The organism is Shewanella sairae, from assembly GCF_023283535.1.
Classification (GTDB): Bacteria; Pseudomonadota; Gammaproteobacteria; order Enterobacterales; family Shewanellaceae; genus Shewanella; species Shewanella sairae.
In genome coordinates this window covers 1-57,671 of record NZ_JAKILT010000002.1, presented here as the reverse complement: position 1 = coordinate 57,671, position 57,671 = coordinate 1, and the positions used below count along the sequence as shown (strand labels likewise).

Sequence of the window (57,671 nt, the reverse complement as noted above, 5' to 3'; positions counted from 1 at the left end):
TGGTTGCTACTTCTAGGTAATCTTTACCGTCAGCAGTTAACGCGCCATCGGCTAGCGGGTAGCGGAAGTGCCACATGCTGCCTTGCTTTTCTTTGTTCTCAACTTCTAAGTCAGAGATAGCCGTGTGCAGGGTTGGATCCCAGTTAACTAGACGCTTACCACGGTAAATTAGGTCATCTTCGTATAGGCGTACAAACACTTCTTGTACGGCATCAGACATGCCTTCGTCCATGGTGAAACGCTCACGATCCCAATCGACAGATGCGCCAAGACGACGTAGCTGTTTAGTGATGGTGCCACCAGATTGCTCTTTCCAGTCCCAGATACGGTCAATGAAGTTTTCACGACCAAGATCGTGACGGCTTAAACCTTCTTCCGCAGCGACTTTACGCTCAACCAACATTTGCGTTGCGATACCAGCGTGGTCAGTACCGACCTGCCAAAGGGTGTTTTTACCCTTCATACGTTGGTAACGGGTCAAAGTATCCATGATGGTATCTTGGAAGGCGTGGCCCATGTGCAAGCTACCCGTCACGTTTGGTGGCGGGATCATGATGCAATAATTGCCTTGAGACTCATCGCCGTGTGGCTTGAAGTAACCTTTCTCTTCCCAGCTTTGGTAAAGAGACTGTTCTATAGACTGCGGGTTATATGTTTTTTCCATGGGAGCGTGTTTATCTCAAACTAAAAATTAATAGGTTGTGTTGCTAAGTCTTGGGTCGTTAACGCTATCCCAAGGCTGCGATACTGTCTGTAGCGATCGCGGGCAACCGCTTTATGGCTATCGTCATTAGCAACGAAATCGATAATCTGGTTAAAGTTTACCGCAAATTGCGGCACTTGGTCTGCAAGATTAATCAGAAGATGACGTTTTTTGTTAGCCCCAAGTCTATCAAAACCAATTTCTACTGGTGCACCGCCTAACGAGCCTTCACCTTTGAGGTTATGCGGCACGAAAGATTGTGGTTCAAATTGCCAAAGTAATTCATCAATCGCATAAGCTTGCTGTTGATCTTGGCAATGAATGTAGACTAGCTCTTGTTGAGTAAAGGCTCGCTGCGCTAGTTGGCAGGCAAGAAAATATACTTGCTCCAGCGCTGATTTAGACGCGGCTGGTGCGTGCTGTACATCCTTAGGCAACAGATAAAACTGAGCTTGAGTCTGACTTGGCGACATGCTTAAAACCTGCTTGAAGACCTGCTCGAAGAGATAGTTTGCTATAGCTTCGGCTTTTGGCTGACGAAAGAGAGGATTTTACACTAAAAGTCGCTCAGAGATCAGCCTCTAATCTTGGTTTTCTTTAATGCTAAAGACGATTGATTGAACTACGGATCTCAGGCTTGATGATTTACGGGGATTTTGACCTAAAATAAACGCTTAATTTTACTAATAGTCTGGCTGTCGCTACACTCCACTTAATTGTCGATATTAGTCCATATTATGAAATTCTCCGAGCTAAACCTTTGCACCGAAATCTTATCTAATCTACCCAATAATCTGTTTGCAGCTACTGAAATTCAAAAGCTTGCCATCCCAGCAGTCCTCGCCGGAAAAGACCTACTGGCGTTAGCGCAAACGGGTAGCGGTAAGACCTATGCCTTTGGTTTACCTATGGTGCAAACCCTGATTAACAATAATCACTGTGAGATTGAAGGGCTAGTGATAGTGCCAACACGAGAGTTGGCACAGCAAGTCGCGACAACAATAAGCTTGCTGTCTAGCTGTATTGCAGTGACAGTTTTATGTGGTGGCATTGATAAAACGGCTCAAATAAGCGCGTTACAGCAAGCGCAATCATTGAATAAGCCGCAACTTGTGGTGGCAACGCCGGGCAGGTTACTTGACTTATTGCAACAGCAAAGCCTTTCTCTGAGCGCCGTTAAACAACTGGTGTTAGATGAAGCTGACAGACTAATGGATATGGGCTTTTGGCCGGATGTTGAACGTATTCTGAGCTTTGTTCCTTTGAGCAGACAGACCTTGTTGTTTTCAGCCACCTTGGCAGCAGAGTTAAATGATAAAGCGGTTAACTTGCTACGCCAGCCAGTCAAGGTGAGTGCGCAAGCTGTAAACAGCGTGGTGAGCGACATTAAGGAGTCGCTCTATTTAGTCAATAAAGGTGATAAGGCAAGGGCGTTAATTGCTCTTGTATTAGCCAATCAATGGTCGCAGGTATTAGTGTTTATTAATGCTAAAGATGACGCCGACAAGCTCACTAAACGTTTGGTTAAGGCTGGGATTAATGCATCAGCGCTGCATGGTGATAAAGAGCACCAGCAAAGAGAGCAAACCCTTAGCGATTTTAAAGCCGGCGAGTTACAAGTATTGGTGACCACAGATCTGTTGTCGCGGGGGATCCATATTGATGCCTTGCCAGTGGTGATAAACCTTGAACTGCCAACTAGTGCTCCTGTGTATGTACACAGAATTGGCCGTACAGCACGAGCGGGAGCCAATGGCATTGCCATTTCACTTGTGTGCCATGGCGAGTCGGATAGTCTGGCGGCAATTGAAGCATTAACGCAGCGTAAATTTAAGCTTGAAGCGTTAACTGGGTTTGAAGTCACTGACAAACCGTCATCAGGTGCAAGCAAGCGCGCACCGCGGGATAAAAAGGCCAATCGCCGTAGTCAAAATAAACGCAGTGCCAAAGACTTTGTCAGTAAAAAGCCAAGCTTTAGTAGAAAGTAACCGATAGCCTCGCTCTTTGTGCTTGGGGCTACTTATCTTTTGCGGATTAAGTTATTTAGGCTGATTATTGCTTAGGTCGATCTCGAGCTCCTGCAAGGCGACCAAAAAACTGAGGTAAGCCGATATTTTTGCGTACATGCTCAGCCCAGAAGGCTCCAGCGATGAAGCCAACAGCAGCCCAAACTAGGATAATATTTGAATAGACTGATCCTGATTGCAGGCTGAAAGCAACACCGATAAACGCACCTAGTAGTGTTGGTGATGCTGCAACGGCAAGCCATTGTAATGTGTGTACAAACCATCCGATAAACTTCATAGATTGTCCTTAATCTAGAGATTGCAAGATACCCCAATATTGCAAACTCCATTATTTTTAGCAATCGTTTACTGATGCAATGTTATAACTTGAGAATGGACTACGCATGACTTTAGCTTGCGTCGCCATCAATATATCCTGGTTGTTTTTCATGCGACAAGGCATTGGCTTACGCTGATAATGTTGCCGTTTCAGATAATAATTTAATCGCTCACATTGTCTAATTTATTAGCTGGTGCGTTATCTGCATTGCGGATATACTCCGCGCTCGCGCAAATAGTGGTTGGTCATTATACTTAAATTTGCTTAGGTTGGTTTGCTATCACCTAAGTCGAAATAATTAAACGCAGTAATAAGTTAGGTGTGTTTTTAGTTTTAGGATAGGTGCTAAATGAGCTTCTTTGATAATGCTGTCATTATATTACTCCTCATCGGAGTCAGTTGTTTTTTCTCTATGTCGGAAATTGCGCTCGCGGCTGGCCGTAAAATTCGTTTGCGCCAATTATCGAGTGAAGGTGATATTCGCGCCGATAAAGTGCTTTTGCTACAAGAGCAGCCAGGTAACTTCTTTACTGTGGTGCAAATAGGCTTAAACGCCGTTGCGATTATGGGCGGTATAGTGGGTGAGTCAGCATTTACACCACATATTCATGCCTTTTTATCTTCATGGCTAGAGGGCCCTTGGCTCGATAAAACCAGTTTCTTATTATCATTTGCTTTAGTGACTAGCTTATTTATTTTAATTGCTGACCTTATCCCTAAGCGTTTAGCAATGGCCTTTCCTGAAAAAGTCGCCATGACCTTTGTCGGTCCTATGATGGTTTGCATTGTCGTATTAAAGCCACTGGTGTGGTTTTTTAATGGTTCAGCCAACTTTGTGTTTCGTGTGTTTCAAGTACAAACTGCGCGCAATGATGCCGTCACCTCTGATGATATTTATGCGGTGATGGATGCTGGCGCTGAGGCTGGCGTACTTGATAAAGGCGATCAACTGATGATGGAAAAAGTGTTTGAGATGCAAACCATTCCAGTTACCGCTGCTATGACTGCTCGTGAAAGTTTGGCTTATTTTTTACTACAAGATAGTGAGGATGAGATCAAAACTAAAATTGCGGAGCAACCACATTCAAACTTTCTTGTGTGTGATGAACAGTTAGACACTGTAGTGGGTATTGTTAATGCCAAAAAGCTACTGATTTACTTGATTAATGGCGAAAAGATTAGCCTTAAAGATAAAAACCTTGTTACCAATTGCTTTATTATTCCCGATACTTTGAGCCTTTCAGAGTCGATGGATTACTTTAAAAATAGTCGTGCTGACTTTGCAATTGTTATGAATGAATACTCGCTTGTTGTCGGCGTTGTTACCGCTAAAGATCTGCAAGATGCGGTGATGGGGGCTTGGTCGTTGCCTGAGAGTGAAGAGCAGATTATTGCTCGTGACGAACGCTCCTGGTTAATGGATGGTGTAACACCGATTATTGATGTGATGCGTGCACTTGATATTGAAGAGTTTCCGCAAAATCATAACTATGAAACCATCGCTGGTTTTATGATGTTTATGTTGCGTAAAATTCCTAAATGTACCGACTCCGTGATTCATGCTGGGTACAAGTTTGAAGTGGTTGACGTTGATAGCTACAAAGTCGATCAGTTGCTTGTTACCCGTATTGATGAGCAGCAAGTACCAGAAGTATTAGAAATTAAAAGCTAGCATTACTTTCAATCATACTAGTGCGTTGAGGTGTTTCGTTTACGCTGTTAACTTTGAATGATGGGCTAGTCCTAGTCCATCTTCCTGGCTTTGGTCTGAAACTTTATGGCTGTTGTAGTCTAGTGTAAAAGCTTCAAACTCATGGGCTTCTGCAGGCCGATGAAAATAATAGCCTTGATAATTGTTGCAACCAATTTGCTGCAGCAATGCCTGTTGTTCAGCGGATTCCACGCCTTCGGCAATGACATTGAACTTTAAGCTATTGGCAAGATTAACAATCGTTTTAGATATAGCAATATCACTTTCATCCTCGAGTAGGTCTTTAACAAAAGATTTATCAATTTTGAGTTGAGCAAGGGGAAGTGATTTTAAGTAACAAAGCGATGAGAAACCGGTACCAAAATCATCGAGTGAGAACAGCACCCCATAGTTTGCAAGCTCATTCATTACCGCAATAGTCGCATCGATATTTTCAATAAATATGCTCTCAGTGATTTCTAGTTTTAACCTACCAGGCTTAATCTCAAAACGAGCCACCAACTGCTTTATATAATCGCTAAAGCCTTCATGTAGCAGCTGTACCGCACTTACGTTTATCGATAGCGTTAATTGGCTAAACTCAGGAATATTCGCCCAAAGTTGCAGTTTTTGGCAGCCGTCATGAAGGATTTTTTCTCCCACAGGGATGATAAGTCCAGTCTCCTCTAACTGCGGAATAAAGTTATCTGGATAGATAATGCCTTGTTTAGGATGAAACCAACGCAAAAGGGCTTCGGCACCTATCACACCATTATTATTTGATACTTGTGCTTGATAAAAGAGGCTAAATTCATCATTAATAATGGCGTGTTCTAAATCACTTTCCATTTGTTTACGTTGTAAGATTTCTATCTGCATTTGTGGATCGTAGAAACTAATATTATTGCGACCCGATTCTTTTACTTTGTACATGGCGAGCTCTGCTTGTTTGATTAAGTCTTCAATACAAACGGCTTGCTCGTTAAACAGAGTCATACCAATACTTGCAGTCAGTTTAAAAGTTACCTCATTGACTGCCAGTGGTTGCTGAATTTTCTGCATCAGTTTTCTGGCAATGGATTTCCCCTGTTGCATCGCTTGAATTTTGTCGTTGGAAATATGAGGGAGAAACACCATAAATTTGTCACCACCAAGCCGGCAGGCAGTGGCTTCAGGGTCTAAGCTCAAGCTGATTCTATTTGCGAGCGCAATAAGTACATGATCGCCTACGTTATGATCATTCAAATCATTGACCGCTTTAAAATAGTCTATATCGACAAAGAGCAGGCAGGCAAAAGACTTTAATTTTCGGTTTAATACCAAAGATTGGCTAAGCCTATCTTTAAGCAGGCGTCGATTAGGTAGCTTAGTGAGGTGGTCAAAATATGCCAGCTCGTAGATTTTATTTTCGGACATCTTACTTTGAGTGATATCGATATTAGAGCCGACTAAACGGATAGCAATATTTTGGTTATCGGTAATGACTTTAGCTGATGCTTGAATATTTCTGATTTCACCGTCACCTCTAATAATGCGGAATTCACTATCAAAATTTTCACCAGTGCTGACCGCTTTATTGAAGTCGTTAACGGCTTGGGCGAGATCTTCTGGGTGAACGCTTTTTTCCCAAATTTTATAGGCTGCTTGGGTTTCATTAGGACAAATACCGTAAATCTTGTACATCCAGTTATCCCAGTGCAGTGACTGGGTTTTTAAGTCGTAATCCCAGATACCTATTTGGGCTGCATCAGCAGCGATAGATAAGCGTTGTTGGCTTTTTATCAGTTCTTCTTTAGCGAGGACTTCTTCATGGCTCAGCATTACGTAGTTAGCGCTATCAATCTGAATTTTATTGGCGGATAGCTGAAAGAAGTGATTACAATCTTTTTCTTCGCAGCGATACTCAATTTTAACAAAATCAAGCTCTTGATTGAGCATCACTTCTAAAGTCCGTGTGATACTGGTTTCATCGCTATTGCCGTCAATGGCTTCTTGTTGATGTAATTTTAGGTAGTCTATGCCAACCCAATCATTAATATTGAATCGCTTAAAGCACACAAAGTCTTTCCAGCTGTTATTGACGACCTGTATTACGCCTGCCGAGTCAATAATAGCGATAGGGTTTGACAGTAAGTCTATGACTTCTGTGTATTGGCTAGCTTCAAGGCGCTTATGGCATATTTGATTCACAATTTACTATTCCTTTAGTGACTAATGAATACGGGATTTATGAAAAGATGCTGGTATAAACTCCATTTTGAATACTGACTTAACTTTAGTCGAAAAATATTGTTAGTGCTGCACAAACTGCAGCTAAAGATGTCGCTTAGATATTGGTTTGGGAATATCAACGTACGCCCCATAGTGTTGTGAGTGGGGCGTTTAGTGGAGTCGGTTAACCCTGTTTGATTGAAAGCTGATGCTTTTCAGCCTTAAGTTTCCAGTTTTTGTGCCAATCAGTTAAGCGCTCAACAGGCATAGGTGCTGCGATATAGTAACCTTGGGCAAGAGGGCAAGCAAAGGATTGGAGTTGTTGCCAAAGTTCTTTACTTTCAACACCTTCTGCTACGCAGTTTAGTTCTAAACGGCGACTAAGCAGGAGGCAGGCTTCTACGATAGCTGCCGCGGTTTTACTTTGTAGTATCTCTCTAACAAAGCTCATGTCTATTTTTAGTGAATCAAATGGTAGAGCATCAAGTAAAGATAAAGATGAGTAACCTGTACCAAAATCATCTATCGATAACTTAAAGCCGTACATAGATAAACGCGATGCTGACTCAAGTGCTTTAGCTGTATTTTCTAACGCGTCAGTTTCGGTGATTTCAAAGTAAATTTGTTTATTTAGCAGAGGGTGATCTGCTGCAATTGCCAGCACGCTATCAACGAAATGATTATGCATCAGGGTTGTAGGTGTAATGTTTACCGCAACGGCTCGGCCAGCTAAAAACTGCTGCGCTTGTATTATGTAGTTAATGCTGAGTAGTGCCAATTCAGCATCTTTTTGCATTGTGCCTAGTAAAGGCAAAAAACTAGCCGGTGGTAAAATACCAAGTAGCGGGTGCTCGAAGCGAATTAGTGCCTCACAAGATATCCAGTGTGCAGTCTCTAATGAGACCAGAGGTTGGAAGTAGGGTTTTATCCAGCCTTGATTTAGGGCTTGTTCTAACTCACTTTCAGTGAAATTGGTGCGGGTTAAATCACTGCGACCATATTGATTAGAAGGAGTAAGGCTCTCTCGGTAAGCGGTACCTAAAAGCGCGTTTAGCGTGTCACTTTTAACAGGTTTGCTTATCGCACCTATTACGTTCAGCTGATAACTCGCACACATTTTTTGTACGCTATCTAATACCAGTTGGCTACTCGCACTGGTAATAATAATTGAGCCCAAAAAAGGTTGTTCACTGATATGCCGCAAAAAGGTGATGCCATCCATCTCGGGCATCTTGAGATCGCATAGCAATACATCAGGCTTAAAGCTTGCCATTATCTCTAGGGCTTCTATGCCTGAACTTGCTGTTTTTACTTGTGAGATCTTGGCTGCGGTGATGCGTTCAAGTTGCATTTGCATCGCGGCTCGTTGGAATTCATGATCTTCAATCAATAGAATTTTCATTTGAGTTGCTTTACCTGCTCAGAAACCTTACTCAGTAATTGTTGAATGTGCATAAATTGATATTCAACAGCTTCAGCGTTCTGTGCTGTAGCAGCCGCTTCTAGATGACCGCAGCTTTCAGTCAAAGATTCACACTCAATAACGCCTGACGCCCCTTTTAGTTTATGCGCACAGAGTGCCACGGCAAGGTAATCAGCCTGTTTTACGGCTAGGGTCAACTGTTGAAGATCTAAATTGCTAGTAACAATGAACTTATTGAGCAAGCTAATACAAAGCGCTAAGTCGCCAAAGTTGGCTTGCAAAGCATCAATGTTAATGACGGCTGTGGTTTCGTCTAGCCCGTGAGGAGTCACTGCATCGTTTTCTGTTGTACTTGCAAGCAGTTGGCTACCGACTGGTTGCAAGTAGCAATCAAGAATACTTTGTAGCTTAGCTAATGTGACTGGTTTTATCAGGTAATCATCGAAACCTAGTTGGTGACAGCGGTCCTTTTCATTCGACATGGCATTAGCTGTTAGTGCGATAATCGGCAGGTGCTTTTCTTGCGTTAACTCTAGCTGTCTAATCGCGCTGGCTAAGCCGTAACCATCTAATTCTGGCATATGGCAATCCGTCAATAGAAGGCTATATTTCGTTTCGTTATATGCGGCTAATGCTTGTTTTCCGTTATCAAAAATATCTGCAAAATAGCCTAATTTACTGAGCTGCATTCTAATAACATCTTGGTTTATCGGATGGTCTTCTGCTACCAAAATGAGTTTGTTTGACGCTAAAGCTTGCTCCCGCGTTAAACCCGATGTGTGGTCATCTTGTGTGTTTGTATATTGGCTTTCAAACACTTCAGGTTTAGTTATCAGGTGTAGTAATTGCTCTGGAATAATAGGGTTAATAGATAACGTCCAGCCCAGCGAGGTTGGCACTGGAGATAATAAACTCTGATTTTTTAATAAGATAACTTGAATGGCTGGGAAGTTACGCTTAAACCACGTTGCTGTAATCATGTGTTGTTCACACCAAGTGTCAGCAATAAGAAGTATGTCGATATCGGCTTTGGTAATTGATGTTGCCAACGCGGCTTTATGCTCAATTCCTTGTAGATTAAATGGCGTACCGCCCCAGCTAGCAAGGTATTCAGAGAGCATATCAAGGTTACTTTCATCTGAGTGCATGATGCCGCAGCGTTTATTAATGGCTGCGGGAACTTCGACTGCAGCAATGGCAAAAGTAAGGTTCAACCTGAAAGTACTGCCGTGACCATAAGTGCTGGAAACTGAGATCTCGCCGCCCATTAGTTTGATGAGTTGTTCACATATAGATAAACCAAGTCCTGTGCCACTAAAGCGACGCTCACTGCTTAAATCCACTTGCTCAAAGGGGAGAAAAAGTTTGCTTATATAATCTTCATTGATACCGATACCGCTATCAGTAACAGCAAAGCTGATCGTTTGCTGTTTATCTGTCGATGAGAGTAAATCGACAGATAGCCATATCTCACCTTGAGTTGTAAATTTTGACGCATTATTAAGCAGATTGTTTAGCACTTGCTTTAAGCGCAAATTGTCGAATGTGAATGAATAAGCCAGCTTTGGATCTAGCCAAAGCCTAAACTTGAGTCCTTTTCGTTCAACATGAGCGATATGAGGCTGCACGAGTTCGCATATAAAGCCACTTAGGTTATGGCTTTCTGGGTTTAACTCTAATTTTCCGGCTTCAATTTTCGAGAAGTCTAGAACATCATTAACAATGTTGAGTAAGTTACTGCCTGAATGCGTTAGGTTCTTATGGATCCCTTGTAACTCTTTATTATTGATATGCTCTGGCATCAGTTCCAATAAGCTTAAAATACCACTAATAGGAGTGCGGATTTCATGGCTCATCATAGCCAAGAATCGTGATTTTGCCTCAGTAGCAGCCTCTGCCTGGAGTCGTGCCTCATCAAGCTCTGCTTGCTTTTCTTTAAGCAGAGAAATATCAACTAAGGTGAAAGTCCAATGCCTATTACGATCGACTTTAGTGCATACGCCAGTGAGCTGGAACCATAAGGTTTTGCCGGCAATAGTTAGCTTGAGGGTCGTGTATAAAGAGTCTGAGAATCGAGATGCCTCAATGTCCTGTAAAAATTCGTAGTTGTCGGCATGTTCACGTAAAAAGCCCAACAATATAGATGGGTTTTGGTAGAGTTGTTCAGGGGTCAGTCCAAGATATTTTTCGATATTGGCGCTCACATAGCTCCAAGTAATATCGTCTATATCATCACCATAGCGTATTAGTTGAGCGACGATGCCGCCAAAGTTACTGTTGACGAGGCGCAGCTCTTTTTCAACACTGTGTCTTTGTGATATTTCATTTTTTAGTTTTCGGTTTGAGTAAACGATAACGAAAAAAACAGTCGAAATACCCCCAAAAATGAGGAATAGCCAAGTAGGGAGTTTTTCAAATGAAAAGTCGGAGTTGATACTAATGTCATTCCATTTATGCTCAATGGCTTGCAATTCATCCTCATCAATTGAGCTTTTCGCTTTATTTAATATCGACAATAAAACAGGGTTATTTTGATTCACCGCAAAGCTGACAAAACGGTTTTGTTGCTCAAGTGGATTAGGTATGACTTTTAACTGGCCGAAATAACGTTCACTTATCACGCCGCTGGACATGGAAAGTGGCAGAATCCCCACGTTAACTTTGCCGTCGATTACGGCATTAAGGAGATGCTTAGTTGAGTTGTAGACGGTTACATCAGCATTAGGGAAGTTAGTTTCAGCTTTAACCTGTTGAGCATGCTTGTTTAACACAGCGACCTTTTTACTACTCTTTAGCTGTGCTTTAGTTAAGTTAGTAGAGGCTACTGCAATCCAAGGATCTTCCGTATAAGCGGAAGCGCACTGTACTGCCGTTATTGTATTCGGCTCACAAGTATAGGCAGGGATTAATTCAAAGCTATTTTCACTGAAGTACTTTTCGATATTTTGACCGTGAAACTCGGTCGCTTCAATTTTAACCCCAAGCTTGTTGCTGATGACCTCTAATAAATCTGCACTCATACCGTCCATTTCGCCGTCATTGTTGGTGAAGGCAAATGGATAGTTGTCAGCAGAGTAAAGGACTTGTATCACCTCTTTTTGCCTAATAGCATCAAGTTCAGACTCAGTTAGATTTAACCCTTGTCGTTGATAGATGTATTTGACCTGTGAGCTGGTTAACCAAGCATCATATAACTTATCAAACGTTTCACTTGGAAGCGCTTTTAGGGCTGCATCGAGTTTACTCAGTAGCGCCTCATTGCTGTGTAGACCTGCAAAGTGCAGGCTTTCATAGGGCATATTACTAATCAGGTGAATATTGAGATTATTGGCTTCATCTTGATGCGTATGGATGTAATCTAGGGTAATGGCATTACCGATATACGCATCAGTGGTGCCGTTCAGCACTGACTTATAAGCTTGCTGACTATCAAGAAAATTAGCGATTTTTACTTGGCTAGTATAGGTCCTGAGCAGCTCATTAATTGCAAAGCCCTTTTCGGTTGCGATGACTTGGCCTTGTAAATTAAGCAGATTAAAGTTGTCTTTTTGGTAGGTTACACCAGCCTTAGGTACAAGCATTAGCGACGAGCTAAAGCTTAACCAAGTCGTTCTCTCTGGGGTTTTTGACGCGCCCATGACAATATCAACCTCGCCCTGTTTGACAGCCCTTAGAACTTGTTCATAACTCGGGTAGATAACAACGTCAATCTCATAGCCCGCATTTTTGGTGATCTCTTGTAATAGTGAAGGCAGAAGGCCGATCGCCTTTTTGTCTTTACTGACATAGGTGAAAGGCTGCCAATCGGATGCAGGGTAGCCGACTTTGATAACGTTATTGCTATCAATAGCAGAAGGGGCATTAGTCTTGTCGCTTGCACTGATAGATAAAGAAACAGAAACTAAAAGTATGAGCAATAGTGCCTGACGCATATTACAGCCTATATTGGGTTTTACAGTCATTAGTAAACTTGAAGTGTGTTACACAGGTAGCGGTACATTGATTTACGCCGAACTAGCGGCCAATCGTTGATTTAATCAGTACTTCTGAGGTCAGTGTTTTATCGAAATGAGGGGATTAAAAACTGAAGCTGTGAGATAAGCGCGTATTGTAAACTCAAATATTTTTCTGTCGATATTTAGTGCTAAATATAATGTCAGTTAGTTCTCAGTTTTGAACTTTTTTTAGACAAAATCTAGGGCGAAGACAGTATCTCTGATTGTGAGTTGCTGTAACGCCCATAAAAAAGGCTAAACCCGTTAGATTTAGCCTTCTGTTTGATGGGGGCGAAGCTTATTCGCCTTGCTCAACACCTGCTCGATTAATTAGGAACTGGGTTAGTAAAGGAACAGGACGACCTGTAGAGCCTTTATTTGCACCGCTGTTCCAAGCTGTACCAGCCACATCTAAATGCGCCCAGTTATACTTTTTAGCAAAGCGAGATAGGAAACAAGCTGCTGTGATAGAACCAGCTGCACGGCCACCTAGGTTTGTCATATCGGCAAATGGGCTTTCCAAGTGCTCTTGATACTCATCCCATAACGGCATACGCCAAGCGCGATCGCCACTTTGCTCACCGGCATTTAATAGCTCGTGTGCCAGTGGGTTATGACCAGAGAATAAGCCTGAAGCGTGTTTACCAAGCGCAATCACACAAGCACCTGTTAAGGTTGCTGTATCTACAACTAATTCTGGGTCAAAGCGCTCAACATAGGTCAGTACATCACATAAGACTAGACGGCCTTCAGCATCAGTATTTAATACTTCAACAGTTTGACCAGACATAGTCGTAAGGATGTCGCCTGGGCGATATGCATTACTTGACGGCATGTTTTCACAGCCAGCCAAAATACCAATGACATTGATTGGTAGTTGCATTTCGCATAATGCTTTCATCGCACCAATAACACCGGCTGCGCCGCCCATGTCATATTTCATTTCGTCCATGGCTTCACCAGGTTTTAGTGAAATACCACCAGAGTCAAACGTTAGGCCTTTACCAATTAGTACAATAGGCTTTTCAGTGTTATCGACTGCGCCTTTGTACTCCATAATGGTCATGACTGACTCATTGTGGCTACCACGACCAACCGCAAGGTATGAGTTCATACCTAGTGCTTCCATCTGCTCTTCACCTAATGTTGTTACCGTTAGGTTTTCAGTATTTTCAGCAATTTGGCGTGCTTGTGATGCGAGATAAGCAGGATTACAGATATTTGGCGGCATATTGGCAACATCACGACACAGATGCATACCAGAAGAAACTGCCATACCGTGCTCAATAGCACGTTCGCCAACAGTTAGCTCACGGCGAGTCGGTACATTAAATACCAGTTTACGCAGTGGACGACGAGTTTCACCTTTACGGGTTTTTAAAGCGTCGAAGCTGTATAGGCTATTTTGAGTGGTTTCAACGGCTTCACGCACTTTCCAATAAGTGTCGCGACCCTTAACGTGCAGTTCAGTTAGGAAGCAAACAGCCTCCATAGAACCTGTTTCATTTAAGGTGTTGATTGTCTTTGTGATGATTTGCTTGTATTGGCGCTCATCTAGTTCGCGCTCTTTACCGCAACCCACTAGCAAAACACGTTCGCTTAGTACATTTGGCACATGGTGCAGTAATAACATCTGTCCTGGCTTACCTTCCAAATCGCCACGACGAAGTAAATTGCTTATGTAGCCTTCGCTAATTTTATCCAACTGTTCGGCGATGCCGGACAAGCGTCTTGGTTCGTATACTCCTACGACGATACAAGCCGAGCGTTGTTTTTCTGGACTGCCGCTCTTTACGCTAAACTCCATGAGCTCTCCTAGATTCTTAAAGACAAATTTTATTATTTATTAGATAATGTCTGCTTGTGCCCAAAAAGGGCCTGAATATGGCGCACCCTATAATTTACTTTTCAGGTGTTTTCCTTGGCCATGTTATGTAATTGTTGGTTACAAAACTACTAAAAGTAGACAGTCTACATGAAAGTTGTATTGATACCAGCATAAATGAACGTTTGGAGACCGGATCCTTACTGTGATTGTATTTAGATACCTGATTAGAGAAGTTTTAAAAGCGCAAATTGCGGTACTTTTGGTGTTGTTAGCTATTTTTATTAGCCAACACTTTGTCCGAGTGCTTGCTGATGCCTCTGACGGCGAATTCCCCGCCTCTCTCGTTATGACCTTACTCGGTCTTAACATGCCATTTCTTACCGTTCTGGTATTACCTTTAAGTTTATTCTTGGGCATTTTATTAGCTCATGGGCGAATGTATGCCGAAAATGAAATGGTTATTTTCCATGGCGTAGGGATCAGCGAGTGGTATATCACTCGAGTGACCTTACTCCTTGCGGTTGCAAATATGGTTTTTACACTGTTTTTATCAGTGTACGTGGCACCATGGGCGGAAGAACGTCAAAACCAAGTGCTTGAACATGCGCAATCTGAAGCAGGGCTTGCGGCGATTACCCAAGGCCGTTTTCAGACCAGCCCTAATGGTCGCGCAGTCTTATTTGTTGAGCGCATTGGTCGTGATAACAAGTTAGATAAAGTGTTTGTGGCGCAGCTGCCTGATCCAAATGATGAAACCGGTGTTGCTAATGTTGTCGTGGCGCGCAGTGGTAAAGTGGTTGAAGATGAAACGGGCGGCCAGCGTTTACAGCTTGAAGATGGTGTACAGTACCAAGGCAACCCTAAACGTGTTGATTACCAAATTGTAGAGTTTGGTGGTTACCAGATGCAGATTAAAGAGCAAGCCGTAGACGAGCGTCGCCGTAAATTATCAGCCATGCCAATTGGCGAGTTGATGAAGGTAGATAGTCCTGAAGCAACGGCTGAGTTCCATTGGCGTTTAGCGATTCCTCTGGCTATTCCATTGATGACTTTAATTGCGGTACCTATGGCCAGAGTGAATAACCGCCAAGGTAAGTTTGCTAAAATGTTCCCGGCCATTTTATTGTACCTAGGTTACTTCGGTCTTATGGTGGCAGGACGTAAATCACTTGAAGATGGGGTTATTCCTCAATACCTAGGTATGTGGTGGATCCATGCCTCGGCTCTCGCTATAGGCATACTACTGTTAGGTAAAGAACGTCCGCTGGGCGCTAAATTGTCAGGTTTATTTAAGCGTAAAAAGGCGGCTAAAGCATGAGAATATTAGACATGTATATCGCCAAGGTACTGATTAGTACCTCTTCATTGGCGTTATTAGTTCTAACTGGCCTATCGGGTATAATTAAGTGGGTTGACCAATTACGTGTTGTTGGTCGTGGCACGTATACCATGATGGATGCAGCCGTTTACGTATTGTTCTTAATTCCACGGGACATTGAACTGTTCTTTCCAATGGCGGTATTGCTTGGCGCCTTGATTGGTATGGGCATGCTAGCGTCTAATTCTGAATTAGTGGTGATGCAATCTGCGGGTTTGTCACGCTTGCAAATCACTATGTCTGCAATGAAAACCGCTATTCCGTTGATGATTATGGTGATGATGCTAACTGAGTGGGTTGCGCCAGTTGCTGAATTACGCGCCAAAGAAATTAAACGGACTAACGTTTCAGGTGGTAGTTTAATCGACTCTAGCCGTGGCATTTGGGCTAAAGATGGCGACTTGTTTGTCAATATTGGCGGTGCTGCAGATATTAATAACCTGCGTGATATTACCTTGTATGAGTTTGACGATACAACGACACTTATCAGTACCATTCATGCCGACTCTGCTGAGTACAAAGATGAGTATTGGCAACTGAAAGATGTGCGTAGAACTACTCTTAAAAATGAGCAAGTGGTCTTGGTTAATCTTGACGAAGATAAGTGGATCTCTTCGCTTACGCCTGAAAAGCTCAGTGTGGTGTCTGTTAAACCCGAAGCATTATCCATTGAAGGTTTGCTGGATTATCTAGATTACCTTGAGAGTAATAACCAAGCGTCAGAGCGTTATGAGTTGGCATTGTGGCGTAAGCTAATGCAGCCGATTACGGTTGCGGTAATGATGCTGGTGGCACTGTCATTTGTATTTGGTCCGCTTAGAACCGTCACCATGGGCGCAAGAGTATTACTTGGTGTGGTGGCAGGGTTTAGCTTCTATATCTGTAGTGAAATATTTGGACCACTGAGCATCGTATATGGGTTACCTGCCTTTATTAGCGCGGGCATGCCAGCACTTATCTTTAGTATTGGTGCATTATACTTTATTAGAAAGTAGAACAAATTTAGCCTGTTAAAAGCATAAAAAAAGCCAATAGCTAGGGGATTACCCCGTTGCTGATTGGCTTTTTTAATCGCTAAAACTTTGTCTTTTACGTAGGGATTATCGCTTTTAGCTGCACAATGGAAGCTTGGGGCGATTATACTCCGCGCCAGTTACGCATTTGATTGGCTTCTTTAGATAGCTCAACGACTTCCGAGCGAGTCATCATATCTTGCAGTGCGAGCTTGTCACCATTAATCAAAATCCACAAATTACCGATCCCCAGTAACGACCAAACAAGTCGAGCCGCAGCTGTTACCATACTGAGGTTTTGACCATTTGGATGTTGAATTTTCAGACGCCATGCTCGCATCCCTAGTGTTTGCCCACCATAACTCCAAAAACTGATATAAAAAAGACCGACGCATAGTGCTATCCAGAACTGGTAAATACCTTTATAAAGCGGCGTGTTGTTAAGCACGTCTGAAACATGCTCATAGCCAGAGGTATCAATTAATCCAGTGGATGTTAAACCGATAAAAATACCGAAACCAATTGCTCCGGCAACCATGTATACGGCTACCGCAAGAAGAAGGTCATAAACTATCGCGCCACAGCGTTTAAAAAAACCAGCTCGTGGAAAGTTAGCATGTTCGTTATTAGGCAAATATGAAGTCGTCATTTATATCACTTTTTATTAGGTTTATTGGATGGTGATAACTGCTACAGGCTTACATGTTATGATTTTTTTGGTTCATCTTTATGGTAGTAGATGTCGCTAAAGCCAAAACGAGCAAACTCTTTTGCACGAAAGTCTTTAACAGCCGATGAGCCTTTAGAAGTCATTGCAATTTGCTGCTCCATCATCAGGTATTGAGTTAAATCAACGCCTTCTGCTGCGGCAACCGCTTCGTAAATGTCGTGAAACTTGTCGTAAGCAAAGTTGATTTCTTTTGCTTGGTTTTTAAATTTATAGGTAATTCTAGTTGCCATTGTAAGCATCTCTAATGAAAGTCGCTCTATGATAACAAATCTCAGCTATAAGGTATAAACCATATAGTGAGCATCTTCAGGGTAAGCACTGAGATCTTTGCTTATAGCCTTGGTAACAAACCCTTGTTTGCCCCAATAATGGTGTGCGCCTTGCACTGCAACTAAAGAGATGGTGCTGAGCTGATTAAGTTGGGCAAAGTCTTTAAGTTTAGCCAGTACTTGTTTGCCTGCACCTTTTCCTTGTGCTTTGACCGACAGCGCAATGTCATGTAAATAGAGTGTGTCAGCTTGGGTTATTGGTGCCAGCTCTTGCTCGAGTGATGGCGGATTATCGAGCAACCAAGGATGGGCTAAACAGTAGCCAATAATCGTTTCTTGGGACTGCAGCACAAAGCAAGTTTCAGGTGATGCTAGCCATTTGCTTTGCAAAACGAGCAGCGATTCGGGTTCAATTTTTGGATAGCACTCTAGTTGGATCTCGAGAATAGTCGACCAATCTAGTGGTTCAATAGCGCGCAAGCTCATGGTGTTAACTCGTGTATCAATAGCAATAAGGGCTGAAATAATCAGTCAGGTTGTTCTCTGCAACTAAGTGCTAGTTGCAGAGTCAATGTTGGCGATTATAAATAGCGGTTTTCTAAGTGGCGCTTAAAGTGAGCTGGGTTAAGTGTTTCACCTGTTGCTTGACGCATAAGCTCATCGATTTCCAATAGGCTACCTTGGGACCAAACATGGGTTTGCAGCCAATGCATTACATCGCCAAGTCGACCGTTATTGATGAGGGTTTCTACACTGCCTATTTGGCTTTCCATTGCCTGTTTAAATTGCGCAGCATACATGGCACCTAAGGTATAACTAGGGAAGTAACCTAGCTCGCCTACCGCCCAATGAATGTCTTGCATACAGCCATTTTTGTAGTCACCATCAGTGTTAATACCTAATAGTGATTGCATCTGACTTGACCAAAAATCAGGTAGATCTGCCACAGCTAGTTCACCAGAAACCAGTGCTTTCTCGGCTTCAAAACGTAGCAAAATATGACAAGGGTAGGTAACCTCGTCGGCATCGACTCTTATATGACCTGGCGTAACACGAGTGTAGATATTGTTAAGTTTCTCATGGCTAAGATCACAGCCTAACAGCCCTTTGAGGTGAGGCTGGATAAGCTTTAAAAAACCACTGCCACGGCCAACCTGCATTTCACAAAACAAGCTTTGGCTTTCATGCAATGCCATTGAGCGTGCTAGACCCGCAGGTTGCCCGCGCCAAGCTATAGGTAACCCTTGCTCATATTTAGCGTGTCCGGTTTCATGAACAATGCCCATTAAGCCACTAGTAAAGTCTGCTTCATCATATCGAGTTGTTAGGCGCACATCGCTGGCAACGCCGCCGCAAAAAGGGTGATTGCTAATATCGAGGCGGCCGTGGTTAAAGTCGAAACCTAAAATCTGCATCACTTCTCGACCAAGTAGAGCTTGGCTTTCTGCGCTTGCAGGTGGAATTGTGTACTTAGGTTCGCTTGCTTGCTTATGCTGAACTTGTTGGATGAGTTCTGGCAACCAGCTTTTGACTTGAGTGAATATGCTATCAATGCTGGCTGTTGTCATGCCAGGTTCAAACTTATCAAGCAAAGCATCATATGGGCTGACGTTGAGGATTTCAGCGCGAATAGCCGCTTCCTCTTTTACCAAGTCCATAAGCTGTTCAAGGTTAGGCTTAAATCCTTGCCAATCATTATTTTTGCGCTGTTCACGCCATGCTTGTTCACAATGGTATGCGGCCTTTGTTTTGGCTTCGACTAAATCGCCAGGAACGGCATTAGCTTGCAAAAATTGATAGTTAATCTCACGCAAGTTAGCTTGCTGCTCTGCTGTTAACACTTGCTCTTGGGCTTGAGCAATTGTGCCAGCCAACATTGGCGCTGTTTTTAAACTATGGATATGTTTCGCAAGCTCAGCCATTGCTGCGCCGCGGGCTTCGCCGCCACCATTAGGCATCATGGTGGCTTGGTCCCAATCGCCTAATGCGCTTAAATGTTCAAAATGACTAATGCTTTGGAAATGTTTCACTAGTGTTTGGTAATTTGAGTTGCTATCTGCGCTCATAATACGAAGGCTCAGTCGAAGTAATTAGGCTAATGCTAGCACGTAATATGGATAAGGCTCATCAAGTTTAAGGCTGGTATTTGCAATAGATTACTTGAAGCCATTGTACCGCGTAATTTGGACCAGAGTGGCAGAACAGTACCATTGAAGGAGTTGAATTTATTGGTTTTGTGTTTTTGTCATTAACAATTTTACTTGGCTGTGGCGAAGTTAAAATTTTGTGTTAACATGATGTTACGCGTGCAGTTTGAAGGATAGATTGCATGGCAACTACATAGGATCATGTAGTTTACTCATTTTCATGGAGGATGAATGGAGTCGTTTTTATTCAGTCAACAAAGTCTGCCGTATACGATCGCATTACTTCTGGTCTTTCTATTTTGGTTGTTAGAAAGTTTTACTTTGGTGCTTGGCGCGAGTTTAGCGGGGTTACTTAGTGCAAAAGGTGTGAGTCTTGAATCTGAAGCTCCTCAGAAACGCCAATTTCTAGGAGGGCTTTATGCTTGGCTTAATATAGAAAGTCTGCCTGCATTGACTTGGTTTACACTCGCTTTTATGAGTTTTGGCCTCGTTGGTTTATTGATTAACTATATTGCCATTTACGGCTTTTCAAGTACTTTGTCTCAGCTGTTACTGTTGCCGACATCCATTATCTTTATGTTTTGTTGTTGCCACTATTTAGGCAATTTCTTTGTAAAACGAATACCTGCCAATATACCTCAACTAATATCGGTAGAAGAGCTAAATGGAAGTGTTGCTAAGGTTGGCAGCAAGGCTATTTTGGGTTATCCAAGCGCAGCAACAGTGATTGATCAGCATCAACAAGAGCATCAAATATATGTTGAGCCAGCAACGACAGAGATAGAGTTTTCCGAAGGGGCATTAGTTGCACTGGTGAGTCGTAAAGGCAGAGTGTGGCAGGCAACACCATTAGATAATTGAGCTGCAGTTACTGTCATTGAAATATAAAAATGGCTTGCAATAGCAAGCCATTTTTATTACTCAGCGTAACCATTGATAATACAAAGTATCAGCTTACAAAGGCTGTAATATGGTCAGCGCTGGCTGCTGATTCTTAGGCCAAATTTGGTAAGCTTTATGGTGCTTAATTAAAGAGGCTTTTTTGTTACCTGGGCTTAATAGCAGATTATGCTGAAATGCGATTTTAGCCAGTAAGGTTTCATCAGCTCGCACAAAAATAGTGATAGGTTTAATTAACTCATCACCGACGATACGTTGAGTGAACTGATCATCTGAAATGATTAAGCTATTGCAGCCATCACTATCAAGTTTGAGTTTTTTAGTCACTTCTTGATCGGTAATGATTAGCCACTCTTGTGACTCAAGATCAGCAATCATGTTATTTATCGAAGCGCCTAAGCCTGTTTGCTTGTCGCTAATATAACTATATTGCGCCTTAATCTTCTCAAGCAGTGCTTTTAGCTCTGCGCCAGCACCCATGCTGCGAGCTTGACGGATCCACAAGGTTAAGTCTTCGGCGACTAGCTTTGAGAAAGTACGCTGCTTTAATGCTGTGACCATCCAACTACATAGAAAGTGGCTTTCTGCTGCAGGCGTTCTGACGCTGCTACTTTTAGCACTCGCTTCTGCAAGCGCATCGAGACCCGCGATAGCGAACGCTAAAACGGCTTGGTTATAAGTGATATCTGACATCGATTCTCCGCCGCGTGGAAGTAATAAAAGGTGACGGCTGGGGGGATTATACCTAATGTGCGGCAAGTGCGAAATTAACTTAGCCCGTAAACATCCTTTTAGTCGGTTTACGGGCAGCTTTTTACTGTTTAATTAAACTTGCTGCTGTCATTATTAACTCTGGTGCAGGGCGCACTCTAAAGTTAGGGTTAACATATTGAAAGTGCACTAGGCCATTAGCATCTGTAATGTAAACTGCTGGCACAGGTAACACTAAGCGTTGTTCGCCCTCTGGTGTTTGCCAAAGCTTGTTTTCAAGCTTCATTTTACTTAGGTAGCGATTAGTGACTTTTTCACTTGTAAAGTAGGCCAAACCGAACGCTTTACTCACATCAAGGTTAGCGTCAGATAATAAGGTGTAAGAGAGCTCTTGCTCTGTCATTGACTGTTTAAGTTTGGCTGGCGTGTCGGGTGATATGCCAATTAGCTGAAAGCCCATTTCAATAAGCTTCGGCTCGATGGCTTTAAGTTGTCCCATTTGTGAATTGCAAAATGGGCACCAACCACCACGGTAGAAAAAGATCACGCTAGGTTTGCCTTGGGTGATCTTGGCAATATCAATAGTGCGATCGTTTAGAGCTTTAAGGTTGGCAGAAGGGATCGTTTGGCCGTTCATTAGCGGCATTACATTGAGTTCATCACTGGCGATGGCTTTAGCATTCGCTGCATGGCTTAGCGTTGCACTGCTGATTATTAGCGCTATTACTGCAAAGGTATTTCTTAGCATTATTATTCCTTTTTTAAAGCAAAATGGGGTTGCGTTGAACAAGACCGCGTAGAGCGCAAATTGCTTTCATTGCATAAGGAATAATCGTCGTGTACAAAAAAGGCACCAAAAGGTGCCTTTTTTGTTTATAAAATAATTCGGTGTCCGTACAGCGATTATTTTATCTTCTTAATTTTTGCTGGTGAGGCATTTTTCACTTTAACACGGCGGCCTTGCATGTTCTTCTCTGCAATAACCTGTGCGCCAGCATTGTCTACACGCTGCTGTTTCTTAGCAAAACTACGGCGTTTTTGTAGCTGTTTGATCAATAGATCGCGGCTACCCACTTCATAACCAGGAATGCTAATACGGCGAAGTTGCTGACCAATTAACTTCTCGATATCAGCAAGTGTGCGCTCTTCTTCACGGCTCACAAATGAGATAGCTACGCCTGATTTACCGGCACGGCCTGTACGGCCAATACGGTGAACATAATCTTCAGCAAGGAAAGGTAAGTCGTAGTTAACTACGTACTCTAAGCCTTGAATATCCAGACCACGTGCAGCAACTTCGGTTGCCACTAACACGCGCATTTTACCTTCTTTAAACTCACGTAGTGCACGGCGACGGCTACCTTGTGCCTTCTCTCCATGAACAACAGCAGTTGGAATACCATCAAGGTTTAGCTCTTTTTCAAGCTTGTCAGCAGCATCACGTGTAGCGGTAAACACTAGCACTTGGCGCCAGTTTTTCTTACCAATAAGCTCTGACAGTAGCTCACGCTTACGGCGCTGTTCAACTGGGTAAACCACTTGGCTAACAGTAATCGCTGTGGTGTTTTGCTTGTCAGCAGTAATCACGTTTGGTTTTACCATCATCGTGTTAGCTAGTTGCTTAACCGCAGTTGAGAAGGTTGCCGAGAACAATAGATTCTGACGTTTCTTATTAACGGCTTGCAGAATCTTTTGAATATCGGCACTAAAGCCCATATCTAGCATACGGTCGGCTTCGTCTAGGACTAAAGACTCGACGTTAGACAGGCTTAAGTTACAAGCCACAATGTGCTCAAGCAGTCGGCCCGGAGTGGCGATAATGATATCTGCACCACGCTTTAGCTTAGTTGCCTGAGTATCCATTTTAACACCACCAAAGATGGTGACCACAGAGATGTCTAAGTACTTAGCGTAGTCATTAACGTTATCGGCAATTTGCGCTGCAAGCTCGCGGGTTGGGGTTAAGATCAACGCACGTGCATTTGAGCGGCCGGTAGTGCTTGGGTTATCAAGCATCTTTTGTAAAATCGGCAATGCAAACGCAGCCGTTTTACCCGTACCTGTTTGCGCGCTAGCAAGTACATCTTGGCCGCGGCGCACGGCAGGGATGGCTTGCTGCTGAATTGGTGTCATTTTTTCATAACCACATTCAGAGATTGCACGCAAAATCTCAGGAGCAAAACTAAATGATTCAAATCTCATGATTGAGGAGTCCTATGTTCAACAATTCAATTACTAACAGGTACGCTAGCATTTCTTATACCATTAAAATGGCGGTCGCGGAGTATAGCAAACTTTTATACTGACTGGTATTAGATTAAAACCTGTGCTTTGGCAATTTTGCGTTAGCGACTACGCAATAAAAAGCAGCGCTTAAGCGCTGCTTTAATTATGGAACAAAACACGCAATTAAATGGCCGCAGTGACCTTATTTAACCAATCTAGATCTTCACCTTGCATAAACGGCGTTAGCTTGTCTTTAACTTGCTGATGATATTGGTTAAACCAATTAATCTCAGGCTCGGTTAGATATTGTTTATCGATTAGGCGTGCATCCATTGGAATGAAAGTGAGTGCTTCAAACTCAAACATTTCACGCTCAATATTGGCAAGTGCAGCGCATGGACGTACGGCAACTAAGTTCTCTAGTCGAATACCAAATTCTTCAGCGCGGTAGTAGCCAGGCTCATTAGACAACACCATACCGTCGAGTAATGGCACATTTGAACGCCCCTTAGCTATGCCTTGTGGACCTTCATGCACACTTAAGTAATGACCTACACCATGGCCTGTGCCGTGGTCAAAGTCATAGCCATGTTGCCATAAGTACTGGCGCGCGAACGCATCAAGTTGCATACCGCTGGTGCCTTTAGGGAACTTAGCTTGATCGATAGCAATATGGCCTTTTAATACCAAAGTCACCATTTTTCTCTGCTCATCGGTGACATCACCGATAGCGATAGTGCGGGTAACGTCGGTTGTGCCGTCTAAATACTGGGCGCCAGAGTCAACCAGATAGATGCTGTTCATCTGCATCTGCGCTGGCGTACCATTGTTATGATTGTAGTGGCACATCGCCGCGTTACCGCCAGCCGCCGAAATAGTATCGAAGCTTGGCTCTTGGTACATAGGATCGCTTAAACGGAAGCTTTCTAGCTTATCTGCCAGTACAGCTTCATCGTAAAGCCGATTAGCAGCAACTTCGCGGTCTAACCAAGCAAGAAAACGACTAACAGCAACGCCATCACGGACATGGCATGCCTTGATACCTGCAAGCTCTGCTGCATTCTTTTGTGCTTTTGGTAAGGCAACTGGGTCACTACCGGCAATAAGCTGTGCGCCAGCTTCTTGAGCTGTCAGTTGTAGCCATGCATTACTGCTATCTGGGCTAGCAAGCACTTTTGTGCCTTCTAGCTTGGTGAGCTCTGTAGCTAGTTCTGCTTCATTTTTAAAGCTAACGCCAGTGCCAACATGCTCGTTGATATTTTCAGGTAGCTTTTTGGTGTCGGTGAACAGCACCATGTCGCCATTGGCGTGTAGCAATGCTGTGCCAAGTACAACCGGCAAACAAGGAATGTCTTTACCGCGTATGTTTAGTAGCCAGCAAAATGAGTCTAATGCTGAAATAATTGCCACATCAGCGCCCTGGGCTTTGATATCCGCACCAATTGTAGTGCGCTTGTCTAAACTGCTGCGTCCGGCGCTTTGCTCGCTAAATAGCATAATAGGATCGGATGTTGGTGTAGGTCTGTCGGTCCAATTTACATCGATAGGGTTGTGCGCAACTGTAGCTAGCGTGATTTGCGCTTTAGCAAGCTCTGCTTGAGTTTGATTAAACCAAGCTAAGGTATGCAAACGGGCGTCAAAACCCACTTGAGCATTGGCACTAAGCTGCTCAATTAGCCATTGAACTTGCGGGGTATCATGTAAGCTTAAATATTCGAATAAATTGCCATCAACTTGCTGGCGAACCTGTACCGTGTAACGACCATCGACAAAGATTGCCGCGCTTTCTTTAAGGACGATAATCGCGCCGGCAGAACCGGTAAATCCACTGGCCCATAACATGCGCTCGTTATGTTCAGGAACATACTCACCTAGGTATTCATCAGCTCTTGGAATAATAAATGCGTCTAGGTTTAATTTGGCCATTTCGCTGCGGATGGCAGTTAAGCGTGCTGCAATAGTATTTGACATTCAAACTCCATTATTAGCGTTCAAGCTAGAAAGTGACTGAGCTTGAGGCTATTTCTTTTTGTACGAATTTAGGGCGGAGATTAGCATAAATGCCAAGTGCATGGCAGTCACCCTATAGGATTTATTGTTTAGTTAGCTGGTCGCTAGTGTGAACCAAACTGGACAAAAAGGTTTGCAGTTCCTTAAATCAACAACGTTGTTTAGTCAGCGTTTTAGCCAAAATCGAGTGATTAATGCGATATAGCTTGCTATTAAACTTCAATTAATCGAATTGTTTACAGTTAATCGATATTCTATAGGTCGTTAATATCTAAGCAGCTATATGGTGTAAGTCTCTATTATGTTAGAATTTTGTTTGTCGTTAGGATGCGATTAGTCGTGGTGTAGCCATGCTCATGGGAGTGCTAAGTGCAAACATTAACAATCGATATTAGTGGTTCAAAAGCCTTATTCGAAATAGAAACACAAGGGCGAGTAGAGCAATATAAAATAGCGATAACAGACGGATTTAATATTAATAATTTAAATACGCAAATCGCTGAGTTAGAACAAGACTATGGCTTAGAAGATTATGGATTAGGTATAGCCGTTCCTGGGTTAGTACAAGCGCAGCAATTGGTGTCCTGCCAGTCACTACCTGGGCTAAAAGGCTTGAGTGTTGAAGATCTATTTACTAAAGCAAAACGGATTATTATTGCCAATGACAGTGATGCTGGTCTGCAAGCATTAATGGACAGTAAGCAAGATTGTGAGTTACTTGTTATGTGCGATATGGGCATTGGTATGTCAATTGCGGTCAACGGCATCCCTTTCACTGGGGCATCAGGTATGGCTGGCGAGTTAGGGCATTGTCGTATGATGACGGAGTCTGGCGAGTTTAGTCTTGAGCAGCTTGCAAGTGGCGCCTCGATAAAGCGTCGCAACCTGACTCGTAGCGAAGATATTGCCCGTGCAGGTAGTTACATTGGTCAAAGCTTGGCTTGGGTAGTGAACCTGTTTAATCCATCACATATATACTTAGCTGGCAGCTTGATGGATAACCCGCATTATTACCAAGCTTGTATAGCATCGATCAAAGAGATGGCGTTACCTATTCCGGCGTCAAAGGTAAAAATTAACCGTGTCGATGATCGCGAGACTATGGTTTGTCGTGGTCTTAAAGTGATGCTGAATAAGTAATTTCAAAATAGTAAACCATTAAATAATAAGGGCAACCTTCATCAAGGACGTTGCTCTTTTTATTGCCCATTGTAAGGGGGTTGATTGATCACTGATGTGTTTTAAATCGCTCAACAATCCACTTTTACTCAACATATAACTCGCGACGATCGACAATTATTTGCACTTTCCCCTATTAGTTACTGACTGATTGTATATTTTATGCTAGAAAGTGTGACATACCATGAGCCATTACAAATGTGGCGCTTGCTGCCACGATTCATTCGCTGCGACAGCATGACAATATAAATAATCAAATTTGAAAGGTACAGATATGACCATAGGTGTTGGCGGTTCTACCGCAGAGCTGGAATTAGCAAAATTAACTGACATGACTCAAGGTGCAGATCCTATTAGTCGTGAAGAGTACCAAGCTCGCATTGCTAAGGCGCAAGCCATTATGAGCGAGCAGGGGATTGCAGCAATTTACTTAAATGCCGGCACTAACCTTTACTATTACACAGGCACGCGCTGGTACGCTAGTGAGCGCATGGTTGGCGCTATCTTGCCTGCAAAAGGGGATGTTGAATATATCGCACCAGCCTTTGAAGTTGATACTTTAAATGGTTACATGGTCATCGACGGTAAAGTTAATACTTGGCAAGAAGATGAAAGCCCATTTGTACTATTTGGCAAGGTATTAGCCAATATGGGTATTACAGCCGGTGATATCGGCATCGACGAATCTGCAGCCTTCTTTATCTTTGATGGCGTGCGTCAAGCGCACCCGCAGTACAACTATGTTAACGCTAAACCAGTAACAGCAGGTTGCCGCATGATTAAATCTGCGGTTGAGCTAAGTTTGTTGCAGCGCGCTAAAGATATGACGATGGAAGTGCACAAAGCGGTTGCGCGTATTTTGCATGAAGGCATTACCACCAGTGAAGTGGAAGCCTTTATCAATGCTGCGCACATTAAAGTGGGTATTCCTGCAGGTTCATACTTCTGTATCGTGTTATTCGGTGAAGACAGTGCCTACCCGCATGGGGTTAAATCACCTAAAGCACTAGAGCTAAATGACACGGTATTGATTGATACCGGTTGTCAGTTATACGGTTATAACTCAGATATTACCCGTACTTACGTTTATGGTGAGCCTAGCCCACGTCAACGTGAATTATGGCAGTTTGAGCAAGCATCGCAAATAGCAGGTTTTGAAGCGGCGCAGATTGGCGCAACTTGTGCCAGTGTTGATCGTGCAGCCCGTGATGTACTTGAAGCTGCAGGTTTTGGTCCAGGCTATGATGTACCGGGTCTTCCACATCGCACAGGTCACGGTGTCGGCCTTGATATTCATGAATGGCCATACTTAGTTTTGAACGATCACACGCCATTAGAAGCGGGTATGTGTTTTAGCAACGAGCCAATGCTATGTGTACCGGGTGAGTTCGGTGTGCGTCATGAAGACCATTTCTACATGACAGAGCAAGGTCCTGTTTGGTTCACCAAGCCTGCACACTCAATTGACGACCCATTTGGCTACGAAGCTTAACTAAAGTGCGATGCCTTGTATTAAGTCACGAGGCGTCAATTACTATGTGTACCGGGTGAGTTCGGTGTGCGTCATGAAGACCACTTCTATATGAGCGAAGACGGCCCAGTTTGGTTCACCAAGCCTGCTCATTCAATCGACGACCCATTTGGTTACGAAGCGTAATATTTGCAATGCCTCGCTATTAGTAACGAGGCATCGCTTTCAAAATGAGCGCAAACAAAAAGCCCGCATGGTTATCCATTCGGGCTTTGTTTTTTCGAATCAATAAATCAGTGTTAGTCGATACTGATCAGCTCAACATCAAAGATTAAGGTTGAACCACCGCCAATTTTACCAGCACTGCGATTACCGTAGGCAAGCTCACTTGGAATAAAGAAACGGGTTTTTTCGCCAACAACCATGAGCTGTACGCCCTCAGTCCAGCCTTTAATTACGCGATTAAGCGGAAATGCAATTGGCTCACCACGTTCAACTGAACTATCAAATACACTGCCATCAATTAAGGTGCCGTGGTAGTGCACTGTTACCGTGTCACTCGCTTTAGGGTGTACCGTACCTGTTCCAGGTTCTAATACTTGATATTGCAGGCCTGATGCTGTGGTTATCACCCCGTCTTTTAGTTTGTTTTCAGCTAAAAAAGCATTGCCGATGGCGATATTCTCTTTAGCCGCTTTTTGATTGTTCATCGACGTAAAAAAGTAAAAAACAACACATGCAATCACTACAACAGCTAAAACTACTTTCATTATTGAGACACCTTGTTTTGATTTTAGCTGCCTATGATAGCGAATCGTTGCCAGTGGGTAAATCTTCGAGTAACGCATAAGAACAGTGTCTTTACTACTCACCGCCTTGTAGATTGCGGGGCTAAATAATAAAGAAATACAAGGGGAAGCAATCAATTGATAAGTGCTGCTTATATGAGCTATTGTTACCACTGATATGCTAATGTAATCATGTTGAGCTACTATATTCGGTTGTACAGCGTATTTGTTACACATCGTTATCAAGGAATAAGTCATGTTTAAACTGAGTTCAATAAGAAGGGTCACATTTTTTGCTTCGACTCTGCTATGTCTGCCTTTGGGCGTGTCTTATGCTGCACAGCTTGATGACGTAGAAGTCGCAAAAGAGTTTGCGCCTTATTTTTATCTTGGCGCTAAGGCTGGACAGATGCATTACCAAAACGCCTGTGAAAGCTGGAGCATAACTTGTGAGAGGAACGATCTTGGTTTTGGTGCTTTTGCCGGTTATCAAGCTTGGCAATACCTAGGCTTTGAGACGGCTTACCTTGACCTAGGCGAAGCAGTCGCAAAATACTCTGAAAGTGGTGTTAGTAATACATATACTGGCAGCATGAAGGGCTTGGAACTTTCCGCTATCACTCGGTTTAGCTTAAGTGAAAACCTTGAGCTGTTTGCTAAGGCGGGGAGTTTTTATTGGGATGGTGAGAACCGTGGCCCTAATAGCTATCACTCCGATTCAGATTGGGCTCCTATGTTAGGAGCCGGGGTTGAGTACAAGTTTTCGCCTTCTTGGGTGGCGCGACTCGAATATCAATATATCGATAGCCTTGGTAGTGAGTTGATTGGTGGCAGTAATGGTCACCTAACCACTTTGGGGATTAGCTATCGCTTTGGGCAAAGCCCAACTAAAAAACAGCCGCCAGTTGCAGAGACTCCGGCGATCTCAACCGAACAAATTCCTCCTATTACAGCAAAACCTGTAGTACTCCCGGCAGTCACTGTTATCAGTCTATTTGGCTTTGATAGCAGTGAATTATCTAATCCAGATGCTTTAACACCTGTGATAGAACGGTTAACACAATTCCCTACCGCAATAGCCAATATTAAGGGCTATACCGACTCAAAAGGTAGTGCAGGCTACAATCAGGCGCTGTCGGAGCGCAGGGCACAAGCTGTCGCAGACTATTTAATTGCGGCGGGAGTCAAAGCTGAGCAGATAGAGGTTCATGGCTATGGTGAGCAGTCGCCGGTAACGAAAAATGACGCTCCTGAACACCGTTATAAGAACCGCCGAGTCACAGTCCATATTCAATCAACGACATCAGAAATGAAGCCGGAGATCTAAAGATGACGATATTTAAACAGCTGCAGCGCCAGCTAATACTGCTTACTTTATTGATTCTCGCTGGTTGTGGTGGCGATGATGATGGTTTTCCTACTGGAGCTTGCGGTGGGCCAGATAACCCTTGCCCTGCATATGCTATTGCGCTTGAGGTTACACCAAGCAATAGTGTGATTGCGGTCAGCACTCATCAAGTTTATCAAGCCATCGCAACATACAGTGACGGTGAAACTAAAGATGTCACTCAGGAAGTCAGTTGGGCGAGTAGTGAACCGGCTGTGGCTAGCATTTCTGCCGGTGGTGTCGCACAGGGGAGCTTAGCTGGAGAGGTGCAGATAACAGCAGTACTAGCTCCTTTGCAAGAAGGAGGCAATGCATTAACTGAAGTTGCGACACTTAAGGTGACAGATGCCGCGCTAACTGCACTGAATATTGAACCGGGTCAGGCTCAGATACTGGTGGGAATGACTCAGACTTATCGAGCCTTGGCTTTATTTGCCGATGGACATCAACAGGATGTCACTAACGAGGCAAATTGGACTAGCTTAGACACAGCTATTGCAACGATTGAGAGTACTGGAGACGCTATCGGTTTTGCCTCTGGGCTTGCGGTTGGTGTCACACAAGTAAAAGCACAATTCTCCGCTCAAGAAGCATTGGCAACATTGGTTGTGCTTGCGACTCAACCTAGTCGATTATTGATAAACCCGCTTGATGAGGTTATACCGAATGGCACGAGTTTACAGTATCAAGCACACCTTATCTTAGAGGATGGCTTGAGTATCGATGTAACAGAACAATCAACCTGGCAAAGTGCTGCTATGGATATTGCGGCCATTGATGAGCAAGGTTTTTTAGTGGCTAAGTCGCTAGGGCTGACTCAAGTGCAAGCAACGCTTACTTTTGCAGGTACAAGCTTATCAGATAGCACTAGCTTAACTGTTGTGGATGCGCAGGTCAGTAATTTGGTTGTCACTCCAGCTCAAAAGAGGGTGCCAGTAGGAACCCAAGGTACTTATGTTGCTACAGCCTATTTTTCAGATGGGCAGGTAAAAGATGTGAGCCGCGAAGCAATTTGGTCGGCATCTCAGGCGCAAGTGGTCGACATTGTTGCCCAAGGAAAAAACGCTGGTGATGCAATAGCAAAAGCGGTTGGGACCTCAAACATTACCGCGAGCTATCAAGCACTAAGCGCAGATGCTCTATTAGAAGTGACGGATGCAGTAATCACCTCACTGCAGATCTCACCTATCAATATTCAAGTGCCTGCTGGCACTAAAGTTCAATATCAAGCCTATGCAAGCTTTAGTGATGGTAGTGCAAAAGATGTCACGACCTTAGGCTATTGGCAAAGTAGCGAGCCACAAATAGCATCTATAGGTGTAACTGCTGAAAACTCAGGTCTTGCTGACACGTACTTAGCTGGCGTTACTAATGTCCGCTTTGATTACTTAGGGCTAAGTCAATCTACAGAGCTAACGGTTACAGAAGCAAAGGTTGTCGAGTTACAGATCTCACCGATTGATTTACAAGTGCCGGTCGGCATACAAGGGCAATACAGCGCTATCGCTTATTATTCTGACGGGCATAGTGATGATGTTACTCAGCAAGCGAGTTGGTTGTCGAGTAATCGACAGATTGTCAGTATTGTTAATTCAGGTGCTGATGGTGGTTATGCAAAAGCGTTAGCTGAGGGGCAAGTGGATATTTCTGCCACCTACGCAGGATTAAATTCAGCAGTCAGCTCTGCAGTAGACTCAGTGTTGACTTCAGCTGATCCACAAGCGGGAGCAGAGACTGTCACATCGGCGATTATAAGCAGTAAAACCAAGGCGAAAGTGACCGCTGCAATTTTACAAAGCTTGGTTATCTCACCTGTTAGCGCAAGTGTCGCAGCTGGTAATAATCAGGACTATCAATTGTTCGCGTTATTTTCAGATGGCAGCAGTAAAGAGGTTACACCTTACGCTGATTGGCAAACCAGCGATACCAATATTGCCACTATCGATGCCTTTGGTGTCGCTCACAGCCTAATAGAAGGTCAGGTGAATGTCGTTGCGAGTTACCTCGGGATGCAGGCCGTTGCTGAGTTAATTGTGACCGATGCCGTTATCACGAAATTACAGGTTTCACCTGCAGATAGCGCTATAGCTGTCGGTTATAATCAGCAGCTCATCGCCACGGCTTATTACTCAGATGGTCATAATAGTGATGTATCTCGCTTGGCGAATTGGAACTCAGTGTCTCCGTCAATTGTGCAAGTTAATGCTAGCGGTCTAGCCGAAGGTGTTACTGAAGGAAGTTCGACTGTTGAAGCTAGCTATCAAGGCATGCTGGCAAGCGCTAATGTTAATGTGACCAGTGCAATACTTGAGTCACTTAATATCACGCCGGTAACGGCCACTGTTGCGGTGGGAAATACTCAACAATATCGACTATTTGGCATATTCTCTGATGGCAGTAATAAAGAGTTAACTTATGTAGCAAGTTGGCAATCAGCCTCCTTAGCCGTGGCAACGGTAGACAAGTCTGGCTTAGCGCAAAGCTATCAGCAGGGAAAGAGTCAGATAAAAGCTAGCTATATCGGTTTATCTGCCATTGCTGAACTAACAGTGACAGATGCTGAAGTCACTAGCCTTCAAGTCTCTCCTGCTAATCTATCGGTGCCACTGGGTACAACGGGGCAGTATCGCGCCGATGCATTTTATTCCGATGGTCATACGAGTGACGTTACCCACTTAGCGACTTGGAGTGTTAGCGATCCAAGCTTAGTCAATATTGCTGCAACAGGTAGTTCGGCAGGCTTTGCTGAAGCCACTGCAATAGGCATGACGAAAGTGCAAGCTGAGTATGCAAGAATAAGTGATAAAGTTGATGTGACGGTAACCGATGCCATACTCGAAAAGCTTGTGATTTCGCCAGCTTATAGCCGTATTGCAGCAGGGCTGACTCAGGCTTATCAAGCGACCGGGGTGTTTTCAGATGGCAACAGCAAACCCCTTACAGACGTTGTCAGTTGGAATAGTTCCGATAGCGATATCGCTACGCTAGATCGTTTAGGCGTCGCTCAAAGTTATCAGGCGGGGAATGTTGAAGTCAGTGCCAATTATATTGGTTTACAGGCTACAGCTGAACTGGATGTGACTGACGCACAGCTTGACTATATTAAAGTGACACCAAGTTTAATCAGTGTTCCAATCACTACAGAAGGTCAGTTTACAGCTCGTGCTTTTTATACTGATAACCGTTCTGAAGATATTACCAAAGTGGCAACTTGGCGTTCAGGCGATGAGGGGATCGTACATATTGCTACTGGCGCACCAACCCCAGGCTTTGCCAGTGCCGTGGGCCTAGGGCAGACAGGTCTTACAGTTCAATATACAACGGCAACTGATACAGCTGTGGTCAAGGTGACACCTGCTGAATTAGTGGAGCTGACAGTGTCCCCCGCAGATGCTTCGGTCGCGGCAGGGCTTGACCAAGCATATCAGGCTTATGCACGCTTCTCTGATGGTAGCAGTAAAGAGGTGACTCTAGAATCGAGTTGGCAGAGTAGCGAAACCGATATTGCCACCATAGACTCACAAGGTGTTGCACATACTTTGGTATCTGGTCGCACCGAGATCCAAGCGAGTTATAAATCACTCAAAGCTAAGGCGTCACTGTTTGTGAATGAACCAAGCTTAGTGGACCTTCAGGTTACGCCAGTCAGTTCAACAATCAATATTAATGAAAGCCAGCAGTATATTGCGAGGGCGTTTTATTCCGATGGTTATTCGAATGATGCATCGACGGCTGCGACATGGAGCTTGGCTGATGACTCGATAGCACATATTGTGCCATCAGGGTTCTCTGCAGGTCGAGTTAGCGGAGATGCTCAAGGGCAGACGACTGTGACTGCGCGTTACTATGGCATTGAGGCTCAGGCTCAAGTCATCGTCAGCGATTTTGAGTACTTAGGTGTGGATGTCGAGCCTGCAGATACCCATGTTATTGTCAATAAAACAACTCAGTTACAGGCGTTTGCAGTTTATAGAAATAGCAGTGGAGCGATAACTCGAAAAGAAGTGACAAACATCAGCGATTGGCGAAGCGGTGATGCGAGTAAAGTCTCCATTGATAGTAACGGTGTCGCATATGGTATAGAGGCTGGAGCAACGGATACCTTTGCAATTTATCAAGGTGTTCAAGGGCAAGGGAGAATTAATGTCCTCGATAGTGAACTCCTTTCGTTAACGATTACTCCTGATAATCTATCGGCACCTATTGGTACTAAAGGGCGCTACAAGGCGACGGCGAGTTATATCGACAGACCAGCAGAGGATGTCACTGAGCTTGCGACTTGGTCTTCGAGTCAGACCGATGTAGTACATATTGTCACCTCTGGATCTGAAGGGGGGGTTGCAACGGCAAGAGCGGTAGGCACCAGTGAGATAACGGCTCAATTTGATGGTGCTATTGATAGTGTTAGCGCGCAAGTTACTGCTGCTGCTATAGAGCGAATCGAGATCACTCCGCGAGTGGATACGGTATTTGCCGAAAATACTCAGCAGTTTTATGCTAATGCTTATTTCTCTGATGGTAACGTTGTTGATATTACCTTAGATGCCGATTGGAAAAGTGATGACCCTTATACCGTATCGATTCAAACCGGTAACTCCCGCGCGGGAGAGGCGATGGGAACGGGTCAAGACGGCGCTGCGACCATTTCTGCAAGCTACAATGGGTATAGTGATAGTTTACTACTTAATGTTGAACCCAATGTCGCTGAAAGTATAGAAATTATTCCTAATGTACTCACTCTTAAGAATGGCGATTACCAAGTGGTTCAGGTCATGGTGACTTATAGCAATGGCGATGTGTTTGACTACGCTAAATATGTCAATTGGAGCTCAACCGATAATAGTATTGCCTATGGCAATAGAGAGGTTATTAACGCTACCGGTGTCGGTATCGCAACTGTGACCGCGACTATGGACATGGCATCGGGCTCAGCTGAAGTCACCGTGACACCTTAAGTTTTTTCTAGGTCGAACTGATAGAGTTAAAATGAAAAACGCAGCCACTTATTTGGGCTGCGTTTTAATTTTTGGGTTTTATACTATTATTTTATAAGCATAAATAACGGATTTAGCTCTGGTCTGTGAAACAGATAGATAAGTGTGAGATTACAAAGCACCGTTAACCATAGAATAAATTTAAAGCGGCCTTTTGAAGACTTGTGTCTGAGCCATTGCTGAGCCAGTAATGCGCCGGGCCAGCCCCCCACTATGCTTAATAGGTGCAGCTTTAACTCACTGACGCGCCAACGATGTTTACGTGCAGCACGCTTATCCCAACCGTAGGCAATAAATGTCACTAGGCTCGCAGTGATAAAATAGAGCAAAAGCCACAGAGGAATATGTTGCAGTGAGTAGGCAATGCATAAGATCGCAATAAAGCTTAACGCAATTGCGATACTAAGCCGACTTGACGAAGGGCTAATTTTTCGGCTCGGCTTTACTTCGCCGCCGCTGAGTAACTGGGCTTTTTCGGCGCACAATTTACCTTGCTTATCTTTAACCCGATGAAACTGGACGCGATTACCCGCTTGAGGTCGACGAGAGTCTTTAGCTAATGCGGAAATGTGCAAAAAAACTTGCTGCTTCTGCCCTGGGACTTGGATAAAGCCAAAGCCTCTAGCGTCATCCCAACTGTCGATTTCGCCGACTATTACATGGTTCTTTACTGCTTGCTTCATAGAGAGGTTAGTTTTGCTGTGTACCGATGTCATTCTGACAGGTGTTGAGTGTTAGCAAGTTTCCTCTGCGCAGCACTCTTCTTGTAAGAACTGAATGAGACCTTCTAAGCAGTCAAATTGCGGAATACAGTGTAATACGCGTCCTTCTCGATGTTGCTTGACCAATCCTGCTGACATCAAACTTGATAAGTGATGGGATAAGGTAGAGTTTGGGATTTGCAAGCTCTCTTGTAAATGGCCTACAGGTAAGCCTTTATGGCCAGCTTTTACTAGACATCTAAACAAAGTTAGCCGAGTAGGGTGGCCTAACTCTTTTAGGGCTTTTGCAGCAATTTCGGTGTTCATAAGCTTACTCTTAAAATGTTTCGGTATTATTCGAAATAATAGCAGGGATCCGTCAGCCGACAAGTGTTATTTGTGTCAGCTGGCGTATTCTACCTCAAATAATTTACTGTTTGCTTGGCTTTTCAGAGATCCAAAGTTTGATTGTACCTTGCACAACAGCCACGCCATCGATGTCGTAAGCGGTTACAGGCACCAGCATATCACCTGGCACCCATTGCTCAGGTTTCACTTCGGCTATACAGGTGATATCACTGCCAGCTTTGGCGGTGTAGTCAACGCTCATGCCTTTTGGGATCCATCTTAGGTGTGAGGGAATAGACGCTTCGGCCATCACTCCCATCGCCATCTCAAGCCCGTTGCAGATGGCAATCACATGTACAGTCTGAATATGGTTGTGTACCGCTTTACGTTTTTTGATTAAGCACACACAGCGATTCACATTTAATTCACTAATCATGGGTTTTACTGTGGCGAAGTAGGGCGCCATGCGGCTTACTATAATAGAGAAAATCTTATTACCAAAAGGCAAGCGGCTAACGCGATTGTATAGCGACATGACTTTAGTGGGCTTATTATTAGTATTGCTCATCTGCTGTTTGTCCTTTGGTGATCGACTGTTGTGAGCTTGTGGCTCGTGGCGACTCAAATTTGAAACGATTATTAGTCGTGTGACTGGTCGGATGAGGTTAACATTGAATTAACATCAATTGCTAGCAGCGATTATTTAGTGCGCAGAAAATTAAACTGCATTTCATTTCTTTTTAGAGGAAGTGGCACGTATAATTTCGGCCGATTAAAAACATCTCAGTAAATTAAGGAATAAAGTGAATTATTTAAAGACCTACCTCAAGGGGATGGCAATGGGCGCTGCAGATGTGGTCCCAGGTGTATCTGGCGGTACTATCGCATTTATCGCAGGGATTTTAGACCCATTACTTGAAAGTATTAAGAAGATTAATCCGTCTTTATTTGGAGTCATTAAGGAAAAGGGCATTAAAGCGGCATTTATGCATATTAATGGTCCTTTTTTGCTGTGTGTGTTTGGTGGGATCTTGACCAGTATTTTTACCTTAGCCAAATTAATCACTTATTTGCTCGACACTCATCCAATCCCGGTGTGGTCGTTCTTTTTTGGCTTAATTGTTATTTCAGTGATCCACATGCTCAAGCAAGTTAAAGGCTTCACTTTTGGGCGTTTGGCCCTTTTCGTGGTTGGCGTCGTGTTTGCTTGGGGCATTACCATGCTCAACCCAATTGCGCTTGAGATGACTTACTTAAATGTATTCTTAGGTGGCTGTATCGCTATTACAGCAATGATCTTACCCGGTATTTCTGGCAGCTTTATTTTGTTATTACTGGGCTTATATACCCCAGTAATCGGTGCGGTTAAGAATTTTGAGCTGGGTATTATCGTAACTTTTGCCGCTGGTGCCGCTATCGGTATTTTATGTTTTAGCCATGTATTGTCAGCCTTGCTAAGAAAGTTCCACGATGCAACCTTGGTTTTTTTAATTGGTTTAATGCTGGGCACACTCGGTAAAATTTGGCCATGGAAAGAAGTGCTGACTTTCCGTGAAAATTCAAAAGGTGAAATGGTGCCGCTTGATGAGCGTGTACTGTCTCCTATGCAGTATGAACAGGTAACAGGGCAACCTTCATTACTGTTATATGCGGTTATTGCTATGGTTTGCGGTATCCTCCTGGTATGGGGATTAGAGCGATTCGCTAATAAAACGCGATAAGCGTTTTATTCATTAATACATTGAAAAGCCAGTTCAAAACTGGCTTTTTTTATGTCTAAAATTCACTGGACAAGCAGATAAAGTTTGCGGTTGAATTAAAACTTGTACAAAAAAGTGATCCTTGTACAAGTATAGGGCGTAATGAACAGTCAATTAGGGAGTATGACTATGAGCCAATTTAATTCAGATAAAATCCAGATCGGTATTAGTGCTTGTTTGCTAGGTGAGAAAGTCCGTTTTGACGGCGGCCATAAGGCATCAAGTTATTGCCGTAAAGAGATTGCAGAGCATTTTGACTATGTACCAGTTTGCCCAGAGATGGCGATTGGTATGGGGGCGCCGCGCAAATCAATTCGCTTAGAAAAAGACGGCGATATTATTTTCGTGAAAAGTGCAGATGGTTCTGTTGATGTAACAGACAAGCTTAATGAGTTTAGTGATAAAAAAGTTGAGCAACTAAACTTTTTAGGTGGCTACATTTTATGTGCTAAATCACCAACCTGCGGTATGGAGCGTGTCACTGAGTACAAGTATGGCACTAACAATGGTTGGAAGTCTGGTATTGGGGTTTATGCGAGAAAGTTGATGGAGCGTTATCCGCTGCTTCCTGTTGAAGAAGAAGGGCGCTTGCATGACTTACCTATTCGCGAGAATTTTTTTACTCGTGTATACGCTTACCATGACTGGCACATGCTAAAAGCGTCTGGTTTTACCAAGAGTAGTATCTTGGACTTTCATGCTCGCTACAAATATATGTTAATGGCGCATAATCCAAAGCTTTATCGTGAGCTTGGACCTTTGTTAGCAGATATGAGTGGTGATTTAGAAAAGATTGCAGAGACCTACTTTACTGGTTTTATGCAGATCTTAAAGATTAAAGCGACCCGTAAAAACCACACCAGTGCGCTGCAACATATCCAAGGTTACTTTAAAAAGCATCTGTCGAGCGCGCAAAAAGCAGAGCTTGCAGAGTCGATTTTGAAATACAACCAAGGCTTGCAACCTATCTTGGTGCCGATGACGCTGATTAACCATTATCTGCGTGAATTCCCAACCCCCTATATTGAGAACCAAGTGTACCTTAATCCGCACCCTCAAGAGCTCAAGCTACGTTATGCCTACTAGGCATAGGTTTGATTACTAACCTGGAGTACAGCATGGAAAAGGTTGAGGATGAAGCAATATGGTTAACCATAGGCGATGCAGCCCAGCGCACCGGGGTTAACCCGGTTACCTTGAGGGCGTGGCAAAGACGCTTTGGTTTAGTTGTCCCTAAGCGTACGCCCAAAGGGCATCGTTTATACGGCGAATCTCATTTAGCCCAAATAGAAGAGATCCTATTTTGGCTAAACCAAGGTGTGGCAATTAGTAAAGTAAAGCCGCTATTAAAGTCGTCGCAAACGCAAGCAGCGGCCAAGCCTTTAGCCAAGCAAGCGTTAACGGCTGAAGAGCAAAACCTTTGGTTAGACCATATTGAATACCTCAATCAATCTTGTCTCGATTTTAATGCTGCGGCGCTGAACGTAAAGCTTACTGAGCTATCTGGCCTGTATCCGTTTTCAGTCCTAAAAAATGGCCTTTATTGGCCATGGCTAAATGGACTTGAAGGCTTACTACTGGGCCGCCCCGATGCCGCTTGTATTGAAACCTGGGTGATTGATGAATTGTCTGCTCGTATCGCCAAAAGGCGATTGGCTCAACTACAAGCAGACGCGCAGCAGCCCTGCTTATTAGTTGAGTTACAGGGGGCTAAACCCATTAACTCATTGATTATGTCGTTAGAGTTATCGGCCTATCACGTCAACCACAACTTGGTAAAAGTCACTAATGTCAGTGAGCTGCACTTTATTGTGCAGCGACTTAACTGCAGCCAAGTCTTTTTGCTGCCGCAGCCGCAAATGACGTCCACTGAAACCCAAGCATTACAAGATTTTATGACCAGTGCTGGCGCAAAAGTATATCTGGTTGGCAGTTACGCCAAAGTGGTTAATCAAGCACTCGGCATAGCGCATTGCGATACGGTGCAACTGCTTGTGCAGTGTGGTATTGCGGTTCCTAAGCAAACGCCATTCTCACAACCAATATTGTCTGACACTAACACTAACACTAACACTGACACTGACACTGAGTCGGAGAAGTAACATGAACAGTAATCACGCTATCAGCAGTCATGCACTTGTTTGGTTTAGGCATGATTTGCGTATCGATGATAACCAAAGTTTAGTAGCTGCTTGCCAGTATGCAGCAGAGCATCAAGGTGTCGTGCGAGCGATATTTGTGGTGACGCCTAAGCAATGGGCGTCTCATGATGTTGCGCCAATTCAGTTAGATTTTATAGAAAGGCAGGTTAATCAGCTTGCCATAGAGCTGGCACAGCTTGGGATCCCACTGGATATTTGCCATGCAGATGATTTTGACGCGATACCAGAGGTGTTATTGCATTACGTCAACACTTGGCAGATGACTAAAGTGTTTGCTACGAGTGAGCCTGAATGCAATGAGCAGCACCGAGATAAAGCCGTTATTGAAGCTGGGATCGAGCTTGAACTTAGTCAGCAACATTGTTTTTTGCCGCCTTTATCCGTGCTTAATTTATCGGGTGAAATGTATAAGGTGTTTACGCCTTTTGCTAAAAAGTGGCGTCAGATAGCAAAACAAGATCCAATCCAAACGTTAACCCGCCCAAAGCCGATTGCAGCGCCATTACCGACACCTAATTATGTTGAGTTTAATTGCACTAAGATCTGCAGCGGTCAATGGCTGGTCGGTGAACATGCAGCACAAGCTAAGCTACGGCAATTTGCCTTAGATAAAGTGGCAGATTATCAAGCCAGCCGTGACTATCCTGCTATCGATGGCACTAGCCAGCTTTCTGCTTATCTTGCCATCGGCATACTCAGTCCGCGTCAATGTTTGCAAGTGCTGTTAAGCCACTATCCTGATGCGTTAGTGCATGACGAGAGTTTCGGGCGCTGCTGGTTAAACGAATTGATTTGGCGTGAGTTTTATCGTCATTTGCTGGTGGCGTTTCCCAAGCTATCAAGACGGGCAAACTTCAATGCATTAGCCGATAACATTAAATGGCGCAATAACCCTCGCGAGTTCCAAGCCTGGTGCGAGGGGCGAACAGGTTACCCATTAGTCGATGCCGCAATGCGACAGTTAAACCAAACGGGTTGGATGCATAATCGTCTGCGCATGGTGACAGCGAGTTTTTTGACTAAACATTTGCTGGTCGACTGGCGCTGGGGCGAGCGTTATTTCAGGCAAAAACTGATTGATGGCGACTTAGCGGCTAATAATGGTGGCTGGCAATGGTCTGCAGGAACTGGCTGCGATGCACAGCCGTATTTTCGAGTATTTAATCCGATTTCACAGTGCGAAAAATTTGATCCAACAGGGGCGTTTATCCGTAATTATTTACCAGAGCTTGATGAGGTAGATTTGAAGTTAATTCATAAACTTAAAATACCTACTCAAGCACAACTTTTTGTTGATACGGATTATGCTTCACCTATAGTTGATCATAAGTTTGCCAGAACGCGCGCCATAGCCGTTTTGTCTGCGATGAAGAAAGGAAGCGCTAACGTACAGCAAGCTAAAGCTCAGCAAGTTCGAGTACAGCAAGCTCAAGAAATCGATCGCATAAGTCGCGTGGATTTAGATAAGGAGATTTTTGGATGACAGCTAGCGCAGAACAAATAACAACGGGTTTGTCATCTTTGGCTGAGTCACAAGGCGAAGATTGCTCACTACAAAGCCACAGCTTAGCAGAACAGCTTGTTCAGCAAAGAGCGCTGATTGATAACTTTATTGCTTTATATCAGCAGCTCAATAAAGATAATTTGCACCTACTTGGGCAAGTTTACAGTGACGACATCGAATTTAGCGACCCACTGCATCAAGTGTCAGGCTTGCCTGCATTGACAGATTATTTTGCCAACCTCTACCAAAATGTCGCCTCAATTGATTTTGATATTCATCAGGTTATCCATCAACAAGGTGCGGCGAGCCTTAAATGGACCATGGTATTTAATCATTCTAAGTTAAATGCTGGTGCTGATATTACCGTTAAGGGAGTAAGCATCCTTGCTATAAACAACAAAATTTATCAGCATCAGGACTTTTTCGACCTCGGAACCATGTTGTACGAACATATTCCTTTGGTAGGAAGCTTGGTCAAGCTGGTTAAGTCAAAGGCATCACAATGAATACCGCCAAATTAATCAGTAAGCAGCAAAATAGCGTACTTATCACAGGTGCAAGTTCCGGTATTGGTTGGCAATTAGCGCAAGACTATATTGCCGAAGGTTGGCAAGTGTTTGCTTGCGGTCGTAATCAGCAAGCTCTATCCCAGCTTACAGGTGCAGAGCTGTTGGTATTTGATATTACCGACAAAGATGAGGTTAAAGCTCAGGCTGCTATCGTCAAATCTAAACTTTCTGCACCGCTAGATTTAGTGATTTTAAATGCGGGGAGCTGTGAGTATATTGATGATGCGGTTAACTTTGATGCAGAGTTATTTGAACGTGTGATCCGCACGAATGTGATTGCCATGGGATATTGCTTATCGGCGTTTACGCCACTTATCGGTAAGGGCGGCAGACTGGCGTTAATGGGCTCTAGCGCGGTGTACTTACCTTTCCCTCGCGCCGAAGCTTATGGCGCCTCCAAAGCTGCTGTGCAGTATTTAGCTTCCAGTTTAGCGATTGATTTAAAGCCCTATGACATTGGCGTTAGCGTTATCTGTCCGGGTTTTGTAAAAACTCCACTTACTGACAAAAATGATTTTTCAATGCCGATGCAGCAAAGTGCATCACAAGCATCGTTTGCAATTCGTAAAGGATTAGCAAAGGGCGCTAGGGAAATCCACTTTCCTAAACGTTTTACCTGGTTGCTTAAGTTAATTGCTTTATTACCGCGTAGTATTTGGGAAAAAATCAGTAGCACTAATCCAGACACAGATCCAATTGATGCGATGTCGAGTGCTGCACAGCACAATGTTGAATCAGCGACTCAAACTCAAACTCAAAAAAAAACAAAAACAAAATCAGACACAGTCAATAAGGTGCGCTAATGAATATCGTTGAAAACAGTAAGCAGCGTAAAAGAATCGCGATTGTCGGTAGTGGGATCTCAGGACTAACTAGCGCGCATATTTTATCAAAAAAGCATGATGTCACCGTATTTGAGGCCAATGACTATATCGGTGGTCATACCGCAACGATTGATGTTGAAGTGGCAGGTAAAGAGTACGCGATTGATAGCGGTTTTATTGTGTTTAACGACCGCACCTATCCGCGATTTGAACAACTGTTGGCAAGGCTTAATGTTAAAGCGTTAGCGACGGAGATGAGCTTTAGTGTGCATAACGCGACATCAGGGCTTGAGTATAACGGCAATACGTTATCTAGCTTGTTTGCCCAAAAACGCAATATCCTTAATCCTAGATTCTGGTTATTTATTCGGGAGATTTTGCGTTTTAATAAGCTGTGTAAACAAGCTTTTGCCGCTGATATCTACCAATATCAAACCTTGGGTGAGCTGTTAGATAACCAAGGCTTTAGCGACTTCTTTAGTGAGCATTACATTCTGCCGATGGGCGCTGCCATTTGGTCTTCGAGTATTGATGATATGCGCGCTTTCTCATTGCGCTTCTTTATCCAGTTTTTTGAAAATCACGGCTTACTCAATATTGCCGACAGGCCGCAGTGGTATGTATTAGAGGGCGGTTCCCGTAGTTATATTCCAGATCTCATCGCGCCTTTTAAAGATGCCATCCACTTAAACAGCCCTGTGACGGCAATTAAGCGCGAAAACGATGCCGTACAACTGCAAGTGAGTTGTGGTGAGTGGCAAGAATTTGATGAAGTGGTACTGGCTTGCCATAGCGACCAAGCGCTGGCGATGTTGCAAGACTCAACAGCAAAAGAGCAGCAGGTACTGAGCAAGCTTGCTTATCAGAATAATGAAGTTGTATTACACACAGATGAGAGCTTAATGCCTAAGCGTCAAGCTGCATGGGCTAGTTGGAATTATCGCTTAGATGGTGACACTAAAAAACAAGCTTCAGTGACCTACAACATGAACATTTTGCAGCGTTTGCCTGAGGGGGCGCCAACATTCTGTGTGACGTTAAATCAATCTGAGTTGATCTCACCTGACAAGATATTACGTACATTTAATTATGCGCATCCGGTTTTTAATGAACAAAGCCTGCAAGCTCAGTCACAAAGGCAATTAATCTCTGGCGTTAACCACACTCATTTTGCTGGGGCGTATTGGTACAACGGCTTTCATGAAGACGGTGTCCACAGTGCATTTGATGTGTGTGAAGCCTTTGGAATGCGCTTATGACCTCATCAGCGTTACAGGCTGAGCCTTTTATCAGTGGTGTGTATAGCGGCAAGGTGAGTCACCACCGCTATAGCCCCACTCGGCACAGATTTGATTATCAAATGGCGATGATGGGCATCGACCTTGACGAGCTAGAACGCATGGAGCAGCTTAGTTGGGTATTTTCGTCAACGGGTTTTGCACCATTGCGCTTTGAGCAAAAAGATTACTTAGCCAACTGCGGCGATGTGCAGCAAGACCTAAAAAGCAGAGTATTGTCTAAAGCGTTAACGTTAGGTGCAGAGAGCGGATGCAACCGTGTGGTGTTTGTTGGCCAAGTTAGACATTTTGGTATTTATTTTAGCCCGATTAATTGCTTTTTTTGCTATCAAGGCGATAGGGCTAAATACATGTTGGCCGAGGTGAGTAATACCCCTTGGAATCAACGGCATTATTACTTAGTCAACCTTGAACATACCGAGCCGACGGACAAGGTGTTTCATGTTTCGCCTTTTATGGATCTCGACATGAAATACATTTGGCGGATTAAAGCGCCGAGCAGCGAAGTGAGAGTCGGTATTGAAAATCGTAATACACAGAAGTTATTTGATGCCAATTTGTGTTTGTTTAAGCGTGAGATGAGCGCTAAAAATTTGCAATCAATGCTGATTAATTTTCCTTTTATGACACTTAAAATCGTCCAAGGAATTTATTGGCAAGCACTTAAGTTATTTTTAAAGCGTGTGCCTTTTATTGGGCATCCTGGTAAGCCAGCGGAGAAACGATAATGGAAAATATAACCACTAAAAATAATCTGGCTAATGAGCGTCTGCCGGACAGCCTTGCAAGGAAGTTGTTACTCAGTGCGCTTCCCGGACTTAATGATGGTCACTTAAGCCTTATCGATGGTGATAAGAGTTACGAGTTTGGCCGTAAAGAGTCTGATCTGCACGCAACGATTATCGTTAACAATCCCCGTTTCTACCGACAAATACTCTTGTCTGGTTCGATTGGTGCCGGCGAAGCTTACATACAAGCGCATTGGACCAGCCCTGATTTAACCAAGGTTGTGCAGCTGTTCGCCCGTAACCTGCCATTACTCGATAAGCTTGAGCAAAAGCTATCTTGGTTGACAGCGCCTTTTAGTCGCCTATCTCACCTATTTAATCGTAATACCCAAGAGGGCTCTAAGCGCAATATTTTGGCGCACTACGATCTGGGTAATGACATGTATCAGCAGTTTCTAGACAAAGAGATGCTGTATTCTAGTGCGCTTTATCCACATAGCGCCGCTTCGCTTGATGAGGCGCAGCAATACAAGCTTAAAACTATTTGCGAACGTCTAGATTTAACCCCGGGACAAACGCTATTAGAAGTGGGTACCGGTTGGGGCGCGTTAGCGATTTATGCGGCCAAACATTATGGCGTTAAGGTGACCACTACCACTATTTCTGATGCGCAATATGAATACGCGGTTGCTAAGGTTGCTAAAGAGGGCTTACAAGATTGTGTAACCTTACTCAAAGATGATTACCGCATATTAACCGGTGAGTATGACCGAGTGGTATCGATTGAAATGATTGAAGCGGTTGGTCATGAATACCTGCCAGGTTTTTTCAAAAAACTCCAAGATCTGCTCAAGCCCAATGGACGTTTATTGATCCAAGCCATTACCATTGCCGATCAGCGTTACGACAGTTACCGCAAAGGGGCTGATTTTATCCAGCGCTATATTTTCCCTGGTGGCTGCTTACCGTCAGTGACTCGCATGACCAATGAGCTTACCAAGCATACCGACTTTGTCACTTTCTCGGTTGACGATATGGGGCTAGATTACGCTAAAACCCTCAAAGACTGGCATGATAACTTTGACGCGGCACTGCCTAAGATAAAAGCACTTGGCTATGGTGATGACTTTATCCGTATGTGGAAGTTCTATTTAAGCTATTGTGAAGGCGGTTTTTTAGAACGGACTACCAGTACCGTACATTTAGTGGCAGTGCGTCCACAATATCGCTTACAGCCCAATAGTTAGTGGTGCATGTCCTGTGATTTCTGGAGGTAACATAATGCCAATTCGCATGATTCAGTTTGCAAAGCAGCACTTAATCGTGATCAACTTGCTCATGTTTCAAGCGGTTTGGTGGCTATCTATCTTGTACTTAAACTCATCCTTGTGGCTGACTATACCGCTATTGCTGGTTCACTTTGGTTTGTCTAGCGAAGTGCGCCAAGATCTAAGCTTGATGCTTAAGGTCGCCATATTTGGATTTGCCTTCGATAGCGCCTTAATGTTTACGGGCGTGTTTCAATTTCAGCAGTTCCCTTTTTGGCTGCTAGCGATATGGTGCCACTTTGCCATTTCATTGCGCTACAGCTTAGTGTTCACCCAAAAATTAACTTGGCAATTTAACGCGCTACTGGGTGGTGTCTTCGGCTGCTTAAGTTATTTAGCGGGGGCACGCTTGGAGGCGGTTGTTTTGCCGTTAGAATTATTCTACAGCGCACTGATCCTGTTCTTTGTTTGGCTCGTAATGTTCCCTATGTTTGTTAATGTCAGTCGGCCTCAACCATAAGCTCTGCTGATGATAGGGATAAAATTATGCGCGTTACATCAGTTATTGGCTGGCACAGCCTCGGTGCGATAAAACCCATAGTCTGGGTATTGAGTATTTTGCTGGCGTTTGCCAGTTCTGCCCAAGCTAAAATTGTTCAGCAGTTAATTGATGAATCGCCGCAAATCGCTGCTTCTGCCAGCGCGGGTACTCTTTCTCAAGAGGTTTTAAGTCACGCTAATCAAACACCTTTACATCACAGCGATGATTTTAAAGAGGTGGGGCGCGGCGAGATGCAGTGGTGGTGGTTTTCGCTTTACCGAGCTAAATTACTCACCCTTGATGGCAATTACAGTCAAGGTGAATTACCGCTGGTGTTAGATATTGAGTATTACCAAGAGATCCCAAGTGAGCGGCTGGTGGAAGCGACTTTAGATCAATGGCAGCATTTAGGCTTAAGCGAGCAAAGTCAGCAAAAATGGCTCGCTGAAATCAAGGCTGTTTGGCCCGATGTAGTAGAAGGTGACAAGTTAACCTTAAGGGTATTTGATTCAGGTGTGAGCCAATTTTACTTTAATGGTGAGCCGTTAGCTAAGCCTCTGCCTGAAGGCTTTGGTGACGACTTTTTAGCCATTTGGTTATCTGAATCAACCAGCCGACCAGAACTTAGAAAACAACTACTAGGAGAGCTTGCATGCGATTGTTAAGCAAGATTAAGCACACTATAGCGGTACTGGGTTTGTTGTTGCTTGCTGCCTGTTCGAGCTCTGATATTAATGACTATGAAGGCACGACGCCGAATCTAGATTTAAAGCAGTTCTTTGATGGAAAACTTACCGCTCATGGCACGGTACAAGACTACAGTGGCAAAGTAGTCAGGCGATTTACTGTTGACATGGTGGCGAGTTGGCAAGGTAATCAAGGCGAAATCAAAGAGTGGTTTGTCTATGATGACGGTGAAAAGCAGATAAGGATTTGGAACATCACCGATCTGGGGGCGGGGCAATATACGGGAACCGCAAATGACATCTTAGGTGAGGCCGAGGGGCAAGCTGTAGGCATGGCGCTGCGCTGGGAATACCAAATGATGCTGCCAGTTGATGACACTGAATATCAGGTCACTTTCGATGATTGGATGTTTTTAGTGGATGAAAACACCATTATCAATCGTAGCGACATCAACAAGTTTGGTATCACTATGGCACAAGTCACCTTAGTGATTAACAAAGTTAAGGGCTAAAGCTAATCATTGAAGCTAAGCACTAATCGCGGTTTATTTTTGACGCAGATGTGGCGTCAATGCCGCTATCATGCTCTTCTAGCTGGGTGATGTGATGACCGACTCACCCTTTGATGACGGATAAAGCCCTAATGATTAGCGATGAAGTCGGAAAGGCGGATATAGCAAAAAGAGCAAGTAAAACTTAACTAAAACAGTGTGACTCAATCTAATCCAAGATGAGTGTTTTTTAGCTAGTCTAATATAAGTTAGCCTAGTTTTAGCTAGTCTAAGGTCACTTGCTCAATTGCTTACAACTTGTTATTTAAGATACTTTCTTGCTGTTATCAACCTGCTTTTTATCGTAATACTCGAATGGAAACACGTTTCTAATGCGCTGAGTTAGCGAGTCACTCACATTTGCTGAAACATGCAGGCGCACACCATTAAGCTTTTCAGCCCTAACAGTACAAGTCAGTTTGTTCGACTTAGCGATAGCGCGGCATTCTTTGGCAAATTTGTCAGGGATTTTACCTTTGTGGGATGTGAGTCGACCGTCCTTAAAGTGCATCTCAAAGACATTTAGGCCTTTTTTACCGCTGAAGATCAGCTTGTAAATAATGAAAACAGCAATAGCAATAAAAGCAATTTTTAGTAGGGTTGGCGTCATGGAGTATCCTTTTCGTTAAAGCTCTTTTAGCCCTATTGTTAAGATACTCCTGCCATTTGTTATTTAAAAGGGCTTAGGTCACTAGATTGGAAATTTATGTGTTACAGGCTACCTTTATAGGTAATGATTTTATGGACGAAAAAAACGTTAAGGAAAACACTTTATGTCAATATCAAATGCGCATCGCTGGCTTGAAATTTGTGAAAAACAAGCCAAACTCCTCGAAAACTTATCTGAAACTTTCCCCCAACGCCAAAGGCAGCATACGCAGCTGAGCCAAAGCTGGCGTAGAGTAGCGGCGGAAATTATTACAGAGCAACCGCTCAAATAGCGACAGTTCATACCGAGTGTGGCTAAAGTTTAATAGCCTTAGTTAGACAAGAGTTAGACAAGATATTATAGCCTTATCTAAATGGCTGAGAAATTTGATTTCTCAGCCTTTTTTCTAGAAGACTTAGCAGTTTTTAATGGTGTTATCGGCGTATACTCTTTGCCTACATTGATCTGGCTTAGCGGTAATAATAATGGCCCATTTTGTTGGCAAATATGAAGTTGAATTTAAGTATCGACTGCAGTCTAAAATCGATTTTTTGCAAAAGCTAAGGCTGTTAGCCGTTGAAGTCATGCTTGAAGATAATGCGGAGTATGATTGCTACTTTGATATGCCGAGTAACACTTTGGGTACGCAACATAAGAGTGTATGTATTCGAGAAATGCAACCATCTGGCATTAAATTATGGATCGTTAAAGGCCCTGAAAAGGATCGCTGCGAAGCCGTCGATATTAGCGACAGTGATAGAGCTAAAAGCATGCTGCTTACCATGGGGTTTGAGCGGGTTTTAGAGTTACATAAGACTCGCAGCATCTACTTCTTAGGTAAGTTTCATATCACGGTTGATACCTTAGCTGGAGTCGGTGACTTTGCTGAGCTTGCCATCATGACTGATGACGAGGACTCTCTTGCACGTTTTAAGTCTGAATTACTGGCATTAGCAGCAAGCTTGGGGTTAACTCCTGATATGGAAGAGCACAATTCTTATCGTCAGTTGCAAGAAGCATTACAGGTTAGCTACTCGCAATGACCTGAGTTTGACGGTTTTGCAGGGTGAAGTTTACAGGAACAAATGCTCTTCTTAAGAGTCCTAATGGTTCGGCAACCTCAGTGTTGCAAGTATTTTTGTTGCCAGTTATCGAAAAACTTACTGATTGTGTTATCAAATAAAGGAACGCCCATGCAGCTTAATGATATAAATTTGCTACGTCAGCAATGTTACATCAATGGTCAATGGTGTGATGCAAATAATCAAAGCACGATAGATATTGCTAACCCAGCAACTTTTGATGTCATAGGCTCTGTGCCAGTCATGGGAGCTGATGAAACTAAAGCGGCAATTGATGCTGCTGAAGCAGCACTGCCTGCATGGCGGGCATTAACTGCAAAAGAGCGCAGTAGTAAGTTAACTCGTTGGTTTGAATTAGTGTTAGCGCACCAAGATGATTTAGCCTTATTAATGACAACTGAGCAAGGAAAGCCGCTCGGCGAAGCTAAAGGAGAGGTTGCTTACGCGGCATCTTTTATTGAATGGTTTAGCGAAGAAGCCAAGCGTATATACGGCGACACAATTCCTGGTCACCAGGCTGATAAGCGCTTGATGGTAATTAAGCAAAGCGTTGGCGTAACGGCTGCCATTACACCTTGGAACTTTCCTGCAGCGATGATCACCCGTAAAGCCGCGCCAGCATTAGCCGCGGGCTGCACTATGGTGGTTAAGCCAGCACCGCAGACTCCTTTTACTGCTTTGGCTCTGGCTGAATTAGCCGAACGAGCTGGCATTCCTAAAGGCGTATTTAATGTGGTCACAGGTGATGCGGTAGCGATAGGTAATGAGCTATGTGCTAACCCCACTGTGCGTAAGTTATCGTTTACTGGCTCGACGCCGGTAGGGATAAAGCTGATGCAACAGTGCGCGCCTACACTTAAAAAAATGTCGCTCGAATTGGGGGGCAATGCGCCTTTTATCGTGTTCGATGATGCCGATATTGATGCCGGCGTTGAAGGGGCAATGATCGCAAAATATCGTAATGCTGGCCAAACTTGTGTCTGCGCTAATCGAATCTATGTACAAGATAAAGTCTACGACGCGTTTGCTAGCAAGCTTGCTGCGGCAGTGGCTAAACTCAACATCGGAGTGGGAACTGAACCGGGTGTTACAACTGGCCCGCTTATTAATGCTGATGCAGTCGCTAAGGTGCAATCTCATCTAGATGATGCGTTATCAAAAGGCGCTAAGCTGCTTGCTGGCGGTAAGCTTGCCAGTATTGGCGGCCACTTTTTCGAGCCTACCATTATTACTGATGTCGATAAAACCATGTTGGTTGCTAAAGAAGAAACCTTCGGCCCATTAGCGCCACTGTTTAAGTTTTCTAATGTTGATGATGTTATCCAGCAGGCTAACGACACCGAGTTTGGCTTAGCTGCCTATTTTTATGGTCGCGATATCTCATTAGTCTGGAAAGTGGCCGAGGCATTAGAGTACGGTATGGTAGGTGTAAATACGGGATTAATCTCAACCGAAGTTGCGCCGTTTGGTGGTATAAAATCATCGGGGTTAGGCCGTGAAGGGTCAAAGTTTGGCATCGAAGAATACCTTGAGATGAAGTACATATGTATGTCGGTTTAATACGGTCATTGAATCATAGGGGCGAGCCAGCGCCCCTTAAGCTAAATCCATAAACCCAAACTAAGTTAAAAAAAGTTAGTGTCTTATTTAACAATCAACACTGGGCAACGGGCTTTATTCACCACTTTCTCGGCAGTATTGGTATTGAGAAAGTGGTTTAACCCAGTACGGCCGTGGCTGGCAATGACAATCATACCGGCATCGATATTTTTAGCGGTTGCTAAGATTTGCTCTACCGGGTGACCGTGGCTAATACTGCTTTCAAAAGGGAAGTAGCCCTCTAGTGAGTCAATATATTGCTGCATTTCTACTGCTGCTTGCTTTTCCATTCTCTCGTTGAGTTCATCTTGTGTTTCAGCGAGTACTCGAGTGTGTTTATCACCGAATGGTTTATCGACGACATGCAGCAGACGCACGCCTACTTGATATAAGTTTGCCATCTCTACGGCATAGCTTATTGCATGAGATGCCGTTTCTGAAAAGTCAGTTGGACAAAGGATTATTCGGCTGCGCATAACACCCTCCTGTATACCTTCGTTTTACAATCATATCTGAAATGCCATAACGAAATAGTGCTATGGCAAGAGATTTTCACTTACTTTAAATATAGGTGTTTTATGCGGATGCGTAAAACTTGCTAAGCCAAGGAGTTACTTGCTGCTGTGGATAACGCGGGTAAAAAAGCCCACGCGAGTGGGCAGTTTTGTTGTGGATATAACACTTAGGTTTTTATAAGCACGCTTTGCAGTCGTTTCAGGCTTAATCCCATAACGATGACGCTGCATTCAACAATTGCTATGCCCATTATTAAAGAAAATAGCGCGGGAACATGTCTTATAAAATCCATAAAAGACCTCTAATTTAGGTTTGATAAAGCTAATTTGAGTCATAAATATCCCATAGCTTGTCAGATATATACTTGATAAAAGTCACAAAAACATCAGCCTTAATTATTGTTAATTTTAGCTTTAGTGAGATCAATATCGCAGATGAAATGCGCTATTTCAGTAGGCACATTAATTTCGGTCAAAGGGCTGTCCAAGTCGGAAAAATAATTATTGAACTCAATCGTTGTTCATTACGTACTAATTTATTAGGTGAATAATTGCGCAAATTGTGGCAATTCAATTTATACCGACTAGTTTCAATAAGGTGCACAAGAAGATAAGAGACTGCTTATGAACCGAATATCCCTACTATTAATACTACTATTTTGGACAACGGCTGCAGCCGCTGACTATGACCCCAGCTTTAAAATTGGCAAGGAGAAAGCCAAGGTTTGTATGACCTGCCACGGTGAAGATGGCATATCTACTATTGATCCTTACCCTAATTTACGTGGTCAAAAGATGGGGTATTTGATCTCCTCTTTAAAAGATTATCAATCCAGACAGCGCACCAGTGGTTTAGCTATTTTGATGCAACAGCAAGCTGACACACTTAGCGAACAGGATATGAAAGACATCTCCTACTATTACTCGGTTTTGGGCACGAAAAAAGAAGAGGAGTAGGGCATGCTAGTAGGCACTGATAACTATGATGTAAAAGTCGTTCGGTATTTTATTATTGCAGCACTTGGCTGGTCGATAGCGGGTATGTTTATTGGCGTGGTATTAGCCGCGCAGCTCTACTGGCCGGCACTTAATTTTGATTCTGAATATATTCAATTTGGTCGTCTACGTCCCTTGCACACATCTGGGGTGATATATGGCTTTGTGGTTAATATCTTGATGGGTACATCCTTGTATATTGTGCAGCGGACGGGTCAAACAAGGTTATTTAACAGAAGCCTGTCTTGGATGGTGTTTTGGGGCTGGCAACTGGTGCTTATGCTTGCGCTGATTAGTTTGCCGTTAGGTTATACGACCAGTAAAGAGTATGCGGAACTCGAGTGGCCAATAGACATTTTAATTGTCATTGTATGGGTGCTGTATGCAGTACTGTTTTTTGGCACTATCGCGAAACGAAAAGTACATCATATCTTTGTCGCTAATTGGTTTTTTGGTGCGTTTATCATCGTTATTGCACTGATTTTTATCCTCAATAATCTAGCCTTACCCGCTTACTTTATGAAGTCGTACTCAGTGTTTGCAGGTGCCCAAGATGCCATTGTGCAGTGGTGGTGGGGCCACAACGCGGTAGGGTTCTTATTAACAGCTGGCATCATTGGTATGAATTATTACTTCATCCCCAAGATCTCTGAACGTCCTATCTATTCCTATCGCTTGTCGATTATTCATTTCTGGGGACTAGTCGGTTTCTATACTTGGGCGGGAACCCATCATCTGGTTTACTCATCAGTCCCTGTGTGGGTGCAAAACATCGGTATTGTTATGTCACTTATCTTGTGGCTACCCTCATGGGCAGGTGCATTTAATAGTGCGATGACGCTACTGCAGAATAAAGCCAAGTTGAAAACCGATTACATCATGTGGTTCTTTATGTCGGCTATTTTGTATTACTGCTTAGCGACATTCGAGGGACCATTGCTGGCAATCCGTTGGTTTAATATGTTAGCTCACAACACAGAATGGATTATTGGACATGTGCATTCCGCAGCGCTTGGCTGGGTGGGAATGTCAGGTATCGCAGTATTTTATTATTTCATTCCAAGGCTTTGGGGAAAGGACGGTCTTTGGTCGCAGCGATTACTTAAATGGCACTTTTGGTTAGCCCATCTAGGTGTTGCCCTATACGCTATTGCCTTGTGGGTTGCAGGGATTGGTGAAGGCTACATGTGGCTTGCTCAGCAAGAAAATGGCTCGCTTGTCTACAGTTTTGTTGAGGCTATGGACTTTAAAGCCCCTTGGTTGTTTGTACGTTTCTTTGGCGGTGCATGCTTTGTATTCGGTCTGCTATTGATGGCATTTAACTTATATAAGACGGTTACTGCAACTGAATTAGTGGAGGGTAGTAAAGATGCTTAGTAAAGACTTTACCCAATCTTTGGTGATCCTCATTGTCGCAACTGTGGTTGTCGCGAGTTTCTCAATTGTAGTGCTAATTGTACCGAACTTAGTACGTACTGACGAAATTAGGGCTAACTCGCTGGCTAAACCATTAACAGCAATTGAGGTGTCAGGGCGTGACGTTTATATCAGTGAAGGCTGTCATGTTTGCCATACACAAATGGTACGAAACATAGACCCTGAAGTTAAGCGTGATGGCAGAGCCAATAAAGAAGCTGACGATATCTACGAGTTTCCTAATTTGTGGGGGTCTAAACGCACAGGGCCTGACTTAACGAATCTGGGCCGAAAATACTCTGAGCAATGGCAGCGGATCCATCTAATAAATCCAAGACAGGTTGTACCGACATCATTAATGCCTGCTTATCCATGGTTATTTGAACAGGTGCTCACTGGAGATGAAATTGAAGCCAAAATGCGGGCGCTGCAAACATTAGGCGTTCCATACTCCGATAACGAGATTGAAAGAGCGAGACTTGCGGTTAGAGGCGTAAGTAAAGGGGAGGCTTTGGTTCAATATCTACAAAGCTTAGGACAAGACACAGCCAGTGATCAGGAGCGTTAATATGACTGTTTTCTGGAATGCATGGGTCGTAGGATTCATCGTTATTTTTCTTAGTTTTATGGCGCTGGTTATTATTAAGTATTGGCGTGACAATCACAGTGCTGATGAACATAAAACCATTGATACCTTTGATGGCATTGATGAAAACGATGCGCCGCCTCCTAGATTGCTGTTTATCTCTTACCTAGTCGCATTTGTTATGTCAGTTATCTTCTTAGTTCTATACCCGGGGTTAGGTAATTGGAATGGCTTAATGGGCTGGGTGCAAAGTGATGATGCTTTGAGCTCGCCTGTAACCGATTTAGAAATTGAAATGGCGCCATTAAATGATAAAAGTTTAATGGCGCTGGCTAAAAATAAAGTGATTACCGATAGCGGTGCATCATTATTTGAAACTCATTGTGCTGCTTGTCACCGCCGTAATGCGCAAGGGCAAAAACACTTTCCAAATCTGGTTGATAATGAGTGGCTTTATGGAGGCAGCGAGTCGGAGATTTTACATTCGATAGAAAAGGGGCGTCATGGTGCAATGCCTGGCTGGAAAGGTATTTTATCTGATGATCAAATCACTAAGATGGCTTATTACATTGCTTCACTGCAGCCTGAGCGACGTAATTTAAATGCACCACAGGTGAAGATTGATCTTGGTAGAGGCATATTTACTCAATATTGTGCCAGTTGTCATGGCGATGGCACGGTTGCCAATACGCAAATTGGTGCGCCCTTACTTAATGATGCCATTTGGCTGCATGGTGGCAGTATTGAAGAGATTAAACACACTATCGATTTTGGCTTAAATAACTTAATGCCAGGCTTTGAGTCTCAACTCTCTAATAATGAAATTTTGGCTGTTGGTGCCTATATCACAGAGCAGCGTTTAATCAGTGATGCTAAGTTAGCAGCGTTAGACCCTGAAGCGGTTAAGCGGGGAGAATACTTGATAAACGCCGGTGACTGTGTGGCATGTCATAGCTCTGAAGGTGGTGAACGTTTTGCTGGTGGTCTGCCATTTAAAACCCCATTTGGTACTGTATATTCAACCAACATTACTCCGCATGTGAGTGAAGGTATAGGCAGTGATGATTATGCTGATTTCAAAGCGGCCTTGTTTGATGGTAAAGGCCGTCATGGTTATCTATACCCTGCGATGCCATACACCTCATATCAGTATTTAAAAGAGCAGGATACTCAAGACTTATGGAGTTATTTGCAGTCGATTACCGCAGTCGCGAGGCAAAACGATAAGAATGAGATGATCTTCCCATCGAACATTCGCACCGGACTATTGGGTTGGAACTTGGTCTTTATGGATACAGCACCGTTATCTTATGAAGCGCCTAAACATGTTGAATTAACTGAGCAAGAGCTAAAAGAGTGGCAACAGGGTAAGTATTGGGTGATGGGTCTTGGTCATTGTAGCGAGTGTCATACGCCGCGTAATCTTGCTCAGGCCTTGATCCCTGAGAAGATATTCCAAGGTAACTTGATCGATGGTTGGAACGCGCCGGATATAAGTGCTAAAGAGCTTTATCAAGACCGCTGGGATATGGAGTCACTAACCGACTTTTTACATACCGGTCATTCTTCGAAAGGCTCTGCATTTGCGGGCATGGCTGATGTAGTGAAAAATAGTACGAGTTTAATGACGCGTGATGATATTAAAACCATCTCACGGTATTTGCTGGTGGGCGATGAATACAACACCATTCCAGCAGATACACAGCAACTGAACCCAACGGGTTTTACCCAAGAAGCTTATGCTGATAAGCAATTCAATGCTTATTCATTGTATGCAGAGACTTGTGGGGCTTGTCATGGTGAAGACGGTAAAGGACGAGATCCGATTGCACCAACTCTGCTAAATAACGGCATCATTATGCACAGTGATCCGTTTAATACAATTGCTGTGACAATACGTGGGCTGTCACCGACCTACTTAGATGAAGAACGTAATTTTATGCCGATGACCAGCTTCCAAAATGTATTGACGGATACTGAGCTGGCAAATCTTATTAGCTTCGTTCGTTACTATTTAGGTGATAGAAAAGAGCCGGTTACAGCTGAACAAGTCAAAGCGGTTCGTAGGCAATTAGAGAAAGCAGGCTTTGCAGGCAATCTGCATACCACGCCTGATATGTATGACCATAGAGACGGTGATATTAGTATCGACTAATCTTCAGGGTAGGGGCAGTTTTATGTCTTATTTAAAGCCTACACAAGGTAGGCTTTTCCGTTTAAATTGGTGGTCTTCGCAGACTTGAACTGCATGAATTGATGACGATTAAGGTTTTTTATATGAAGCCATGTCATTTTCTGCAGATACAAAAAAGCCTACACAAGGTAGGCTTTTCCGTTTTAAATTGGTGGTCTTCGCAGACTTGAACTGCATGAATTGATGACGATTAAGATTTTTATTTGAAGCCATGTCATTTTCTGCAGATACAAAAAAGCCTACACAAGGTAGGCTTTTCCGTTTTAAATTGGTGGTCTTCGCAGACTTGAACTGC

At 43.6% G+C, this 57,671-nt stretch carries 50 protein-coding genes and 1 pseudogene (1 of these 51 running past the window's edge); 29 read left to right on the top strand and 22 right to left on the bottom strand.

The features are described 5' to 3' along the window. Window positions 1-664, bottom strand: partial view of a valine--tRNA ligase gene (locus L2748_RS01050; protein ID WP_220779345.1) — the 5' end (the start) only. 2,237 nt of this gene lie to the left of the window's left edge; the window shows 664 of its 2,901 coding nt (coding positions 1-664); it begins with the start codon at window positions 662-664; the stop codon falls past the left edge of the window. A 20-nt stretch (window positions 665-684) separates the two neighbouring features. After that, entirely contained in the window at window positions 685-1,176 is a 492-nt protein-coding gene (locus L2748_RS01045; protein WP_220779347.1) for a DNA polymerase III subunit chi, read from the bottom strand. 264 nt (window positions 1,177-1,440) lie between these two features. Here L2748_RS01045 and L2748_RS01040 point away from each other — a divergent pair, with 264 nt between their 5' ends. Beyond that, the gene (locus L2748_RS01040) at window positions 1,441-2,691 is read left to right on the top strand and encodes a DEAD/DEAH box helicase (protein WP_220779355.1); all 1,251 of its coding nucleotides are present in this window, start codon (window positions 1,441-1,443) and stop codon (window positions 2,689-2,691) included. A gap of 64 nt (window positions 2,692-2,755) precedes the next feature. Here the strand turns inward: L2748_RS01040 and L2748_RS01035 are convergent, their stop codons facing one another. After that, a complete protein-coding gene (locus L2748_RS01035) occupies window positions 2,756-3,007 on the bottom strand; it encodes a hypothetical protein (protein WP_220779357.1) in 252 nt (83 codons plus the stop codon). 391 nt (window positions 3,008-3,398) lie between these two features. On the opposite strand from L2748_RS01035, the gene paeA reads away from it, so the two are divergent. Next, window positions 3,399-4,721 carry a polyamine export protein PaeA gene (gene paeA, locus L2748_RS01030; RefSeq protein ID WP_220779359.1) on the top strand — a complete coding sequence of 441 codons (1,323 nt, stop codon included), beginning with the start codon at window positions 3,399-3,401 and terminating at the stop codon, window positions 4,719-4,721. A gap of 39 nt (window positions 4,722-4,760) precedes the next feature. On the opposite strand, the gene L2748_RS01025 is transcribed toward paeA, so the two are convergent. From L2748_RS01025 to pepA, 4 genes are all read right to left on the bottom strand, one after another. Beyond that, window positions 4,761-6,929 carry a putative bifunctional diguanylate cyclase/phosphodiesterase gene (locus tag L2748_RS01025; RefSeq protein ID WP_220779361.1) on the bottom strand — a complete coding sequence of 723 codons (2,169 nt, stop codon included), beginning with the start codon at window positions 6,927-6,929 and terminating at the stop codon, window positions 4,761-4,763. 205 nt (window positions 6,930-7,134) lie between these two features. Next, window positions 7,135-8,352: an EAL domain-containing response regulator gene (locus L2748_RS01020; protein ID WP_220779363.1), complete on the bottom strand. Its 1,218-nt coding sequence runs from the start codon at window positions 8,350-8,352 to the stop codon at window positions 7,135-7,137. Beyond that, window positions 8,349-12,335 carry a transporter substrate-binding domain-containing protein gene (locus L2748_RS01015; protein WP_220779365.1) on the bottom strand — a complete coding sequence of 1,329 codons (3,987 nt, stop codon included), beginning with the start codon at window positions 12,333-12,335 and terminating at the stop codon, window positions 8,349-8,351. Before L2748_RS01015 ends, L2748_RS01020 begins: the two co-directional genes overlap by 4 nt. Window positions 12,336-12,666: 331 nt before the next feature. Then, complete coding sequence (pepA, locus tag L2748_RS01010; RefSeq protein WP_220779367.1) at window positions 12,667-14,175, bottom strand: leucyl aminopeptidase; 1,509 nt, start codon at window positions 14,173-14,175, stop codon at window positions 12,667-12,669. A gap of 223 nt (window positions 14,176-14,398) precedes the next feature. Between pepA and lptF the strand changes: the two genes are divergently transcribed. After that, a complete protein-coding gene (gene lptF, locus L2748_RS01005; RefSeq protein ID WP_220779369.1) occupies window positions 14,399-15,514 on the top strand; it encodes an LPS export ABC transporter permease LptF in 1,116 nt (371 codons plus the stop codon). After that, the gene (lptG, locus tag L2748_RS01000; RefSeq protein ID WP_220779377.1) at window positions 15,511-16,569 is read left to right on the top strand and encodes an LPS export ABC transporter permease LptG; all 1,059 of its coding nucleotides are present in this window, start codon (window positions 15,511-15,513) and stop codon (window positions 16,567-16,569) included. The genes lptF and lptG overlap by 4 nt, the downstream gene beginning before the upstream one ends. A gap of 142 nt (window positions 16,570-16,711) precedes the next feature. On the opposite strand, the gene L2748_RS00995 is transcribed toward lptG, so the two are convergent. The 4 genes from L2748_RS00995 to L2748_RS00980 form a co-directional block, all read right to left on the bottom strand. Beyond that, complete coding sequence (locus L2748_RS00995) at window positions 16,712-17,221, bottom strand: RDD family protein (protein WP_220779453.1); 510 nt, start codon at window positions 17,219-17,221, stop codon at window positions 16,712-16,714. Between the two features lie 71 nt (window positions 17,222-17,292). Next, window positions 17,293-17,547: a DUF2960 domain-containing protein gene (locus L2748_RS00990; RefSeq protein ID WP_220779379.1), complete on the bottom strand. Its 255-nt coding sequence runs from the start codon at window positions 17,545-17,547 to the stop codon at window positions 17,293-17,295. 45 nt (window positions 17,548-17,592) lie between these two features. Next, window positions 17,593-18,072: a GNAT family N-acetyltransferase gene (locus L2748_RS00985; protein WP_220779381.1), complete on the bottom strand. Its 480-nt coding sequence runs from the start codon at window positions 18,070-18,072 to the stop codon at window positions 17,593-17,595. A gap of 95 nt (window positions 18,073-18,167) precedes the next feature. Next, window positions 18,168-19,652, bottom strand: a complete 1,485-nt coding sequence (locus tag L2748_RS00980; protein ID WP_220779383.1) for a carboxypeptidase M32 — start codon at window positions 19,650-19,652, stop codon at window positions 18,168-18,170. A 312-nt stretch (window positions 19,653-19,964) separates the two neighbouring features. On the opposite strand from L2748_RS00980, the gene L2748_RS00975 reads away from it, so the two are divergent. Further along, a complete protein-coding gene (locus L2748_RS00975) occupies window positions 19,965-20,594 on the top strand; it encodes an OB-fold-containig protein (protein ID WP_220779385.1) in 630 nt (209 codons plus the stop codon). Between the two features lie 93 nt (window positions 20,595-20,687). On the opposite strand, the gene L2748_RS00970 is transcribed toward L2748_RS00975, so the two are convergent. From L2748_RS00970 to L2748_RS00955, 4 genes are all read right to left on the bottom strand, one after another. Continuing rightward, window positions 20,688-21,326: a DUF2913 family protein gene (locus tag L2748_RS00970; RefSeq protein ID WP_220779387.1), complete on the bottom strand. Its 639-nt coding sequence runs from the start codon at window positions 21,324-21,326 to the stop codon at window positions 20,688-20,690. Window positions 21,327-21,447: 121 nt separating this feature from the next. Continuing rightward, window positions 21,448-22,092 carry a peroxiredoxin-like family protein gene (locus L2748_RS00965; protein ID WP_220779389.1) on the bottom strand — a complete coding sequence of 215 codons (645 nt, stop codon included), beginning with the start codon at window positions 22,090-22,092 and terminating at the stop codon, window positions 21,448-21,450. A gap of 155 nt (window positions 22,093-22,247) precedes the next feature. Then, window positions 22,248-23,546: a DEAD/DEAH box helicase gene (locus L2748_RS00960; RefSeq protein WP_220779391.1), complete on the bottom strand. Its 1,299-nt coding sequence runs from the start codon at window positions 23,544-23,546 to the stop codon at window positions 22,248-22,250. A 207-nt stretch (window positions 23,547-23,753) separates the two neighbouring features. Beyond that, window positions 23,754-25,541, bottom strand: a complete 1,788-nt coding sequence (locus tag L2748_RS00955; protein WP_220779393.1) for an aminopeptidase P family protein — start codon at window positions 25,539-25,541, stop codon at window positions 23,754-23,756. A gap of 408 nt (window positions 25,542-25,949) precedes the next feature. Here L2748_RS00955 and L2748_RS00950 point away from each other — a divergent pair, with 408 nt between their 5' ends. The 3 genes and pseudogenes from L2748_RS00950 to L2748_RS24695 form a co-directional block, all read left to right on the top strand. Then, a complete protein-coding gene (locus L2748_RS00950) occupies window positions 25,950-26,720 on the top strand; it encodes an ROK family protein (RefSeq protein ID WP_220779395.1) in 771 nt (256 codons plus the stop codon). Window positions 26,721-27,033: 313 nt separating this feature from the next. Further along, complete coding sequence (locus L2748_RS00945) at window positions 27,034-28,251, top strand: M24 family metallopeptidase (protein WP_220779397.1); 1,218 nt, start codon at window positions 27,034-27,036, stop codon at window positions 28,249-28,251. Between the two features lie 39 nt (window positions 28,252-28,290). Beyond that, a pseudogene (locus L2748_RS24695) lies at window positions 28,291-28,416 on the top strand (aminopeptidase P family protein); the annotation flags it as partial. Between the two features lie 113 nt (window positions 28,417-28,529). Here L2748_RS24695 and L2748_RS00940 read toward each other — a convergent pair. Further along, complete coding sequence (locus tag L2748_RS00940) at window positions 28,530-29,000, bottom strand: BamJ family beta-barrel-assembly machinery protein (protein ID WP_220779399.1); 471 nt, start codon at window positions 28,998-29,000, stop codon at window positions 28,530-28,532. Window positions 29,001-29,274: 274 nt separating this feature from the next. On the opposite strand from L2748_RS00940, the gene L2748_RS00935 reads away from it, so the two are divergent. Continuing rightward, window positions 29,275-30,345, top strand: coding sequence for an OmpA family protein (locus tag L2748_RS00935; RefSeq protein WP_220779401.1), 1,071 nt, complete (start codon window positions 29,275-29,277; stop codon window positions 30,343-30,345). 2 nt (window positions 30,346-30,347) lie between these two features. Beyond that, window positions 30,348-35,360, top strand: coding sequence for an Ig-like domain-containing protein (locus L2748_RS00930; RefSeq protein WP_220779403.1), 5,013 nt, complete (start codon window positions 30,348-30,350; stop codon window positions 35,358-35,360). Between the two features lie 86 nt (window positions 35,361-35,446). Here the strand turns inward: L2748_RS00930 and L2748_RS00925 are convergent, their stop codons facing one another. The 3 genes from L2748_RS00925 to L2748_RS00915 form a co-directional block, all read right to left on the bottom strand. Further along, window positions 35,447-36,082, bottom strand: a complete 636-nt coding sequence (locus tag L2748_RS00925; RefSeq protein ID WP_220779405.1) for a DUF1294 domain-containing protein — start codon at window positions 36,080-36,082, stop codon at window positions 35,447-35,449. A gap of 51 nt (window positions 36,083-36,133) precedes the next feature. Next, the gene (locus tag L2748_RS00920; RefSeq protein ID WP_220779406.1) at window positions 36,134-36,427 is read right to left on the bottom strand and encodes an ArsR/SmtB family transcription factor; all 294 of its coding nucleotides are present in this window, start codon (window positions 36,425-36,427) and stop codon (window positions 36,134-36,136) included. A gap of 103 nt (window positions 36,428-36,530) precedes the next feature. Beyond that, on the bottom strand, window positions 36,531-37,016 hold the full coding sequence (locus L2748_RS00915; protein ID WP_220779408.1) for a hotdog fold domain-containing protein: 486 nt from the start codon (window positions 37,014-37,016) through the stop codon (window positions 36,531-36,533). A gap of 235 nt (window positions 37,017-37,251) precedes the next feature. On the opposite strand from L2748_RS00915, the gene L2748_RS00910 reads away from it, so the two are divergent. From L2748_RS00910 to L2748_RS00855, 12 genes are all read left to right on the top strand, one after another. Continuing rightward, entirely contained in the window at window positions 37,252-38,169 is a 918-nt protein-coding gene (locus L2748_RS00910; protein WP_220779410.1) for a polyprenyl-phosphate transporter, read from the top strand. A gap of 168 nt (window positions 38,170-38,337) precedes the next feature. Beyond that, window positions 38,338-39,294 carry a YbgA family protein gene (locus L2748_RS00905; protein ID WP_220779412.1) on the top strand — a complete coding sequence of 319 codons (957 nt, stop codon included), beginning with the start codon at window positions 38,338-38,340 and terminating at the stop codon, window positions 39,292-39,294. 32 nt (window positions 39,295-39,326) lie between these two features. After that, complete coding sequence (locus L2748_RS00900; RefSeq protein WP_220779414.1) at window positions 39,327-40,310, top strand: MerR family transcriptional regulator; 984 nt, start codon at window positions 39,327-39,329, stop codon at window positions 40,308-40,310. 1 nt (window position 40,311) lies between these two features. After that, complete coding sequence (gene phrB / locus L2748_RS00895; protein ID WP_220779416.1) at window positions 40,312-41,853, top strand: deoxyribodipyrimidine photo-lyase; 1,542 nt, start codon at window positions 40,312-40,314, stop codon at window positions 41,851-41,853. Then, window positions 41,850-42,380, top strand: a complete 531-nt coding sequence (locus L2748_RS00890) for a nuclear transport factor 2 family protein (RefSeq protein WP_220779418.1) — start codon at window positions 41,850-41,852, stop codon at window positions 42,378-42,380. Before phrB ends, L2748_RS00890 begins: the two co-directional genes overlap by 4 nt. Further along, the gene (locus L2748_RS00885) at window positions 42,377-43,246 is read left to right on the top strand and encodes an SDR family NAD(P)-dependent oxidoreductase (RefSeq protein WP_220779420.1); all 870 of its coding nucleotides are present in this window, start codon (window positions 42,377-42,379) and stop codon (window positions 43,244-43,246) included. Before L2748_RS00890 ends, L2748_RS00885 begins: the two co-directional genes overlap by 4 nt. Then, entirely contained in the window at window positions 43,246-44,526 is a 1,281-nt protein-coding gene (locus L2748_RS00880; protein ID WP_220779421.1) for an NAD(P)/FAD-dependent oxidoreductase, read from the top strand. The genes L2748_RS00885 and L2748_RS00880 overlap by 1 nt, the downstream gene beginning before the upstream one ends. Continuing rightward, entirely contained in the window at window positions 44,523-45,293 is a 771-nt protein-coding gene (locus tag L2748_RS00875; protein WP_220779423.1) for a DUF1365 domain-containing protein, read from the top strand. Before L2748_RS00880 ends, L2748_RS00875 begins: the two co-directional genes overlap by 4 nt. Then, window positions 45,293-46,540, top strand: coding sequence for an SAM-dependent methyltransferase (locus L2748_RS00870; RefSeq protein WP_220779425.1), 1,248 nt, complete (start codon window positions 45,293-45,295; stop codon window positions 46,538-46,540). The genes L2748_RS00875 and L2748_RS00870 overlap by 1 nt, the downstream gene beginning before the upstream one ends. A 34-nt stretch (window positions 46,541-46,574) precedes the next feature. Further along, entirely contained in the window at window positions 46,575-47,081 is a 507-nt protein-coding gene (locus L2748_RS00865; RefSeq protein WP_220779427.1) for a DUF2878 domain-containing protein, read from the top strand. A gap of 26 nt (window positions 47,082-47,107) precedes the next feature. Next, entirely contained in the window at window positions 47,108-47,767 is a 660-nt protein-coding gene (locus tag L2748_RS00860) for a chalcone isomerase family protein (RefSeq protein WP_220779429.1), read from the top strand. Beyond that, window positions 47,755-48,300, top strand: a complete 546-nt coding sequence (locus L2748_RS00855; RefSeq protein ID WP_220779431.1) for a DUF3833 domain-containing protein — start codon at window positions 47,755-47,757, stop codon at window positions 48,298-48,300. The genes L2748_RS00860 and L2748_RS00855 overlap by 13 nt, the downstream gene beginning before the upstream one ends. A gap of 304 nt (window positions 48,301-48,604) precedes the next feature. Here L2748_RS00855 and L2748_RS00850 read toward each other — a convergent pair whose 3' ends face one another. After that, entirely contained in the window at window positions 48,605-48,949 is a 345-nt protein-coding gene (locus L2748_RS00850; protein WP_220779433.1) for a DUF3634 family protein, read from the bottom strand. Window positions 48,950-49,112: 163 nt separating this feature from the next. Between L2748_RS00850 and L2748_RS00845 the strand changes: the two genes are divergently transcribed. The 3 genes from L2748_RS00845 to gabD all read left to right on the top strand — a co-directional run bounded on the left by L2748_RS00845 (window position 49,113) and on the right by gabD (window position 51,630). Next, complete coding sequence (locus L2748_RS00845) at window positions 49,113-49,280, top strand: hypothetical protein (RefSeq protein WP_220779435.1); 168 nt, start codon at window positions 49,113-49,115, stop codon at window positions 49,278-49,280. 193 nt (window positions 49,281-49,473) lie between these two features. Next, complete coding sequence (gene cyaB, locus L2748_RS00840) at window positions 49,474-50,031, top strand: class IV adenylate cyclase (protein ID WP_220779437.1); 558 nt, start codon at window positions 49,474-49,476, stop codon at window positions 50,029-50,031. 150 nt (window positions 50,032-50,181) lie between these two features. Next, entirely contained in the window at window positions 50,182-51,630 is a 1,449-nt protein-coding gene (gene gabD / locus L2748_RS00835) for an NADP-dependent succinate-semialdehyde dehydrogenase (RefSeq protein WP_220779439.1), read from the top strand. An 83-nt stretch (window positions 51,631-51,713) separates the two neighbouring features. On the opposite strand, the gene L2748_RS00830 is transcribed toward gabD, so the two are convergent. Beyond that, window positions 51,714-52,145, bottom strand: coding sequence for a universal stress protein (locus tag L2748_RS00830; RefSeq protein WP_220779441.1), 432 nt, complete (start codon window positions 52,143-52,145; stop codon window positions 51,714-51,716). Window positions 52,146-52,808: 663 nt separating this feature from the next. Between L2748_RS00830 and L2748_RS00825 the strand changes: the two genes are divergently transcribed. The 4 genes from L2748_RS00825 to L2748_RS00810 are packed head-to-tail and all read left to right on the top strand — an operon-like array spanning window position 52,809 to window position 57,337. Further along, window positions 52,809-53,141 carry a c-type cytochrome gene (locus L2748_RS00825; RefSeq protein ID WP_220779443.1) on the top strand — a complete coding sequence of 111 codons (333 nt, stop codon included), beginning with the start codon at window positions 52,809-52,811 and terminating at the stop codon, window positions 53,139-53,141. A 3-nt stretch (window positions 53,142-53,144) separates the two neighbouring features. Next, on the top strand, window positions 53,145-54,557 hold the full coding sequence (gene ccoN, locus L2748_RS00820) for a cytochrome-c oxidase, cbb3-type subunit I (RefSeq protein WP_220779445.1): 1,413 nt from the start codon (window positions 53,145-53,147) through the stop codon (window positions 54,555-54,557). Then, complete coding sequence (locus L2748_RS00815) at window positions 54,550-55,164, top strand: cbb3-type cytochrome c oxidase subunit II (protein WP_220779447.1); 615 nt, start codon at window positions 54,550-54,552, stop codon at window positions 55,162-55,164. Before ccoN ends, L2748_RS00815 begins: the two co-directional genes overlap by 8 nt. Window position 55,165: 1 nt before the next feature. Next, window positions 55,166-57,337 (top strand): cytochrome c, encoded by a 2,172-nt coding sequence (locus L2748_RS00810; protein WP_220779449.1) that lies wholly within the window; start codon window positions 55,166-55,168, stop codon window positions 57,335-57,337. A 108-nt stretch (window positions 57,338-57,445) separates the two neighbouring features. Here the strand turns inward: L2748_RS00810 and L2748_RS00805 are convergent. Then, window positions 57,446-57,671, bottom strand: a 226-nt coding sequence (locus tag L2748_RS00805) for a hypothetical protein (protein WP_248957661.1), incomplete at its 5' end; no start/stop codon positions are given.

What these genes read in the sequence shown, in the direction of transcription:
- L2748_RS00945 (WP_220779397.1), top strand. Translation starts at nt 27,034, where the DNA reads ATGACCATAGGTGTTGGCGGTTCTACCGCAGAGCTGGAATTAGCAAAA.
- L2748_RS00930 (WP_220779403.1), top strand. Translation starts at nt 30,348, where the DNA reads ATGACGATATTTAAACAGCTGCAGCGCCAGCTAATACTGCTTACTTTA.
- ccoN (WP_220779445.1), top strand. Translation starts at nt 53,145, where the DNA reads ATGCTAGTAGGCACTGATAACTATGATGTAAAAGTCGTTCGGTATTTT.
- L2748_RS01015 (WP_220779365.1), bottom strand. Translation starts at nt 12,335, where the DNA reads ATGACTGTAAAACCCAATATAGGCTGTAATATGCGTCAGGCACTATTG.
- L2748_RS00980 (WP_220779383.1), bottom strand. Translation starts at nt 19,652, where the DNA reads ATGAGCGCAGATAGCAACTCAAATTACCAAACACTAGTGAAACATTTC.
- paeA (WP_220779359.1), top strand. Translation starts at nt 3,399, where the DNA reads ATGAGCTTCTTTGATAATGCTGTCATTATATTACTCCTCATCGGAGTC.
- L2748_RS00850 (WP_220779433.1), bottom strand. Translation starts at nt 48,949, where the DNA reads ATGACGCCAACCCTACTAAAAATTGCTTTTATTGCTATTGCTGTTTTC.
- L2748_RS01035 (WP_220779357.1), bottom strand. Translation starts at nt 3,007, where the DNA reads ATGAAGTTTATCGGATGGTTTGTACACACATTACAATGGCTTGCCGTT.
- L2748_RS00970 (WP_220779387.1), bottom strand. Translation starts at nt 21,326, where the DNA reads ATGTCAGATATCACTTATAACCAAGCCGTTTTAGCGTTCGCTATCGCG.
- L2748_RS00855 (WP_220779431.1), top strand. Translation starts at nt 47,755, where the DNA reads ATGCGATTGTTAAGCAAGATTAAGCACACTATAGCGGTACTGGGTTTG.
- L2748_RS00985 (WP_220779381.1), bottom strand. Translation starts at nt 18,072, where the DNA reads ATGAGCTTGCGCGCTATTGAACCACTAGATTGGTCGACTATTCTCGAG.
- L2748_RS00885 (WP_220779420.1), top strand. Translation starts at nt 42,377, where the DNA reads ATGAATACCGCCAAATTAATCAGTAAGCAGCAAAATAGCGTACTTATC.
- L2748_RS00815 (WP_220779447.1), top strand. Translation starts at nt 54,550, where the DNA reads ATGCTTAGTAAAGACTTTACCCAATCTTTGGTGATCCTCATTGTCGCA.
- L2748_RS00880 (WP_220779421.1), top strand. Translation starts at nt 43,246, where the DNA reads ATGAATATCGTTGAAAACAGTAAGCAGCGTAAAAGAATCGCGATTGTC.
- L2748_RS00865 (WP_220779427.1), top strand. Translation starts at nt 46,575, where the DNA reads ATGCCAATTCGCATGATTCAGTTTGCAAAGCAGCACTTAATCGTGATC.
- L2748_RS00860 (WP_220779429.1), top strand. Translation starts at nt 47,108, where the DNA reads ATGCGCGTTACATCAGTTATTGGCTGGCACAGCCTCGGTGCGATAAAA.
- L2748_RS00830 (WP_220779441.1), bottom strand. Translation starts at nt 52,145, where the DNA reads ATGCGCAGCCGAATAATCCTTTGTCCAACTGACTTTTCAGAAACGGCA.
- lptG (WP_220779377.1), top strand. Translation starts at nt 15,511, where the DNA reads ATGAGAATATTAGACATGTATATCGCCAAGGTACTGATTAGTACCTCT.
- phrB (WP_220779416.1), top strand. Translation starts at nt 40,312, where the DNA reads ATGAACAGTAATCACGCTATCAGCAGTCATGCACTTGTTTGGTTTAGG.
- L2748_RS00920 (WP_220779406.1), bottom strand. Translation starts at nt 36,427, where the DNA reads ATGAACACCGAAATTGCTGCAAAAGCCCTAAAAGAGTTAGGCCACCCT.
- L2748_RS00935 (WP_220779401.1), top strand. Translation starts at nt 29,275, where the DNA reads ATGTTTAAACTGAGTTCAATAAGAAGGGTCACATTTTTTGCTTCGACT.
- L2748_RS00975 (WP_220779385.1), top strand. Translation starts at nt 19,965, where the DNA reads ATGGAGTCGTTTTTATTCAGTCAACAAAGTCTGCCGTATACGATCGCA.
- L2748_RS00990 (WP_220779379.1), bottom strand. Translation starts at nt 17,547, where the DNA reads ATGGCAACTAGAATTACCTATAAATTTAAAAACCAAGCAAAAGAAATC.
- L2748_RS00915 (WP_220779408.1), bottom strand. Translation starts at nt 37,016, where the DNA reads ATGAGCAATACTAATAATAAGCCCACTAAAGTCATGTCGCTATACAAT.
- L2748_RS00905 (WP_220779412.1), top strand. Translation starts at nt 38,338, where the DNA reads ATGAGCCAATTTAATTCAGATAAAATCCAGATCGGTATTAGTGCTTGT.
- gabD (WP_220779439.1), top strand. Translation starts at nt 50,182, where the DNA reads ATGCAGCTTAATGATATAAATTTGCTACGTCAGCAATGTTACATCAAT.
- pepA (WP_220779367.1), bottom strand. Translation starts at nt 14,175, where the DNA reads ATGGAGTTTAGCGTAAAGAGCGGCAGTCCAGAAAAACAACGCTCGGCT.
- L2748_RS00965 (WP_220779389.1), bottom strand. Translation starts at nt 22,092, where the DNA reads ATGCTAAGAAATACCTTTGCAGTAATAGCGCTAATAATCAGCAGTGCA.
- L2748_RS00955 (WP_220779393.1), bottom strand. Translation starts at nt 25,541, where the DNA reads ATGTCAAATACTATTGCAGCACGCTTAACTGCCATCCGCAGCGAAATG.
- L2748_RS00925 (WP_220779405.1), bottom strand. Translation starts at nt 36,082, where the DNA reads ATGAAGCAAGCAGTAAAGAACCATGTAATAGTCGGCGAAATCGACAGT.
- L2748_RS00870 (WP_220779425.1), top strand. Translation starts at nt 45,293, where the DNA reads ATGGAAAATATAACCACTAAAAATAATCTGGCTAATGAGCGTCTGCCG.
- L2748_RS00960 (WP_220779391.1), bottom strand. Translation starts at nt 23,546, where the DNA reads ATGAGATTTGAATCATTTAGTTTTGCTCCTGAGATTTTGCGTGCAATC.
- L2748_RS01020 (WP_220779363.1), bottom strand. Translation starts at nt 8,352, where the DNA reads ATGAAAATTCTATTGATTGAAGATCATGAATTCCAACGAGCCGCGATG.
- L2748_RS01045 (WP_220779347.1), bottom strand. Translation starts at nt 1,176, where the DNA reads ATGTCGCCAAGTCAGACTCAAGCTCAGTTTTATCTGTTGCCTAAGGAT.
- L2748_RS00900 (WP_220779414.1), top strand. Translation starts at nt 39,327, where the DNA reads ATGGAAAAGGTTGAGGATGAAGCAATATGGTTAACCATAGGCGATGCA.
- L2748_RS00875 (WP_220779423.1), top strand. Translation starts at nt 44,523, where the DNA reads ATGACCTCATCAGCGTTACAGGCTGAGCCTTTTATCAGTGGTGTGTAT.
- L2748_RS01040 (WP_220779355.1), top strand. Translation starts at nt 1,441, where the DNA reads ATGAAATTCTCCGAGCTAAACCTTTGCACCGAAATCTTATCTAATCTA.
- L2748_RS00810 (WP_220779449.1), top strand. Translation starts at nt 55,166, where the DNA reads ATGACTGTTTTCTGGAATGCATGGGTCGTAGGATTCATCGTTATTTTT.
- L2748_RS00825 (WP_220779443.1), top strand. Translation starts at nt 52,809, where the DNA reads ATGAACCGAATATCCCTACTATTAATACTACTATTTTGGACAACGGCT.
- L2748_RS00940 (WP_220779399.1), bottom strand. Translation starts at nt 29,000, where the DNA reads ATGAAAGTAGTTTTAGCTGTTGTAGTGATTGCATGTGTTGTTTTTTAC.
- cyaB (WP_220779437.1), top strand. Translation starts at nt 49,474, where the DNA reads ATGGCCCATTTTGTTGGCAAATATGAAGTTGAATTTAAGTATCGACTG.
- L2748_RS00845 (WP_220779435.1), top strand. Translation starts at nt 49,113, where the DNA reads ATGTCAATATCAAATGCGCATCGCTGGCTTGAAATTTGTGAAAAACAA.
- L2748_RS00890 (WP_220779418.1), top strand. Translation starts at nt 41,850, where the DNA reads ATGACAGCTAGCGCAGAACAAATAACAACGGGTTTGTCATCTTTGGCT.